Origin of the sequence: Rhizobium binae (assembly GCF_017357225.1) — a bacterium.
Taxonomy (GTDB): Bacteria; Pseudomonadota; Alphaproteobacteria; order Rhizobiales; family Rhizobiaceae; genus Rhizobium; species Rhizobium binae.
Window position 1 is genome coordinate 4,027,560 of sequence record NZ_CP071604.1, and the last position, 47,441, is coordinate 4,075,000.

41 protein-coding genes, 1 tRNA gene, 2 rRNA genes, 2 pseudogenes and 1 riboswitch (2 of these 47 cut by a window edge) are annotated in these 47,441 nt (G+C 61.0%); of the genes and pseudogenes, 21 read left to right on the top strand and 25 right to left on the bottom strand.

The features are described from left to right. Positions 1-616: the end of a glycoside hydrolase family 2 protein gene (locus tag J2J99_RS19645; protein ID WP_168301282.1), read on the top strand. Its footprint begins 1,631 nt before the window's first position; 616 of the gene's 2,247 nt are visible here — the last part of the coding sequence; the start codon falls outside the window, past its left edge; it ends in the stop codon at positions 614-616. Positions 617-665: 49 nt separating this feature from the next. On the opposite strand, the gene J2J99_RS19650 is transcribed toward J2J99_RS19645, so the two are convergent. The 4 genes from J2J99_RS19650 to J2J99_RS19665 all read right to left on the bottom strand — a co-directional run bounded on the left by J2J99_RS19650 (position 666) and on the right by J2J99_RS19665 (position 5,058). After that, a complete protein-coding gene (locus J2J99_RS19650) occupies positions 666-1,781 on the bottom strand; it encodes an ABC transporter ATP-binding protein (protein WP_207600937.1) in 1,116 nt (371 codons plus the stop codon). Positions 1,782-1,784: 3 nt separating this feature from the next. Continuing rightward, positions 1,785-2,720 carry a carbohydrate ABC transporter permease gene (locus tag J2J99_RS19655; protein ID WP_168301479.1) on the bottom strand — a complete coding sequence of 312 codons (936 nt, stop codon included), beginning with the start codon at positions 2,718-2,720 and terminating at the stop codon, positions 1,785-1,787. Continuing rightward, positions 2,717-3,670, bottom strand: a complete 954-nt coding sequence (locus J2J99_RS19660) for a carbohydrate ABC transporter permease (RefSeq protein WP_168301480.1) — start codon at positions 3,668-3,670, stop codon at positions 2,717-2,719. Before J2J99_RS19660 ends, J2J99_RS19655 begins: the two co-directional genes overlap by 4 nt. Before the next feature lie 128 nt (positions 3,671-3,798). After that, the gene (locus tag J2J99_RS19665) at positions 3,799-5,058 is read right to left on the bottom strand and encodes an ABC transporter substrate-binding protein (protein ID WP_207600938.1); all 1,260 of its coding nucleotides are present in this window, start codon (positions 5,056-5,058) and stop codon (positions 3,799-3,801) included. A gap of 473 nt (positions 5,059-5,531) precedes the next feature. Between J2J99_RS19665 and queC the strand changes: the two genes are divergently transcribed. From queC to queE, 3 genes are read left to right on the top strand one after another with little or no spacing between them, the layout of a single operon-like run. Next, the gene (gene queC, locus J2J99_RS19670; RefSeq protein ID WP_168301481.1) at positions 5,532-6,242 is read left to right on the top strand and encodes a 7-cyano-7-deazaguanine synthase QueC; all 711 of its coding nucleotides are present in this window, start codon (positions 5,532-5,534) and stop codon (positions 6,240-6,242) included. Beyond that, on the top strand, positions 6,242-6,598 hold the full coding sequence (gene queD, locus J2J99_RS19675; protein ID WP_168301482.1) for a 6-carboxytetrahydropterin synthase QueD: 357 nt from the start codon (positions 6,242-6,244) through the stop codon (positions 6,596-6,598). Before queC ends, queD begins: the two co-directional genes overlap by 1 nt. Beyond that, complete coding sequence (queE, locus tag J2J99_RS19680; protein ID WP_168301483.1) at positions 6,595-7,323, top strand: 7-carboxy-7-deazaguanine synthase QueE; 729 nt, start codon at positions 6,595-6,597, stop codon at positions 7,321-7,323. The genes queD and queE overlap by 4 nt, the downstream gene beginning before the upstream one ends. Here the strand turns inward: queE and J2J99_RS19685 are convergent. The 6 genes from J2J99_RS19685 to J2J99_RS19710 all read right to left on the bottom strand — a co-directional run bounded on the left by J2J99_RS19685 (position 7,297) and on the right by J2J99_RS19710 (position 15,550). Beyond that, positions 7,297-8,559: an adenylate/guanylate cyclase domain-containing protein gene (locus tag J2J99_RS19685; protein ID WP_168301484.1), complete on the bottom strand. Its 1,263-nt coding sequence runs from the start codon at positions 8,557-8,559 to the stop codon at positions 7,297-7,299. The two genes, queE and J2J99_RS19685, sit on opposite strands and share 27 nt — an antisense overlap. A 102-nt stretch (positions 8,560-8,661) precedes the next feature. Beyond that, positions 8,662-9,636: a class 1b ribonucleoside-diphosphate reductase subunit beta gene (gene nrdF, locus J2J99_RS19690; RefSeq protein WP_168301485.1), complete on the bottom strand. Its 975-nt coding sequence runs from the start codon at positions 9,634-9,636 to the stop codon at positions 8,662-8,664. A 176-nt stretch (positions 9,637-9,812) separates the two neighbouring features. Then, positions 9,813-12,017 (bottom strand): class 1b ribonucleoside-diphosphate reductase subunit alpha, encoded by a 2,205-nt coding sequence (gene nrdE, locus J2J99_RS19695; protein WP_168301486.1) that lies wholly within the window; start codon positions 12,015-12,017, stop codon positions 9,813-9,815. Next, positions 11,996-12,400 (bottom strand): class Ib ribonucleoside-diphosphate reductase assembly flavoprotein NrdI, encoded by a 405-nt coding sequence (nrdI, locus tag J2J99_RS19700; RefSeq protein WP_168301487.1) that lies wholly within the window; start codon positions 12,398-12,400, stop codon positions 11,996-11,998. Before nrdI ends, nrdE begins: the two co-directional genes overlap by 22 nt. A 13-nt stretch (positions 12,401-12,413) precedes the next feature. Continuing rightward, positions 12,414-12,635: a glutaredoxin-like protein NrdH gene (gene nrdH / locus J2J99_RS19705; RefSeq protein ID WP_010068756.1), complete on the bottom strand. Its 222-nt coding sequence runs from the start codon at positions 12,633-12,635 to the stop codon at positions 12,414-12,416. Positions 12,636-12,896: 261 nt separating this feature from the next. Continuing rightward, a riboswitch (cobalamin riboswitch) is annotated at positions 12,897-13,123 on the bottom strand. 204 nt (positions 13,124-13,327) lie between these two features. Next, positions 13,328-15,550, bottom strand: a complete 2,223-nt coding sequence (locus tag J2J99_RS19710) for a heavy metal translocating P-type ATPase (RefSeq protein ID WP_168301488.1) — start codon at positions 15,548-15,550, stop codon at positions 13,328-13,330. A 71-nt stretch (positions 15,551-15,621) separates the two neighbouring features. Between J2J99_RS19710 and J2J99_RS19715 the strand changes: the two genes are divergently transcribed. From J2J99_RS19715 to J2J99_RS19770, 12 genes are all read left to right on the top strand, one after another. Then, on the top strand, positions 15,622-16,044 hold the full coding sequence (locus tag J2J99_RS19715) for a MerR family transcriptional regulator (RefSeq protein WP_168301489.1): 423 nt from the start codon (positions 15,622-15,624) through the stop codon (positions 16,042-16,044). A 67-nt stretch (positions 16,045-16,111) separates the two neighbouring features. Beyond that, on the top strand, positions 16,112-17,320 hold the full coding sequence (locus tag J2J99_RS19720) for a TIGR03862 family flavoprotein (RefSeq protein ID WP_168301490.1): 1,209 nt from the start codon (positions 16,112-16,114) through the stop codon (positions 17,318-17,320). Positions 17,321-17,513: 193 nt separating this feature from the next. Continuing rightward, the gene (locus J2J99_RS19725; RefSeq protein ID WP_168301491.1) at positions 17,514-18,473 is read left to right on the top strand and encodes a helix-turn-helix domain-containing protein; all 960 of its coding nucleotides are present in this window, start codon (positions 17,514-17,516) and stop codon (positions 18,471-18,473) included. Positions 18,474-18,641: 168 nt separating this feature from the next. After that, positions 18,642-20,150 carry an aldehyde dehydrogenase gene (gene adh, locus J2J99_RS19730; protein WP_168301492.1) on the top strand — a complete coding sequence of 503 codons (1,509 nt, stop codon included), beginning with the start codon at positions 18,642-18,644 and terminating at the stop codon, positions 20,148-20,150. A gap of 219 nt (positions 20,151-20,369) precedes the next feature. After that, positions 20,370-20,783: a DUF779 domain-containing protein gene (locus tag J2J99_RS19735; protein WP_168301493.1), complete on the top strand. Its 414-nt coding sequence runs from the start codon at positions 20,370-20,372 to the stop codon at positions 20,781-20,783. An 84-nt stretch (positions 20,784-20,867) separates the two neighbouring features. Continuing rightward, positions 20,868-21,464: a DJ-1/PfpI family protein gene (locus J2J99_RS19740; RefSeq protein ID WP_168301494.1), complete on the top strand. Its 597-nt coding sequence runs from the start codon at positions 20,868-20,870 to the stop codon at positions 21,462-21,464. 25 nt (positions 21,465-21,489) lie between these two features. Further along, complete coding sequence (locus J2J99_RS19745; protein WP_168301495.1) at positions 21,490-21,840, top strand: ribbon-helix-helix domain-containing protein; 351 nt, start codon at positions 21,490-21,492, stop codon at positions 21,838-21,840. Positions 21,841-22,013: 173 nt separating this feature from the next. Next, positions 22,014-22,721 (top strand): SDR family NAD(P)-dependent oxidoreductase, encoded by a 708-nt coding sequence (locus tag J2J99_RS19750; RefSeq protein ID WP_168301496.1) that lies wholly within the window; start codon positions 22,014-22,016, stop codon positions 22,719-22,721. A gap of 147 nt (positions 22,722-22,868) precedes the next feature. Next, entirely contained in the window at positions 22,869-23,999 is a 1,131-nt protein-coding gene (locus J2J99_RS19755; protein WP_168301497.1) for a calcium:cation antiporter, read from the top strand. A gap of 129 nt (positions 24,000-24,128) precedes the next feature. Then, positions 24,129-24,893, top strand: coding sequence for a bestrophin-like domain (locus J2J99_RS19760; protein ID WP_207600939.1), 765 nt, complete (start codon positions 24,129-24,131; stop codon positions 24,891-24,893). Between the two features lie 286 nt (positions 24,894-25,179). Next, positions 25,180-26,376, top strand: a complete 1,197-nt coding sequence (locus J2J99_RS19765) for an efflux RND transporter periplasmic adaptor subunit (RefSeq protein WP_168301498.1) — start codon at positions 25,180-25,182, stop codon at positions 26,374-26,376. 42 nt (positions 26,377-26,418) lie between these two features. Beyond that, positions 26,419-29,601, top strand: coding sequence for an efflux RND transporter permease subunit (locus J2J99_RS19770; RefSeq protein WP_168301499.1), 3,183 nt, complete (start codon positions 26,419-26,421; stop codon positions 29,599-29,601). Between the two features lie 14 nt (positions 29,602-29,615). On the opposite strand, the gene J2J99_RS19775 is transcribed toward J2J99_RS19770, so the two are convergent. The 7 genes and pseudogenes from J2J99_RS19775 to J2J99_RS19805 form a co-directional block, all read right to left on the bottom strand. Further along, on the bottom strand, positions 29,616-29,945 hold the full coding sequence (locus J2J99_RS19775) for a hypothetical protein (protein WP_168301500.1): 330 nt from the start codon (positions 29,943-29,945) through the stop codon (positions 29,616-29,618). Next, the gene (locus tag J2J99_RS19780) at positions 29,942-30,730 is read right to left on the bottom strand and encodes a DUF2092 domain-containing protein (RefSeq protein WP_168301501.1); all 789 of its coding nucleotides are present in this window, start codon (positions 30,728-30,730) and stop codon (positions 29,942-29,944) included. The genes J2J99_RS19775 and J2J99_RS19780 overlap by 4 nt, the downstream gene beginning before the upstream one ends. A 203-nt stretch (positions 30,731-30,933) precedes the next feature. Further along, positions 30,934-31,731: a hypothetical protein gene (locus tag J2J99_RS19785; RefSeq protein ID WP_168301502.1), complete on the bottom strand. Its 798-nt coding sequence runs from the start codon at positions 31,729-31,731 to the stop codon at positions 30,934-30,936. Positions 31,732-32,013: 282 nt separating this feature from the next. After that, positions 32,014-33,045, bottom strand: a complete 1,032-nt coding sequence (locus J2J99_RS19790) for an ABC transporter permease (RefSeq protein WP_168301503.1) — start codon at positions 33,043-33,045, stop codon at positions 32,014-32,016. 42 nt (positions 33,046-33,087) lie between these two features. Continuing rightward, the gene (locus tag J2J99_RS19795; protein WP_168301504.1) at positions 33,088-34,629 is read right to left on the bottom strand and encodes a sugar ABC transporter ATP-binding protein; all 1,542 of its coding nucleotides are present in this window, start codon (positions 34,627-34,629) and stop codon (positions 33,088-33,090) included. A gap of 78 nt (positions 34,630-34,707) precedes the next feature. Then, positions 34,708-35,673, bottom strand: a complete 966-nt coding sequence (locus tag J2J99_RS19800; protein ID WP_168301505.1) for a sugar-binding protein — start codon at positions 35,671-35,673, stop codon at positions 34,708-34,710. Between the two features lie 202 nt (positions 35,674-35,875). After that, a pseudogene (locus tag J2J99_RS19805) lies at positions 35,876-36,046 on the bottom strand (SDR family NAD(P)-dependent oxidoreductase); the annotation flags it as partial. A gap of 210 nt (positions 36,047-36,256) precedes the next feature. Between J2J99_RS19805 and J2J99_RS19810 the strand changes: the two are divergent. After that, a pseudogene (locus J2J99_RS19810) lies at positions 36,257-36,526 on the top strand (transposase); the annotation flags it as partial. 271 nt (positions 36,527-36,797) lie between these two features. Here J2J99_RS19810 and J2J99_RS19815 read toward each other — a convergent pair. The 4 genes from J2J99_RS19815 to J2J99_RS19830 form a co-directional block, all read right to left on the bottom strand. Next, on the bottom strand, positions 36,798-37,202 hold the full coding sequence (locus J2J99_RS19815; RefSeq protein WP_168301506.1) for a response regulator: 405 nt from the start codon (positions 37,200-37,202) through the stop codon (positions 36,798-36,800). Next, complete coding sequence (locus J2J99_RS19820; protein ID WP_168301507.1) at positions 37,199-38,323, bottom strand: PAS domain-containing protein; 1,125 nt, start codon at positions 38,321-38,323, stop codon at positions 37,199-37,201. Before J2J99_RS19820 ends, J2J99_RS19815 begins: the two co-directional genes overlap by 4 nt. Positions 38,324-38,597: 274 nt before the next feature. Next, on the bottom strand, positions 38,598-40,358 hold the full coding sequence (locus J2J99_RS19825) for a PAS domain S-box protein (RefSeq protein ID WP_205919190.1): 1,761 nt from the start codon (positions 40,356-40,358) through the stop codon (positions 38,598-38,600). A gap of 152 nt (positions 40,359-40,510) precedes the next feature. Further along, positions 40,511-40,945 (bottom strand): hypothetical protein, encoded by a 435-nt coding sequence (locus J2J99_RS19830; RefSeq protein WP_207600940.1) that lies wholly within the window; start codon positions 40,943-40,945, stop codon positions 40,511-40,513. A gap of 297 nt (positions 40,946-41,242) precedes the next feature. Here J2J99_RS19830 and J2J99_RS19835 point away from each other — a divergent pair, with 297 nt between their 5' ends. Further along, positions 41,243-41,833: an alpha/beta fold hydrolase gene (locus J2J99_RS19835; protein WP_246735440.1), complete on the top strand. Its 591-nt coding sequence runs from the start codon at positions 41,243-41,245 to the stop codon at positions 41,831-41,833. Between the two features lie 9 nt (positions 41,834-41,842). Here J2J99_RS19835 and J2J99_RS19840 read toward each other — a convergent pair whose 3' ends face one another. Then, positions 41,843-42,604 (bottom strand): extracellular catalytic domain type 1 short-chain-length polyhydroxyalkanoate depolymerase, encoded by a 762-nt coding sequence (locus J2J99_RS19840; protein ID WP_246763145.1) that lies wholly within the window; start codon positions 42,602-42,604, stop codon positions 41,843-41,845. 61 nt (positions 42,605-42,665) lie between these two features. Between J2J99_RS19840 and J2J99_RS19845 the strand changes: the two genes are divergently transcribed. From J2J99_RS19845 to tnpC, 3 genes are all read left to right on the top strand, one after another. Then, positions 42,666-43,052, top strand: a complete 387-nt coding sequence (locus J2J99_RS19845; RefSeq protein ID WP_168302454.1) for a transposase — start codon at positions 42,666-42,668, stop codon at positions 43,050-43,052. Further along, positions 43,049-43,393: an IS66 family insertion sequence element accessory protein TnpB gene (gene tnpB / locus J2J99_RS19850; RefSeq protein ID WP_168302453.1), complete on the top strand. Its 345-nt coding sequence runs from the start codon at positions 43,049-43,051 to the stop codon at positions 43,391-43,393. The genes J2J99_RS19845 and tnpB overlap by 4 nt, the downstream gene beginning before the upstream one ends. A 75-nt stretch (positions 43,394-43,468) precedes the next feature. Continuing rightward, entirely contained in the window at positions 43,469-45,088 is a 1,620-nt protein-coding gene (gene tnpC / locus J2J99_RS19855) for an IS66 family transposase (RefSeq protein ID WP_168302452.1), read from the top strand. A 683-nt stretch (positions 45,089-45,771) separates the two neighbouring features. Here tnpC and J2J99_RS19860 read toward each other — a convergent pair. The 3 genes from J2J99_RS19860 to J2J99_RS19870 form a co-directional block, all read right to left on the bottom strand. Next, positions 45,772-45,848 (bottom strand) — tRNA-Met (locus J2J99_RS19860). A gap of 213 nt (positions 45,849-46,061) precedes the next feature. Beyond that, positions 46,062-46,176: ribosomal RNA gene (rrf, locus tag J2J99_RS19865) — 5S ribosomal RNA — on the bottom strand. 217 nt (positions 46,177-46,393) lie between these two features. Next, positions 46,394-47,441, bottom strand: a 23S ribosomal RNA gene (locus J2J99_RS19870); it runs 1,839 nt beyond the window's last position.

Sequence of the window (47,441 nt, forward strand, 5' to 3'; positions counted from 1 at the left end):
GTGCGACCCGTCCGACGAGATCGTCATGAAGCCGGCGACCTTCTGGGCGCGCGGCGAGCGAAATATCGGCGGCGTGCTGCCGCTGATCATCCTGACCAATTGCGACGAGGTGGAGCTGCAATATGGCGGGCTCAGCAAACGCATCGGTCCGGACCGCGAGAATTATCCGCATCTGCCGCATCCGCCCGTCGTGCTCGATCATCGTCACTTCACCGCCGATGAACTCGGCACCTGGGGTCTCGAATGGATCGACGGCACCTTGACCGGTTATATTGGCGGTGAGCCGGTAACGAGCCTGACATTGGCCGCCGATCCGCTACCGACGACGCTGGAAGTCGTCGCCGACAGCTCGACGCTGAAGGCCCGCGAACGCGACAGCACCCGCGTCATCATTCGCGCTCTCGACCAGTGCGGCCAGCGCCTGCCCTTCATGAACGACAGCATTTCGCTGAAGGTGCATGGGCCCGCAAAGATCGTCGGTCCCACCAATGTGCCGCTGCAGGGCGGCACCGCCGGCTTCTGGCTGGAGGCGACGGGACTGGTCGGCGAAATCACTGTCGAAGCGGTCTCCTCGCGTTTCGCGCCGGTTACATTTACTGTGACGGCCACCGCCTAATTTGGTGAAGGGCCCGCGCATCTGATCAGGCGCGCCTAGCCTCTGGTCATCACGCGATGCGCATCTGGCTGTCGGGATCGAAGAAGACGGCCTTGTCGAGATTGAAGGCGAGGCGTGTGTTCTGGCCTGGAGCGATGCCGGCATCGGCGCGCAGGCGGGCGACGACGGATTTGCCGCCGAGCTTGGTGACGGCGAAGGTGTCGGAGCCGGCCGGCTCGACGACCTCGATCAGGCAATCGTCCTCGGTCAGCGAGCGCGCCTTGCGGTCGGCACCGTCAGGGTCGGTCAAGGCCTCGGGGCGGATGCCGAAGATCACCTGCCTGCCGGCATAGGCGGAGAGACCGTTGGCGCCGGCAACGACCGGCAATCGCAGCGGCGCGCCGTTCGGCCGCTCCAGCGACACGGCAAGCCCTGAGGCGCCATTCTCGACGGTGGCGGCAAGCAGGTTCATCGCCGGCGATCCCATGAAGTCGGCGACGAAGAGATTGGCGGGGCTGTTATAGATCTCGGCCGGCGTGCCGAACTGCTGCAGCACCCCGTCCTTGAGCACGGCGATCTTGGTCGCCAGCGTCATCGCCTCGATCTGGTCGTGGGTGACATAGACGAAGGTGGTGCCCATGCGCTGGTGCAGCCGCTTGATCTCGGTGCGCATATCGACGCGCAGCTTGGCGTCGAGATTGGACAAGGGCTCGTCGAACAGGAAGACCTGCGGATTGCGCACCAGAGCCCGGCCCATGGCGACGCGCTGGCGCTGGCCGCCCGACAACTGGCTTGGCTTGCGGTCGAGCAGATGGCCGATCTGCAGCATGTCGGAGACCTGCTTGATCGCCTTGGCCCGCTCCTCCTTCGGCACGCCGCGGATCTCCATGCCGAAGGCGATGTTGCCCGCCACCGTCATGTTCGGATAGAGCGCATAGGACTGGAACACCATGGCGATGTCGCGCTTGGACGGGTGCAGGCCGTTGATGGCGCGGCCGTCGATCCGGATATCGCCGGAGGTGATCGTCTCCAGCCCGGCAATGGTGTTGAGCAGGGTCGACTTGCCGCAGCCGGACGGGCCGACCAGCACCAGGAAGCCGCCCTTTTCGAGTTCGAGATCGATGCCCTTGAGGATGTCGACGGCGCCGAAGCGTTTTCTGAGACCGGAGATTTCGAGGAAGGCCATGACTTACCCTTTGACTGCGCCCGCCATCAGACCGCGCACGAAGTAGCGGCCGGCGAGGATATAGACGATGAGCGTCGGCACGGCCGCGATCATCGCCGCCGCCATGTTGACATTGTATTCGACCACCCCGGTCGAGGTGTTAACGACATTGTTGAGCGCCACCGTCATCGGCATGGAGTCGCCGGTGCCGGCATAGGCCGAGGCAAACAGGAAGTCGTTCCAGATGTTGGTGAACTGGTAGATGACGGTGACGACGATGATCGGCAGCGAGTTCGGCAGCATGATGCGGCGGAAGATCTGGAAGAAGCTGGCGCCGTCGACCTGGGCGGCCCGGACCAGCTCGGTCGGGAAGGCCTCGTAGAAATTGCGGAAGAACAGCGTCGTGAAGCCCAAGCCATAGACGACATGGACGAAGACCAGGTTGACCGTCGAATTGCCGAAGCCGAAGGAAAAGCCGGTGGCGTTCTGCAGGGTGACGCCGAAGCGGCCGAGCGAGCCGAGGATGGTCGCCATCGGCAGCAGCACCGACTGGAACGGGATGAAGCAGGCAAACAGCATCAGCCCGAACACCAGCGTATGGCCGGGAAAGCGCCACTTGGTCAGGATATAGCCGTTCAGCGCTCCCATGATGGTGGAGATGGCCACCGCCGGCACCACCATCTTGATCGAGTTCCAGAAGTAGCCCTTGATGCCGGCGCAGGTCAGCCCGACGCAGGCCTCGCCCCAGGCCTTGATCCAGGGATCGAAGGTCGGGGCCTCAGGCAGCGCCAGCATGTTGCCGCCCTGGATCTCGTCCATCGTCTTGAACGAGGTCACGAGCATGACGAAGAGCGGCATCAGGTAGAGGATGGCGAAGATCACCAGCAGGCCGTAGATGACCAGCCGGCCGATCCAGCGGGTGTTGTTGGAATGGGAGGGAGAGGAAGCCGAGATGCTCATCGCGCCTTCTCCTTCAGTTCGGAATAGAGATAGGGAACGATGATCGCCGAGATCGTCATCAGCATGATGATGGCGCTGGCCGAGCCGACGGCCATCTCATTGCGCTTGAAGGTGTATTCATACATGAAGTTGGACGGCAGCCAGGCCGAGCCGCCCGGCCCGCCCGAGGTCAGCGCCACCACCAGGTCGTAGGACTTGATCGCCATATGGGCGAGCACGATGAAGGCGGAGAGAAAGATCGGCCGTAAGAGCGGAATGACGATGCGGCGATAAAGCTGCAAGGGCGAGGCGCCGTCGATCTGCGCCGCCTTCATGATCTCGCCGTCGATGCCGCGCAGACCCGCCAGGAACATTGCCATGACGAAGCCCGACGCCTGCCAGACGCCGGCGATGACGACGGTATAGATGACGAAGTCCTTGTTCTTGATCCAGTCGAAGTGGAAGCTCGTCCAGCCGAAGTGGTGCAGCGTCTGCTCGAGCCCAAGGCCGGGATCGAGGAACCACTTCCAGGCAACGCCTGTGACGATGAAGGAAAGCGCCATCGGATAGAGGAAGATCGGCCTGAGCAGCCCCTCGCCGCGGATCTTCTGGTCGAGCAGGATGGCGAGCAGCAGGCCGAGTGCCAGGCAGATGCCGACATAGAGGAAGCCGAAGATCGCCATGTTGGTGATCGAGGTGTACCAGGAGGATGGCGGATCGCTCTCGAAGGTCCAGCGCCACAGCCGCTGATAGGCGCGTGGCCCCGTCAGCGCATAGGACGGGAAGGTCTTGGAATTGGTAAAGGACAGATAGGCCGTCCAGACGATGAAGCCGTAGACGAAGACCAGCGTGATGACGAAGCTCGGCGCCAGCACGATCTTCGGCAGCGCATCCTGCAGCCGGCCCCGCAGCGAGATCGGCGTCGCTTGCCCGGGGGTCAGAACCGGATCGGTGGTGGCAACTGTGCTCATGGATATCGTCTCCCTCCTGCATCATCGGCCCGGCATGATCGAGCCCGCATGATGATCCGCGCATGGTCGGCGCGGAGCTTGAAGCTTCCCCGCGAGAACGCGCGGGGAAGCATTTGTCATCGACAGCCTCAGCGGGCGTCGTCGATCGCCTGGACGAGCTGCTTGACGGCTTCGTCGGAGCTTTTGATCTGGCCGTGGACGAACTTCGAGACGACGTCCTTATAGGCATTGGCAATCGCCGGAGGCGCGCCATAACCCTGGGCGAGCGAACCAAACAGCGTGCCGCCCTCATTGGCCGCCTTCAGGTCGGCGATGCCCTTCTTGCCGCAGGCGTCGAAGTCGGTGTCGGGGACGTCGGTACGGGCCGGCACCGAACCCTTGACGACGTTGAAGGCCGACTGGAAGCTCTTCGACAGCGTTGCCGTTGCCAGCGCCACCTGCGCTGCCTTGCGGTCGTCGGGGACGTTGAACATGCCGAACATGTCGGAGTTGTAGATGACGCTGCCGTCGGTGCCGGGGAAGCGGTAGCACAGGAAGTCCTTGTCCGGGGTCTTCTTGGCGGCGACGAATTCGCCCTTGGCCCAGTCACCCATCACCTGCACCAGCGCATCGCCCTTGATGACCATGGCGGTCGCCAGGTTCCAGTCGCGGCCGGAGAAGTTCGGATCGACGTATTGGACGATCTTCGCCAGGTTGTCGAAGGACTTCTTCATCGTGTCCGACTTCAGCGCTTCCTCGTCGAGGTCGTTGAAGGCCTTCTTGTAGAATTCCGGGCCGCCGGTCGACAGCACGATGGAATCGAACATCGTCGCTTCCTGCCAGTTCTGGCCGCCGAGCGCCAAGGGAATGACACCGGCCGCCTTCGCCTTGTCGAGCAGCGCCATCAGATCGTCGAAGCTCTTCGGCTGGCTGCCGCCGATCTTGTCCATCACCGCCTTGTTGATCCACAGCCAGTTGACCGAGTGGACGTTGACGGGAGCTGCGACCCACTTGCCGTCATAGACCGAGAACTTCTGCAGGGCCGCCGGCACCGACTTGTCCCAGCCTTCCTTCTTGGCCGTCTCCGTCAGGTCGCCCATGACGCCGGCCTGGGCATAATCGAGCACGGTGTAACCCAGCATCTGCGAGGCCGTCGGATAAGTGCCCGCCGCCACCATCGCCTTCAGCGCCGTCATCGCCGCATCACCGCCGCCGCCGGCAACCGGAACGTCCTTCCAGGCAAAACCTTCCTTCGCAAGATCCTCCTTCAACACGTTCAAAGCCGCAGCCTCGCCGCCAGACGTCCACCAGTGCAGCATCTGCACTTCCTTGACGTCGGCTGCGTGGGCGCCACCGAGGCCAGCCGTCATCACGACAGCAATAGCCGCCGAGCTCAAAAACTTGCGCATGAATTCCTCCCGTTTGAAATTCGGCGGCGGGCCCTCCCAGCCGCCCGATGTTTACCGCCGTTGCAGCGGTCGACATACGGCCGCGCTTCTCCGCGCGGTCGCTAATTTAAAACGGTATAAGCGCTTGGTCGTCAAGCCCTTTCTCGACTCCCGAGAAAAATATGCCTATTCCTCTATCCAACTGAATTTACAGCTTTTTTCATTGCGAGGGCAGATCGCCGAAACTCGACACAATCCTTAAGGCGTAGACACCGGCCGGCGAGGATCCGGGACGCTGGCCGCGTCGGCGCATCAGCCATCCTGACGCCGAGGCCTCCGCCTCCCGCTGCCGGCGCAAATCAATTCCCGATCGGCAAGACCGTACAACTTTCGAGGCCGACATCTTAAAACTGTTTGCATCACGCGCGATTTGGCCTAGAACCACGCCGTAATCCGGTCGCAGCCCACCCGGTCAAAACAAGGGAATCCAAAATATGAAGACTCTCGTCGTCTGCTCTGGCGGACTCGACTCCGTTTCGCTTGCCCACAAAATGGCAGCGGAACAACAGCTGATCGGCCTCGTCTCCTTCGACTACGGCCAGCGGCACCGCAAGGAACTCGACTTCGCCGCCCAGTGCGCCGCGCGTCTCGCCGTTCCTCATCATGTCATCGACATCGCCGCCATCGGCGGCCATCTTGGCGGATCGGCGCTGACCGACAATGTCGAGGTCCCGGACGGCCACTATGCCGAGGAGACCATGAAGGCCACCGTGGTGCCGAACCGCAATGCCATCATGCTGGCAATCGCATTCGGCTTGGCCGCCGCGCAAAAGGCCGATGCCGTCGCCGTCGCCGTGCATGGCGGCGACCACTTCATCTATCCCGACTGCCGGCCGGGCTTCATCGACGCCTTCCAGCGCATGCAGAACGAAGCGCTGGACGGTTATGCCAGCGTCCGATTGCTTGCACCCTATGTTAATGTTTCCAAGGCGGCGATCGTCGCCGACGGCGAAAAACACGCGACGCCGTTTGCCGAGACCTGGTCATGCTACAAAGGCGGCAGGCTCCACTGCGGGCGCTGCGGAACCTGCGTCGAACGCCGCGAAGCTTTCCACCTTGCCGGCATTTCCGATCCGACGGACTATGAAGACCGGGACTTCTGGAAAGCGGCGGTGTCGCAATATTCCGCGGCGGAGGTACGTTGATGTACCGCATCACCAAGGAATTTCACCTCTCCGCCTCCCACCAGCTGGATCATCTGCCGGTCGACCATCAATGCGCCAGGCTCCACGGCCATAACTATATCGTGGTCGTCGAACTCTCAGCCGAAAGCCTGAATGACGACGGCTTCGTTCGCGACTATCACGACCTGTCGCCGCTCAAGCGTTACATCGACGAAGCTCTCGATCATCGTCACCTGAACGAGGTCTTCGGTCATTCGAAAGTCACCTCCGAGTTCCTGGCAAAGCACTTTTACGACTGGTGCAGAGAGCGCTTCCCGGAGACCTCGTCCGTCCGCGTCAGCGAGACGCCGAAGACCTGGGCGGAGTACCGGCCATGAGCGGAGAGACTATTCGCGTCAGCGAGATCTTCGGCCCGACCATCCAGGGCGAAGGCGCTTTAATCGGACTGCCGACGGTGTTCGTCCGGACAGGCGGCTGTGACTACCGCTGCTCCTGGTGCGACAGCCTTCACGCGGTCGACAGCGCCTTCCGGGATCAGTGGATTCCCATGTCCCCCGAGGCGATCTGGCAGGAGGTCACGAAGCTCTCGGCAGGTCGGCCGTTGACGGTTTCCCTATCCGGAGGCAATCCGGCGATCCAGCCGCTGGGACCACTGATCGAATTCGGCCATTCCCAAGGATACCGGTTCGCGCTGGAAACGCAGGCGAGCGTCGCCCGGGACTGGTTTCGCGATCTCGACATCCTGGTCTTAAGCCCCAAGCCGCCGTCGAGCGGAATGCTGACGGATTGGGATCAGGTCGACAGCTGCCTTCGGCTCGCCGCCGGTGGCCCGGAGATCGGGTTGAAAATCGTCGTCTTCGACGATGACGATTACGCCTTCGCCCAAGAGGCGGGCCGGCGCTATCCCTATATTCCCTTGTTCCTTCAGCCGGGCAACCATACGCCGCCGCCGCCCGATGATGACGACGCCCGCATCGATATCGACGGGGTGATGGATCGGATGCACTGGCTCGTCGAGAAGGTGACGACCGACGGATGGTTTGCCCCGCGCGTGCTGCCGCAGCTGCACGTGCTGCTATGGGGAAACAAACGCGGCGTCTGAACCTGCCTGCGCCCACCGCTCAGGAAAAGCGAAGACATCGACAGGCTCTCCGAGCCCGCGCAGCGGGAAGGTGCCGAGACTGTCCATGTCTTTCGCGCAGCCCGCCATTTCGACGAAGGCCCGCGACAGGAGCACCGGACGCTTGACCTCCTTGGTCAGGCTTTCCAGCCGCGAGGCGATATTCACCGCCGGGCCGATGACGGTGAAATCCAGCCGCCGACGCGAACCGATATTGCCGTACATGACGTCGCCGACATGCACGCCGACACCGTAGCGCAGCGGTTCGCGCCCCGCCCGTGCATGCTGCTCGTTCAGCTCGGCCATCGACGCCTGCCCTTCGCGGATCGCCTGCAGCAGATCGGCGCAGGCCGTTTCCTTGCTTAAGGGGAAGATTGCCAGCAATCCGTCGCCCATGAACTTGAGGATTTCCCCGCCATAGCGTTCGATCGGATCCGACATCGCGTCGAAATAATCGTTGAGCAAATGGATGACATCGTCGCGCGGCCAGAGATCGGAGATCGCCGTAAAGTCGCGCAGGTCGCAGATCATGATCGCCGCGCCGACGGTGGCGCCGCTGCCGCGTGTCGTCACGCCCGACAGGATTTGCTCGCTCGCATGTGGTCCGACATAGGTCTGCAGCAACGTTCGCGCCATGATGTTCTTCAGGCGAATTTCGCTGATTAAGGTCAGGGCCGGAAGGAGATCACGCAGGAAATCGACATGTTCGCTCGTAAAGCCGCCCGGCCGGCTGGTGGAAAATGTAGCCACATGCCGTTTGCCGAAGGTGTGTTCGAGCGGCCAGGCGATATACTCGGTCAGGCCGTCGTCGCGCAGCTCCCGATAGAAGGAATCCAAGTCGGTGTCGACTGCGCCTTCCAGCCGCCTGCGCACCTCCTCCGCACCCTGATGGATCGCGTTGACCGGGCTGGTCAGGAACTCCGGCGTGTTTTCGACGCCATAGGCGAATGTGTTGATCTTCGCCTCTGTGAGCCCTTCCTTCCAGAGGATGCGGGCACCGATCCATTGCGGATGGTTCGTCCGGAAATGCAATGTCGCCCGGGCCACCGGCACCCCGGCCGAAAGCAGCTTCCCGCACATCTCCACCAGAATGTTGTCGATGAAACGCTCGTTCCGCGTCTCGTTCACCAGCCAGTCGAGAATCCGTCTCCTGCGGATCGGCCAGACACCCTCGTCCGCTTCAACGGCAGTCCCGGTCTTGTTCAAAAAAGGCGACATCGAAAACTCCGCTACATCACGCCATCGGCGAGGATCGAATTCAGTTTCCGCTGAATGTGGGCGACAGGGAAGCAAATGATAAGGGCAGACTGCGAGAAAGCCTCAGAAATCCCAATCCTCGTCCTCGGTCGCGACAGCCTTGCCGATGACATAGGAAGAACCGGAGCCGGAGAAGAAGTCATGGTTCTCGTCGGCATTCGGTGAAAGCGCAGACAGGATCGCCGGATTGACCTTGCAGGCTTCGGCCGGGAAAAGCGCCTCGTAGCCCAGGTTCATCAGGGCCTTGTTGGCGTTGTAATGCAGGAATTTCTTGACGTCCTCGGTCAGCCCGACGCCATCATAGAGCGCCTCGGTATATCTCGCCTCGTTGTCGTAGAGTTCGAGCAGCAGGTCGAAGGCGAAATCCTTGGTCTCCTGCCGTCTCTCCTCGGACAACCGCTCCAGCCCGCGCTGGAATTTGTAGCCGATATAATAGCCGTGCACCGCCTCGTCGCGGATGATCAGCCGGATCATATCGGCCGTGTTGGTCAGCTTGGCGCGGCTTGACCAGTACATCGGCAGATAGAAGCCGGAATAGAAGAGGAAGCTTTCGAGGAAAACGCTGGCAATCTTCTTCTTCAAGGGATCGCCGGAACCATATTGCTCCATGATCAGCGCCGATTTTCGTTGCAGGAACTCGTTCTCCTCCGACCAGCGATAGGCGTCATCGACATCGGGCGTCGAGCACAGCGTCGAGAAGATCGAGGAATAAGAGCGCGCATGCACCGCCTCCATGAACGAGATGTTGGAAAGCACCGCCTCCTCATGCGGCGTTACCGCATCCTCCATCAGCCTGATGGAGCCGACGCCGCTCTGAATCGTGTCGAGCAGGGTCAGCCCGGTGAACACGCGGATGGTCAGCTGTTGCTCCGCCGGCGTCAGCGTCGCCCAGGAAGGAATGTCGTTGGAAAGCGGCACCTTCTCCGGCAGCCAGAAATTGCCGGTCAGCCGGTTCCAAGCCTCGAGATCCTTGTCGTCTTCGATGCGGTTCCAATTGATGGCGCGCACGCGGGAAGCTGGCTTGATGGCGATGTTCATTTGGTGGTCTTTCTTCCATAAATTCTAACGGAGCGTGGAGCCCCCTCACCCTGCCCTCTCCCCGCCGGGGAGAGGGGAACGCCGTGTAATCGGCTTGTCTCTTCTCCCCAGCGGGAGAAGCTGCTGGCGGGCGGATGAGGGGGCCATTCGCCCAAAGGCTCGCGGCCCAATTCAACTCAAAGCGTACAAGAGACGCAGCCCTGGACCTCGGTGCCGGACAGCGCCATCTGGCGAAGGCGGATGTAGTAGATCGTCTTGATGCCCTTCTTCCAGGCATAGATCTGCGCCTTGTTGATATCGCGCGTCGTTGCCGTGTCGCGGAAGAACAGGGTCAGCGACAGACCCTGGTCGACATGCTGGGTCGCCGCCGCATAGGTGTCGATGATCTTCTCCGCGCCGATCTCGTAGGCGTCCTGGTAATAATCGAGATTGTCGTTGGTCATGAACGGCGCCGGATAATAGACGCGGCCGATCTTGCCTTCCTTGCGGATCTCGACCTTCGAGACGATCGGATGGATCGAGGAGGTCGAGTGGTTGATGTAGGAGATCGAGCCAGTCGGCGGCACAGCCTGCAGGTTCTGGTTATACAGGCCGGAAGTCATGACAGCCGTCTTCAATACCGCCCAATCCTCCTGTGTCGGAATATGGATTCCTGATTTGTCGAACAGCGCCTGCACCTTCTCGGTCGCCGGCTTCCATTCCGTTTCGATATATTTGTCGAAATAGTCGCCGGAGGCATATTTCGAATTCTCGAAGCCCTTGAAGCTTTGGCCGCGTTCGACCGCCAGCAGGTTCGAGGCGCGAATCGCGTGATAGGTCACCGTATAGAAATAGATATTGGTGAAATCGACGCCTTCCTCCGAGCCGTAGAAGATGCGTGCGCGGGCGAGATAGCCGTGCAGGTTCATCTGGCCGAGGCCGATCGCATGGCTCTCGTCGTTGCCCTTCTCGATCGAAGGGACCGAGGCAATGTGGCTCATGTCCGAGACGGCCGTCAGCGCCCTGATCGAGGTCTCGACCGTCTTGCCGAAATCGGCGGAATCCATGGCCGCCGCAATGTTCAGCGAGCCGAGATTGCAGGAAATATCCTTGCCCAGATGCTTGTAGGAGAGGTCGTCGTTGTATTCGCTCGCCTCGCTGACCTGCAGGATCTCCGAGCAGAGGTTGCTCATCGAAATGCGGCCGGCGATCGGGTTTGCCCGGTTCACCGTATCCTCGAACATGAGGTAGGGATAACCGCTCTCGAACTGTATCTCGGCGAGCACCTGGAAGAATTCACGCGCCTTGATCTTCTTCTTCGAGATACGGGCGTCCGCCACCATCTCCCGGTACTTTTCCGTCACCGAAATCTCGGTGAAGGGCATGCCGTAAACGCGCTCCACGTCATAGGGCGAGAACAGATACATATCCTCGTTGTTCTTGGCGAGCTCGAAGGTGATGTCGGGCACGACGACGCCGAGCGACAGCGTCTTGATGCGGATCTTCTCATCGGCATTTTCGCGCTTGGTGTCGAGGAAGCGCATAATGTCGGGGTGATGGGCGTTGAGATAGACAGCACCCGCTCCCTGACGGGCACCGAGCTGGTTGGCATAGGAAAAACTGTCTTCGAGCAGTTTCATGACGGGAATGATGCCCGACGACTGGTTCTCGATCTGCTTGATCGGCGCGCCGGCCTCGCGGATGTTCGTCAGCGACAGCGCCACGCCGCCGCCGCGCTTCGACAATTGCAGCGCCGAATTGATCGACCGGCCGATCGATTCCATATTGTCCTCGACCCGCAGCAGGAAGCAGGAGACAAGTTCGCCGCGCTGCTTCTTGCCAGCGTTGAGGAAGGTCGGCGTCGCCGGCTGGAACCGGCCGGAAATGATCTCGTCGACCACGTCGCGGGCAAGGGCCTCATCGCCACGCGCCAGCGTCAGCGCCACCATGCAGATGCGGTCCTCGTAGCGCTCGAGATAGCGTTTTCCGTCGAAGGTCTTCAGCGTATAGCTGGTGTAATATTTGAACGCACCGAGGAAGGTCGGGAAACGGAACTTTCGGGCATAGGCCTCATCGAACAGTTCGCGTACGAAATTGAAGGAATACTGGTCGAGCACCTCCTGCTGGTAGTAGCCCTCGGTCACGAGGTAATCGAGCTTTTCCCTGAGATTGTGAAAGAACACGGTGTTCTGGTTCACGTGTTGCAGGAAATACTGCTTTGCCGCCAAGCGGTCCTTGTCGAGCTGGATCCGTCCCTCATCGTCATAGAGGTTCAGCATGGCGTTCAGCGCATGATAGTCCAGCGTTTCCGCCGCTTTTACAGGGCGTTCGCCGGCGGGGTGAGCAAAAGTGCTATGCGGTTTTGCGCCCGCATCCCGCGTCAGAGTTGTTGCCGTGTCCAAAATCGTTCCATTCCGTGTTTGACGTTGGCGACATCTTCTTCCGTGCCCATGAGCTCGAACCTGTAGAGGTAGGGCACCTGGCATTTCTGCGAAATCACGTCGCCGGCGAGCCCGTATGTCTCGCCGAAATTGCTGTTGCCCGCGGCAATAACGCCCCGGATGTGTCCTCGATTCTCCGCATCGTTCAAGAAACGGATCACCTGCTTGGGAACGGCACCCTTGCCACTGTCGCCGCTATAGGTCGGCACGATGAGAACGAAAGGCTCGCGGATACGCAACGCCTCTCCGCCGCTAGAAGGAATGCGCGCCGCGCGCAGCCCGAGCTTGGTGACGAATCGGTGGGTGTTCTCCGATCGGCTGGAATAGTAGACGATCAGCCCCACCGCCGTTTTCCGGTCAGGAGAGCGCACTGATCATATCGGGACGGAAACCCGCCCAATGCCGCTCGCCGGCGATGACGACCGGCGCCTGCATGTAGCCGAGGCTGCGGACGCGATCGAGCGCTTCGGCGTCCTGCGAGATATCGACGATATCGTAATCGACGCCCAGGCGGTCGAGGGCGCGATAGGTGGCGGTGCACTGGACGCAGGCAGGTTTGCTGTAGACGGTAACGCTCATCATGTTCCTCGTGATGTCAAAGAATTCAGGACGCAATACTCGGATCGGACGCCTTGCGACGTCCGGGGCAACGCTTGATGGTGATCTGGCAAAGTCGGCGGCTTAAACGCCCGATACGATCTCTTTCCGGATTTGTGCGGGCGGCGGCCTTGATGTTCTGGACATGACTTCAACCCCGAAGTGCGCATGCGGACGTTCGGGGCAGCGCAACAGGCGCGGATCATTCCGCTTCATGCACGCGACCTTCCGGACACCCCGCCCGTGGACGTTTCGTTCAAGGCAGGTCTCCTGGCTAGCGGGTCGAAGCACCCTGCCCCGGCCTTCCCGAGGCCTCATGCCTCAGTGACCTGAAATCGGACAGTTGCTCGCCGCTTACAGTTGCGGGGGCAGCTCCGGCCTTGTTGCGCCATCATGGCGAAACGCACCGTATTCCCATCTTCGCCCCCAGATCCTGACGAATCGAAGGCACCTCGAACACTAGATATAGTACGCGAATCGAGAAAAGCGTCAATGGGTGGTTGATGCATCGCGTTACGAGCGGGCTGAAATCGCTGCGTTCCTGTGAAAAACATGGATAACGAATGTTTAAGCAAAATGGGCTGTGGAGAACATCGGAACGAATAGAGCCCGCCTGTAGCCGGCTCTGCGATCTTCAATTTCGAAGGCTCGAATCGAGCCGAATAGACAAGCGCCTATCCCCTTATTCGAAGCAGCCGGAGCGCGTTGAACGTCACCAGCACGGTGGCGCCGGTATCGGCGAGGATCGCCGGCCAGAGCCCGGTCATCCCGATGATCGTCGTCACCAGGAAGACAGCCTTCAGCCCGAGCGCAATGGTGATATTCTGAAAAATATTGCGCATCGTCCGCTGCGAAAGCGCGATCATTCGCGCCACGTCGCCGACGCGTCCGTGTAGCACGGCCGCATCGGCCGTCTCCAGCGCCACGTCGGTGCCGCCGCCCATGGCAATGCCGATATCGGCAGCCGCCAGCGCGGGCGCGTCGTTGATGCCGTCGCCGACCTTGGCGACGATGAAGCCCCGGCGTTTGAATTCGCCGACGGCCTTCTGTTTGTCTTGCGGCATCATCTCGCCGCGCCAGTCGATGCCGAGCATGCCGGCGACGGCTGCCGCCGCCCGCTTGTTGTCACCCGTGAGCATCATCGCCTCTATCCCCGCTGCTTTCAGGGCCGACAGCCCGGCTTCAGCATCCTCACGCGGCTCGTCGCGCATGGCGATCAGGCCGGCTGCCGCGCCATTGACGAGAAGCACCGACACGCTCTTGCCCTCGTCGTTCAGCGCACTGATGCAGGCGTCCTTTTCCCCATCAAGCGCCCCGCGCTCGCGAGCGGCGGACGGCGACAGCAGATCCAGAGTCTCGCCCCCGACTTTGCCCGTGACGCCCTTGCCCGGCAGCGCCTCCAGCTCGAAGGCCGGCGGCACGGGAACGCCGTCCGCCTTGGCGCGGTTGAGGATCGCAAGCGCCAAAGGATGGCTGGAGCCCTGCTCCAGCACCGCCGCGCGCGACAGGAGCTGCGCTTCGTTCAAACTGAAGGAAACGATATCGGTCACCTGAGGCTTGCCTTCCGTCAGCGTGCCCGTCTTGTCCAAGGCGACCATCGTCACCTTCCCAAGGCCTTCCAGCACCGCACCGCCCTTCATCAGCAGTCCGCGCCGCGCGCCTGCCGAAAGCGAGGCTGCGATTGCTGCCGGCGTCGAGATGACAAGCGCGCAGGGGCAGCCGATCAGCAGGATGGCAAGGCCCTTGTAGATCCATTCAGCCCACACGCCGGCGAGGAACAGCGGTGGAACGACTGCAACCAACGCCGCGACCACCACGACGCCTGGCGTGTAATAGCGCGAGAACCGGTCGATGAAGCGTTCCGTCGGCGCCTTCGATTCCTGCGCCTCTTCCACCAGCTTGACCACCCGGGCGATGGTGTTGTCGGCCGCGGCCGCTGTGACGCGAACCCTAAGCACCGCATCGCCATTTACTGTCCCCGCAAAAACCGCGGCATCGACGCCCTTTCGAACCGGCGTGCTCTCGCCCGTCACCGGCGCCTCGTCGATCGCGCTCTCGCCCGATACGATGACGCCGTCCGCAGAAATACGGTCGCCGGGCCGAACCATGATGATCGCGCCAACGGCAAGGCTTTCCGCCGGCACCTCCCGCGTCTGGCCATTGTCTTCCAGCAAAGCATTCTTCGGCACCAGGGCCGTCAGCGATCGAATGCTTTCGCGGGCCTTGCCGGCAGCCACGCCTTCCAGCAGTTCGCCGACGAGAAACAGGAAGACGACGGTCGCCGCCTCCTCGCCCGCATTGATGATGACGGCGCCGACCGCGGCGATCGTCATCAGCATCTCGATCGAAAATGGCGCGCCTGCAAACGCCGCCATTATGGCGCGCCGCGCGATCGGTACCAGACCGACCAGCATGGCGACGATGAAGGCATAGGCTCCGACCGCAGGCGCGAGATGGCCGACAGCGTAGGCGGCAAGCAGCGCTGCACCCGAGAGGATGGTCAGCCGGCCCTTCCTGCTCTGCCACCAGGGGCCTGTCATCGGCCCATGGTCATGCCCGTGCAGGCCCTCGATTTCTTTTTCGGCATGGCGGTGATTGTGAACATGACCTTCATGCTCGTGCCCGGCGTGATCGTGATGATCGTACGATCCGTGATCTCCCCTCGGCGCAGCGCTTCCGGCAAAAGACGAGACCGAATAGCCGAGCCCCGTCACCTTCTTCTCGATCGCCTTGAGGTCGCTGCTGCCGTCGTGCCGAACGATCATCGAACCCGCTACCACCGAGACGGAAACATCGACGACTCCAGCCACGCGCCTGACCGCCGCGTCGATCTTGCTCGCGCAGGCGGCACAATCCATGCCGCCGACCCGGTATCGTGTCTCGTTCGCCTCAGCCATGATCCGATTCCTTGTCAAATAGAAGCACCTCTCCTACATCCTCTAGCGACTAGAGGTGCAAGAGGAATGTCATGAAAAAGATCACGATTGGCGTAGCCGCTCGCCGGAGCGGGGTCAAAGTGCCGACGGTGCGTTACTACGAGAGCATCGGCCTGCTCGCGGCGCCGAGCCGCAGCGAAGGCAACCAGCGCTCCTTCGAACCTGCCGATATCAACCGCCTCACCTTCATCCGCCATGCCCGCGAACTCGGTTTCGACATCGAGGCGATCCGCACGCTGCTCACCCTGCAGGATGATCCTCACCAATCTTGCGCTTCGGCCGATGCCATCGCCAAGGCCCGTCTCGTCGAGGTCGAGCAGCGCATCCGCCGCCTGAAGGCGCTGAAGGCCGAACTCGAAACCATGGTGGAAGGTTGCGGCCATGGCCGCGTCGACCAATGCCGTGTCATCGAGGTTCTCGCCGACCACGGCCAGTGCACGCATTCCCACCACTGATCGCGCCCTTGCGGGCAAGGCGCAGCCGCGCCAAAACTGCACCGGAAAGAATCGGGCGAAGGCATCCATGGACCAAAAGCGAATTGCGATCATCGGTGGTGGCCCGGCGGGCCTGGCGGCCGCCGAGCTGCTTTCGCTCTCCGGCCATGCGGTGACGGTCTATGACGCCATGCCGACCTTCGCCCGCAAGTTTCTTCTGGCCGGCAAGTCGGGGTTGAACATCACGCACTCCGAGGATTATGCCCGTTTCGCCACGCGCTTCGGCGCGGCCTCTGCCCGCCTGCGCCCCGCTCTCGATGCCTTTACCCCTGGCGATATCAGAGATTGGGCGACAGGGCTCGGAACCAAGACTTTCATAGGCTCGTCCGGCCGGGTCTTCCCTGATGTGATGAAAGCCTCTCCCTTGCTGCGAGCCTGGCTCAAACGGCTGGAGGCGCAGGACGTCATGCTGCGCACGCGCCACCGCTGGATCGGTTTTGCCGATGACGGCTATGTTTTCGAAACGCCTGAAGGACGCAGCATCGTCCATTGCGACGCAGTCCTGCTGGCGCTCGGCGGCGCCAGTTGGCCGCGCCTCGGCTCCGATGCACGCTGGCTGCCGTGGCTATCGGAGAAGGGCGTCGCGATCGAGCCCTTCCGGCCCGCCAATTGCGGCTTCGTCGTCGGCTGGAGCGAAAGCTTCCGCGACCGTTTCGCCGGCGAGCCGGTGAAGTCGGCCACCGCCACCTCCGATGCCGGCACCTTTCCCGGGGAATTCGTCGTCACCGCAAACGGCATCGAGGGCAGCCTGGTCTATGCCCATGCGGCGAGCCTTCGCGATCGGCTGCTGAACTGCGGTAGCGCTGCCCTGACGCTCGACCTCGCGCCGGGCCGGACGCTCGAAAGGCTGACCCGCGACCTCGCGCGCCAGGATGCCAAATCGAGTTTTTCAAACCGCCTGCGCAAGGGCGCCGGCCTCGACGGCGTCAAGGCGGGATTGCTGCGCGAACTCGCTGCCGAGCGCGACCGAGCCGATCCCGGCCGCCTCGCCGGCATGATCAAGGCCCTGCCGGTGCCGGTTCTCGAAACGAGGCCAATCGGCGAGGCTATCTCCTCGGCCGGCGGCGTCCGCTGGAGCGGCATCGACGATGGCTTCATGTTGAAGACGCTGCCGGGCACCTTCGTCGCCGGCGAGATGCTAGACTGGGAAGCGCCGACCGGCGGCTATCTCCTCACCGCCTGTCTTGCGACCGGCCGCGCCGCCGCACGCGGCATCGAGGCTTGGCTGCGACGCTGACCATCGCCAGCAAAGCTGGGCGAGGATCGCGATCTAAATCAAAGACGTGGCGTATCCGTCGTGCAAGGATCGCGCATGCCTTTCAGCATCATGCCCTGATCGCCAGGCGAGGAGGAAGCTGGCCGTCTCTGCGTGCAATTGCAAACCGGCGGCTTTTCCATCAGATTATGCTGCAGTTCCGTGGGAGGAGCAGATGCACGAACAGTCAGCACATGCGGAGCATGTCTATAGCTCTGCGCAACGGAACTCGGCCGCCGCAAGTTCTCCGATTGTCGCCTCCTGGCGGCGTTGCATGACCATGCACCGGCTCGCGCCCGAGGACGAACGTACGCCGCTGCGTCTGACCGACGAGGAATTTCACCGCGCCCGCGAACAGTCCGAACGGCTGGTCGCCGGTGCAAGCGAGGAGCTCGACCGGCTCTTCACCACGGTCGGGAAAGCCGGCTGCTGCATTCTTCTGACGGACAGGAACGGCATTGCGCTGGAGCGTCGGGGCGCTGCCGGCGACGATAAGGACTTCCGCCAACTCGGTCTCTGGACCGGTTCGGTATGGACCGAGGCGAGCATCGGCACCAACGGCATCGGCACGGCGCTTGCCGACGAGCGCGCCGTCGCCATCTTCCGCGACCAGCATTTCTTCTGCTCGAATATCCGCCTGAGCTGCACCACGGCGCCGGTGCGCGATCATCGCGGTGAACTCGCCGCCGCCCTCGACATTTCGACCTGCCGCGATGACATCAATGAAGTGACGCTGGCGATCCTCACGCAGACCGTGCGCGATGCCGCGATGCGCATCGAACTCAACCTCTTCCGCTCGGCCTTTCCCGGCGCCCGCTTCCTGATGGTCCCGGCCGGCGCCAATTCCGCCGCCGCCCTGCTTGCCGTCGACAGGCATGATCTCGTGCTTGGCGCAACCCGCGCCGCCCGCATCGCGCTGCAGTTGGACGACAAGCGGATTGCGGCCGGCATACCAGCCGCCGATGCTCTGCGCGAAGCCGTCGTCTCACAGCAGGAAGAGATGGTCGAGGCGGAAAAGGCGGCCTTGCTGAGGGCGCTGTCGCGCACCAGCGGCAACGTCTCGCAGGCGGCGATCGCGCTCGGCATAAGCCGCGCCACGCTGCACCGGAAGATGAAGAAGTTCGACCTGCATTAGCCCGACCCGGAACATGTAACAGACAAGGCTATCATGACGCGGCCCTGTCGCATGACTGCGACAGTGTGCACTGCGGTATCGCAGACCTCCCCTGTTCGCTTCGACAAAACGCGCCCATTTTGCCTCCATTGGTTCACTTCGGAACCTGGTTCATCACGGGAGGATGACATGCTTCATCAGAAAATCGTCGAGTCGCCATTCAAGCTGAAATACGGCAACTATATTGGCGGCGAATGGCGCGAGCCGGTCGAAGGCAGGTATTTCGAAAACCTGACGCCGGTCACCGGCGGCAAGCTCTGCGACATTCCTCGTTCCGATGAAAAGGACATCAATCTCGCGCTCGACGCCGCCCATGCGGCCAAGGAAAAATGGGGCCGCACCTCCGCCGCCGAGCGCTCCAACATCCTCATGCAGATCGCGCAGCGGATGGAAGACAAGCTGGAATTGCTCGCCCAAGCCGAGACCTGGGATAATGGCAAGCCCATCCGCGAGACAATGGCGGCCGACATTCCGCTGGCAATCGACCATTTCCGCTATTTCGCCTCCTGCATCCGTGCCCAGGAAGGCTCCATCGGTGAAATCGATCATGATACGATCGCCTATCACTTCCACGAGCCGCTCGGCGTCGTAGGCCAGATCATCCCCTGGAACTTCCCGATCCTGATGGCGACGTGGAAGCTCGCGCCGGCGCTGGCCGCTGGCAACTGCGTCGTGCTGAAGCCTGCCGAACAGACGCCGGCCTCGATCCTGCTCTGGGCCGAACTGGTCGGCGATCTGCTGCCGCCCGGCGTTCTCAATATCGTCAACGGCTTCGGCATCGAAGCCGGCAAGCCGCTGGCGACCAGCCCGCGGATCGCCAAGATCGCCTTCACCGGCGAAACGACGACAGGCCGGCTGATCATGCAATATGCCAGCCAGAACCTCATTCCGGTGACGCTGGAACTCGGCGGCAAATCGCCGAACATCTTCTTCGCCGATGTGATGGCCGAGGATGACGACTTCCTCGACAAGGCGCTCGAAGGCTTTGCGATGTTTGCCCTTAACCAGGGTGAAGTCTGCACCTGCCCGAGCCGCGCCCTCGTTCAGGAATCGATCTATGACCGCTTCATGGAAAAGGCGGTCAAGCGCGTCGAGGCGATCAAACAGGGTAACCCGCTCGATCCTGCGACGATGATCGGCGCTCAGGCTTCGACCGAGCAGTTGGAAAAGATTCTTGCCTATCTCGACATCGGCAAGCAGGAAGGCGCTCAGGTTCTGGCTGGCGGCTCCCGCAACGATCTCGGCGGCGAACTGGCAAAAGGTTATTACGTCAAGCCGACGATCTTCAAGGGCCACAACAAAATGCGCATCTTCCAGGAGGAGATCTTCGGACCGGTGGTCTCGGTCACGACCTTCAAGACCGAGAAGGAAGCACTCGAAATCGCCAACGACACGCTTTACGGCCTCGGCGCCGGTGTCTGGAGCCGCGACGCCAATCGCTGCTATCGCTTCGGCCGCGAGATCCAGGCCGGCCGCGTCTGGACCAACTGCTACCACGCCTATCCCGCCCATGCCGCCTTTGGCGGCTACAAGCAATCGGGCATCGGCCGCGAAACCCACAAGATGATGCTCGAGCACTACCAGCAGACGAAGAACATGCTGGTGAGCTACAGCCCGAAGGCGCTCGGTTTCTTCTGAGAACTTTCGTGTGGTGGGAGGGAGTCTCAAAAACCCCTCCCCAACCCCCTCCCCACCAGGGGAGGGGCTTAAACCTGCGGCGCTCGCCGTATTCGTTTTTTGAGCGAAGTATATGCATCCGGCTCGTCGTTTTGCGGGCCGGTGCCACAGCCTAGCCCCTCCCCTTGTGGGGAGGGGTTGGGGAGGGGAATTCCTCTTCCAAAACCTTGGAGAAGACCGATGGAAATGACCGTCAACGGCGAACCGCGTGTTATCGCAACCGACGCAGCTCTTGACCTGATCGCTGAGATCAAGCGCGACCATCCCGATATCCTCTTCCACCAATCCGGCGGCTGCTGCGACGGCTCCTCGCCGATGTGTTATCCCGCCAATGAATTCATCGTCGGCGATAGCGACGTCAAGCTTGGCGAGATCGGCGGCGTGCCGGTCTATATCGGCGCCAGCCAGTTCGAGGCGTGGAAGCACACACAGCTGATCATCGATGTCGTGCCGGGTCGCGGCGGTATGTTCTCGCTCGACAACGGACGCGAGAAACGCTTCCTCACCCGCTCGCGGCTCTTCGGCGGCGGAGAGGCCTGTGCCGTCCCGGATGCTACGGATAGGCGGTCTGGCGCGCAATATTCTTCCCGTTGAGAATTTCGCCTGTAGTATTCCCATAGTACCTTCTGTCCGACGGTCTTTGTTAATCTTCGTCCGTTGGTTTCAAGGGAGGATACGATGCCAGCTCCAAAGATCCTGATGATAACCGGTGATTTCACCGAAGATTATGAAACGATGGTGCCGTTCCAGACGCTGCTCGCCTGCGGCTATACGGTCGATGCCGTCTGCCCCGGCAAGAAGGCGGGTGAGAGCGTCGCCACCGCCATCCATGATTTCGAGGGCGACCAGACCTATTCCGAAAAGCGCGGCCACAATTTCGCGCTGAACGCCACTTTCGACAGCGTGCGGGCGGAGGATTACGATGCCCTCGTCATCCCCGGCGGTCGCGCGCCCGAATATCTCCGCCTCAATGCCGACGTCATCAAAGCGGTCCGGCACTTCTTCGATGCCGGAAAACCGGTTGCAGCCATCTGCCACGGGGCGCAGCTGCTTGCCGCTGCCGGCGTCCTGAAGGGCCGCACCTGCTCGGCCTATCCCGCCTGCCGGCCCGAAGTCGAACTGGCCGGCGGCGTTTATGCCGATATTGCAATCACCGATGCGGTCTCGGACGGCAATCTGGTCACGGCGCCGGCCTGGCCGGCGCATCCCTCCTGGCTGCGCCAGTTCATGGCGGTGCTCGACGCCACGTCGATGCCTGAAACGAACGCCGCCTGACAAGGGGTGGCACCGGGAGGACGACATGTGTGAACTCTTCATCAAAGCGGATGCGCGGCTATGGGAAAGCGCCACCCGGTCGCTGCGTATCGACGGCATGGTCACCAGCGTCAGGCTGGAGAACTTCTTCTGGTCGAAGCTCGAGGAAATTGCCCGGCGCGACGGCATGAATGTCGTGCAACTGATCACCCGGCTGCATCATGAGTCGATCGACGCCGGTCACGATCTCGGAAATTTCACATCTTTCCTACGCGTCTGCTGTGCTCGCTATCTCGATCTGCAGCTCACCGGCGATATCCCCGCCGATGTCAGCCGCCCGATCTCCGAGCTGGATGCGCCGGTCATTCTCGGCCGCGAACGGGAAAAATATCACTGAAGCCTGGCCTGGCGAACCGCCGATGATTGCGGCAGAGCTCTCCACGGGGAGCTCTGCCGACAATCCTGGGATAACTGAGCTTGGTGCGGCTGCACGGGGGTTGCGTTGCGGCGCAGCCTGGATCAACAATGCACGGCATCATCCAGCACCGGCACCTCAGGAGATCGATTGCCATGAACGACCAGGGAGCCGTGATCGTCACGGGAGCCGGCGGCAATCTTGGCAGCGCCGTTGTCCGCGAGCTTGCCGCAGGCGGCGCCAAGCTCGTCTGCATGAACCGGTCGAGCCAGGAACTGGAAACCTTGGCCGGCGAGCTTCCGGCCTCCACGGAGTTCCTGTCGATCGCCGGAACGGAGCTCACCGATTATGCCTCCTGTGCTGCCGCCGTCGCTCGGGCCGTCAAGCACTTCGGCGGCGTCAGCGCCCTGGTCAATACGGTCGGCGGCTTCCAGATGGGACCGGTCGGGCCGGATGCGCCTTCCCAATGGGACACGATGATGACCGCCAATGCCCGCACTGCGCTGACGATCAGCGCTGCGGTTCTCCCGACCATGAAGGCGGCAGGCTATGGCCGCATCGTTCACGTCGCCGCCGCCCCCGGCCTGAAGGCCGGAGCCAATCAGGCGGCCTACGCCGCCTCGAAAGCCGCCGTCATCCGGCTGACCGAGGCGATAGCTGCGGAAAACCGCGATCACCGCATCACCGCCAACTGCGTTCTTCCCGGGACGATCGATACGCCTGAAAATCGCGCCGCCATGCCGAATGCGAAGACGGATGGCTGGGTATCGCCGCAATCGATCGCCCGCCTCATCGCCTTCCTGATTTCACCGGCCGCAGCTGTCGTCACCGGCGGCGCGATCCCGGCGACCGGGCGCGAATAAAGCAGGGTCTGCCTGTCTGACAGCGCCATCTGGCGTGCGGCATGGTCCTTTTGTATTCTCGGGCAGGAGACCGGGCTTAGGGGAGCGGCAGGACGTGATGGTGTTGATGATCGCATTGCGACAGCAGGTGCGAAACGGCGGTGGTCGATGACGGACGGGCCTGCAGTCCGCACCGCCGGCGTCACCGAACTGCGCGAGGAGTGGTTCCTCGGCGTCAGCATCGCAACCAGCCTGATATTTTTCGCTTTTCCGGAGCAGCTCTTCCGCCGGCTTTCCGATCCTTTTTGGTTCGCCGTCATTTTCGGCTGGCTGTTTGCCGTCGTTCTCGGCTCCGCCTTGTCTGTCGTGCGGCATGCGGATCATCTGGCCGAACGGCTGCAGGAGCCTTACGGCACGCTTATTCTGACGCTCGCCATCACCTCGATCGAAGTCATGGCAATCTCCGCCGTCATGATTCACGGCGAAAACAACCCCACGCTTGCACGCGATACCTTGTTTGCTGTCGTCATGATCATCTTGAACGGCATGGTCGGCCTGTCCTTGCTGCTCGGCGCGTGGCGGCGGCCGGAACAACAGCATAATCTGCAGGGTGCCAATGCCTATCTCGGCGTCATCGTGCCGCTGGCGACGCTGAGCCTCGTCATGCCGACATTTCTTGCCGGCCCGGACGGACAGCATCCATCGACGCCGCGGCAATTGATACTGGGCATCATCTCGGTGGGCCTTTACGCCACATTCCTGTTTCTGCAGGCCGGCCGCCATCACGACTATTTCACCACCGACGGCAACCGCCATCAGCATCCCGGCGAGCACACTCCTCCGCATGGCCCCCTCTGGCCCCATGCGGTTCTGCTCCTCGCCTACATGGGTCCCGTCGTCTTTCTGGTCGAACAGCTTGCGCGGCCGATCGACTACATCATCGAAACCCTGCATGCGCCAACCGCATTTGGCGGCGTTGTCATGGCCATCCTTGTCGCAACGCCCGAGGCGATCAGCGCGGTGCGCGCATCCATCGCCGATAATCTCCAGCGCTCGGTCAATATCTTTCTGGGTTCGGTTCTGTCGACAATCGGGCTGACCGTGCCGGCGATGCTCGTCGTCAGCCGCCTTTATGGGCACCCGGTCACGCTGGGCCTGGAACACGGCGATCTGGTGATGCTCGTGCTCACCCTGGCCGTCAGCATCATTACCTTTGCCAGCGGCCGCACCCATCTGATGCAGGGCGCCGTCCATCTGGTGCTTTTTCTGGCTTACGTGCTGCTCATCTTCCAGCAATGACCTCCGCGCAAGAATAGGAAAGCAAAGACCTCCACGCTCGGTTGGTATTCCGCTATGATGACGATCGCTCTTGCACGGCTTGCCAGCATCGCGGCGCCTGCGGGGTGGCCAGACGATACGGAGAGGGACGTGAGCTCACTGTTGCTTGGCGGGCTGGTATTTGTTTTTCTGGCAGCGGCGACATCGATAGGAATGATCGTTCGCGGTCGCTTGCCGGATCATCATCTCAGTTCGGAATCCAAGGATGTCATCAGGCTCGCGACCGCGGTCGTGGGGACGTTGTCGGCCTTGGCGCTCGGCCTCTTGATTGCATCCGCCAAATCGACTTACGACGATGCCGAAGAGGAGATGAGAACGGCCGCGGCTCGGGTTCTGCTGCTGGACCGCGTCATGGCGCAATACGGCTCGGAAACCGGCGATGCACGTCGGCTACTGCGCCAACTCATCGAAAGACGACTGAGTCGCGGCTGGACTGCCGCAACCACCGACGAGGCATCCGGCAAGGCGCTGGGAGAATATCAGGATATCGAGGCCGTTCAGGGCGACCTTCGATCCTTGTCGCCGAAGAATGCCGTCCAGCACTCTCTCCAGACGCGTGCTCTCGATGTCAGCGGCATGGTGGCGGAAACGCACTGGCTGCTGGTCGAATCCGGCAGCGAAGGCCTGCCGTGGGCCTTCCTCGCGGTTCTCGTCTGTTGGCTCTCCCTGCTATTTGCGACCTTCGGGCTGCAGGCGCCGCCCAACCCGACGGTGCTGTCCATTCTCTTTGTCTGTGCGCTTTCCGTCGCCGGCGCGGTCTTCCTGATCTCGGATATGGCCAATCCATATATCGGGCTCGTGCGCGTCTCCGATGCACCCTTGCAATCCGCCATGGAGCGGCTTGGAGAACCGTAACTGCGATACGAACCCTCCTGCCCGCCTCTTCCGACTTCAACGCACTCCAATTGTGCACCAAGGGCTATTGCAATTTTTAGCAATGCCGCGACATAGTATCGCATGCCTTGAACCTTCGGCAGGCCATTGGGGGCAGCCGTCGAGGCACGCATGAAGACCACAGCGCCGCGCGTCCTTCAGACGCGCAAAGACGCTGTTGCAGTTTGGATTGCTGCATAACTATCCTTCGATCGGCTCCGGTTTCGGGAATTATGCGGTGGGCTCTAGACCTGTCGAGGCGGCGGCAATGCGTGGGAGATTGCATCAGGGTCTGCGACTTTTTGTGACATTTGCCGGCACGGCAATGCTCGCCGGCTGCGAGGAGAGCGGCAACACCTATGTTCCCCCTCCGCCGCCTGTGGTTCGGGTCGCGCAGCCGGTCCAGGAGCCGGTGACGCTCTATTTCGAACTCACCGGCAATACGGCGCCGCTCAATGCCGTCGATATCGAGGCGCGAGTTCAGGGCTATATCCAATCCATCGACTACCAGGACGGCATGATGGTGAAGAAGGGCACCAAGCTTTTCGGCATCGAGCGGGACACCTACGAGGCGCAACTCGATCAGGCGAAGGCATCCCTTGCCTCGCAGCAGGCCTCCCAGGTCGGCGCAAAGCAGGAATATGACCGGCAGGTCAATCTCATGAAGCAACAGGTCACCACCCAGACGGCGGTCGACAGCGCCAAGGCGACACTTGACGAGGCGAATGCGGCCATCCTCAATGCCCAGGCCAATGTCGCACTTGCGACGATCAACCTCGGCTATACGGAGGTGCTCGCTCCCTTCGACGGCATCGTCACGGATCACCTCGTCGATATCGGCACGCTGGTCGGCGTGTCCGGCCCCACCAAACTCGCCAGTATCGTCCAGACCGATCCGCTGTATGCCTATTTCAACGTCAGCGAAACGCAGGTTTTGATGATCAAGGAAACCCTGGCAAAGCAGGGACACACCTTCCGGCAGACGGACCTTCCGTCCATACCGGCGGAGATCGGCTTGCAGACGGAGGAAGGTTACCCGCACAAGGGACATCTCGATTACGTATCGCCTCAGCTCGACGCCTCGACGGGCACGCTTCAGGTGCGCGCCCTCTTGGACAACAAGGATCACGCCATGCTGCCCGGCCTCTTCGTCAGGGTGCGGGTGCCGGTCGGACACAATGACAAGGCCCTTCTGGTGCGCGACGACGCGATCGGAACGAACCAGCTCGGCAGCTACGTTCTCGTTCTCGGCAAGGACGACGTCGTCGAGCAGAAGCCCATCAAGACGGGTCAGCGTGAAGGCCCGCTCCGCGTCGTGGAATCCGGCCTCGACCCGGCCGACCTCGTCGTCATCCAGGGTGTCCAGCAGGCTATCCCAGGCAGCAAGGTCGCGCCCGAGAAGATGGAAATGAACCCGACGGCCAAAGCCGCGGGCGATGCCAAAGCCAATGCCACCACGCAGTGAATTCGCCACCGTGCTTCATCTGAACGTCCAAAGGACAACAGCATGATCTCGCGTTTTTTCATCGAGCGGCCGGTACTCGCCAACGTCCTGGCATTGGTCTTCGTGCTTATCGGCGCGGTCGCCCTCTTCCAGCTGCCCGTGGCGCAATATCCGAACGTCGTTCCGCCGACGGTGCAGGTAACGACCCGTTTTCCCGGAGCCAGCGCCCAGACCCTCATCGACACCGTGGCGCTGCCGATCGAGCAGCAGGTCAACGGCGTGCAGGACATGCTCTACATGCAGTCGACGAGCGCCAGCGACGGCACCTATTCCCTGACCGTCACCTTCGCCATCGGAACGGATCCGGATCAGGCGCAGGTTCTGGTGCAGAACCGTGTCGCCATCGCGATGTCGTCGCTTCCGGAAGCTGTCCAGCTTCAGGGCGTGACGACGCAGAAGAAATCGACGGCGATCCTCGGTTTCGTCAGCCTGACTTCGCCCGACAGTCGCTATGACAGCCTGTTCCTGTCGAACTACGCCGTCATCAACCTGCAGAACGAGCTCTCCCGCCTGCCGGGTGTTGGAAACGTCACCGTATTCGGAGCCGGCCAATACGCCATGCGGATCTGGATGGATCCAAACCTGCTGCAGGCGCGCGGCCTGACCCCGCAGGATGTCGTCAATGTCGTACAGCAACAGAGCCAAGAAGTCGCCGCCGGCCAGATCGGCATCCCGCCGGTGCCGAAAGGACAGCTCTTCCAATACACGCTGAACGTCAACGGCCGGCTGAACGAGGCGGCCGATTACGAAAACATCATCGTCAAGGTCGAAAGCGGAGAGGGTGGCCGCATCACCCGAGTGCGCGATATCGGCCGCGTCGAACTCGGCGCCCAGACCTACAGTCAATCCTTCACGCAGAACGGCCGGCCGGCGGCTGGTATCGGCGTTTTCCAGCTGCCGGAGGCGAACGCCATTGCAGTGGCGCAGGCGGTGAATGCGAAGATGGAGGAACTCTCCAAGAGTTTTCCGCCGGGCCTCGAATACCACGTGCCGTTCGACACGACGAAATTCGTCAAGGCTTCCATCGACGAGGTTTACGTCACCCTGATCGAGGCGGGTGTGCTCGTTCTCATCGTCATTCTCATTTTCCTGCAGGATTGGCGGGCGATGCTCGTGCCTGCAACGACCGTTCCTGTCACCATCATCGGCGCCTTCGCGGCCATGGCGGCATTGGGCTTCACCGTCAACCTGTCGACGCTGTTTGCCATCGTTCTCGCCATCGGTATCGTCGTCGATGATGCCATCGTTATCGTCGAGGGCGTTGCCCGGCACATCGAGGCGGGCATGTCAGGTCGAAAGGCGGCCGAGAGGGCGATGGAGGAACTGCTTGGCCCGGTCATCGGCATCACGCTGGTGCTGATGGCCGTTTTCATTCCCGCCGCCTTCCTGCCCGGACTGACCGGCCAGCTCTACCGGCAGTTCGCGCTCGTCATCGCCGCGACCGCGCTGATCAGCGCCATCAACGCCGTCACCCTGAAACCGACGCAATGCGCCCTCTGGCTGCGCGCACCAGTGCCGCTCGAAAAACGCAACGTCTTCTATCGCGGCTTCAACAGGGGCTACGATTGGGGTGAACGCCACTATGCCGGATTGATCGGCTCAATGACGCGCCGCAGCGGCATCATGGCCATTGCAGCGCTCGCGCTGATCGGGGTTGCCATTTGGGGCCTCACCCGCCTGCCGACCGCCTTCCTGCCGCTCGAAGATCAAGGCTATGTGCTGATCAGTGCGCAATTGCCCGACGGGGCCTCGAAGGAACGGGCGGATGCCGTGATGGAAGAGGTCGGCAAGATCGCCGAGGCCGCGCCCGGGGTCGATCAGGTGCTGACCATCAGCGGCATTTCGGTCCTCGACAATAGTGCCAGCCTGCAGAATGCCGGCGTCGCCTATGTCGTCCTCAAGGATTGGGATGAGCGCGGCAGGGAAAAGGGACAAGACCTGCTGTCGATCTACCAGCATCTGAACGACGCCCTGCAGCACGTGCTGACCGCCAAGACGCTGGTGGTCGTGCCGCCGCCGATCCAGGGCGTCGGCAATGCCAATGGCTTTACCATGCAGGTCGAACTTCGCAACGGAATATCCGACTATCCGTTGCTGCAATCGCTTGCCGATACGATCGTCAAGAACGGCAACGCCCAATCATCGCTGCAAAGGCTCAGCACGCCGTTTCGCTCGAACGTGCCGCAGCTCGCAGTCTCCGTCGATCGCATCAAGGCGGAAACATTGGGCATTACCGTGGGGCAGGTCTTCTCCGCTCTCTCCGGCTATGTCGGATCGAGCTATGTCACCCAGTTCAACAAATTCGGCCGCACCTTCCAGGTCTATGCGCAGGCCGCTTCCCATTTCCGTATCAGCCCCGAAGATATCCGCAAGCTGAAGGTCAAGGCCGGCGACGGAACCATGGTGCCGCTCGGCACGGTCGTCGATGTTACGAGAACGCAAGGTCCTTCGCTGATCAGCCTCTACAATCTCTACCCGACCGCGACCATCGTCGGCGGGCCGGCCGCGGGCTTCAGCTCCGGCCAATCGCTCGAGGTCATGGAGCAGGTCGCCGATCATACTTTGCCGACGGGAACCGGTTTCGAATGGACGGCGCTCTCCTATCAGGAGAAGGCGGTCGGCGGGCAGATCTACTTCATCTTCGCGCTCGCCATGCTGCTCGTCTATTTCGTGCTCGCCGGCCAATATGAAAGCTGGATCCTTCCGCTGGCAGTGATCCTCGCTGTGCCGCTCGCTCTGCTCGGCACTGTAGCGGCACTCACGGCGGCGGGTGTGGCCAACAATCTCTATACGCAGATCGGCCTTATCCTGCTGATTGCGCTCGCCGCCAAGAACGCCATCCTTATCGTCGAATATGCGCGTGAGAAGCGGGCGGAAGGCATGGAAATCCTCGACGCCGCCGTCGAGGCCGCCCGCCTGCGTTTCCGGCCGATCCTGATGACGTCCTTCGCCTTTATCCTCGGGGTGCTCCCGCTCGTGCTGGCGACAGGCGCCGGCGCATCGGCCCGCAAGTCGATCGGCATATCGGTTTTCAGCGGCATGATCGCCTCGACCTGCCTCGCCATCCTCTTCGTTCCGTCCTTCTATGTGCTGCTGCAGCGCCTCGAGGAACACTGGAAGCGGCGCGGCGCGCCCGTAAGCACGGCCGCGAGCGTGGCGAAGGCGGAGATGTCGAACGTCCGGTAAGACGATAACAGCAATTATTGGACGATCACCTGCACATAGACGTTGCCGCTTTTGGCATAATAATAACCGCCGCATCGATAATAATAGCCGCCGTAATAGGGACCATAGCGGCAGCCTGCCGGAAGCACGGCGATGGTCGTCGTCGTGCGTGTGACGACCCGCCGCGTCGTCCGGCGGGCCACGCCCGCGTAGGAGAGCGGCGTCAGCGGCCTGCCGATGACGGCGCCGGCCGGCGTGGCAAAGCCGATCGGCAATGGGAGGGATACCTGCTCCTCGATGTGAAAGCCGGTGATTGTCAGAACGCCGGCCAGACCGAGGGCGAAGAACAGCTTCCTATAGGTCATTTTACCTCTCCCGTACTGGCAGCCTCAGGCAGTTCATCAAGAGATTGCAGTTCACTGAGATCGACCGTCTTTGCGCTGGCTGGAAGCTCGATCGTGTAGGAAACGGCCGCGACATCCGCACCGCTTTTGAAGTCGCTGATTTGGATCGTGTATTGCGGCGCCTGGACGACGTGCTTACTGGTGATGACGTAACGGCGGGGTATCGGTTGCGGGCCGCTCTGTATCCAGATCTGCCAGTCGATCTCAGGCGTTCGGAAGGCCAGATATTCGCATTCGACCCCATCCACGAAAGCGCTGGAAATATGCTTGGCCTCCGTCACATCCGACATGAGCACGTCATAGACGTTGGAGGAGAGAAGATCGGCCCCCGGCGCTTCGACGCCTGCAGTCATCAGCCTGTCAATCAGATCATCGAGCGAACCCTTGCCATCGATCTTGGCATAGGCGTCGAGGTTCTTGCCGTGAACCGTCAGGGACGAACCGTCGAAACTTACGTCGAGGTCGGCAAAGCCGCCGGTCCTCGTGACGCGCAACTTGTCGGGGCGGGTCAGGTTGGCAGTCCCGGAGCTTACGAACTGGAGTTTCTCGAAGGCGGGCGTCACGGCTTCGAGCGACGATTGATAGGTGAAGGAGATCGTCTTCTGCGCCGTCAGAAAATCGGACATCGTCTTCAAAAGTGCCTTCGCATCATCGGCCCGCGCGCTCGTCGGCGCTGCGAGGCTGGCGGCAAGCGAAGCGTAGAGGAGGATCCGCTTCAATCGCGGCAAAGGGAAAGTCGATGACATGGCAATGCCTTTCGTTCGTGTCATCATTGATCTCATCGAATTGCGGACGGCAGCTGGCGGACCTGCCGCAGCCGGCTATGAAATGTGAGAGATGCAATGCAGGCAGGCGGACAAAGTGTCGTTGCCGGCCTCTGCGGCATCGCGCGCCGAATTTCTGGCTGGTGCGCGACGCTTTCTTTCTGAGATCAGGTTTCAAATGGGCGCTACAATCCCGAGGTCAGCACGCGATGGCAGGCAGGCGATACGCGCTGCAGATTGTCCCGCAGACAGGCAATGCCCCGCCCTCCTCCCAAGGGCACCATGCGGCACAAGGCCCGGAAGTCCGCACCGCAGGTTTCCCGCAGGATCATCACTTCCTCACGCGGGGAGAAGGCTGGCATCATCGCCGGAGGAGCCGGCGTGATCGCACTGGTAGCCGCCGCATCGCCGGCGGCGACCGGTGCCCCCGATCCCCCTATAGCCGCAACTGCTTGCTGACATGGCGCCGATAGAGCGGCATTATGCTGTTGCAGACAGCTGAGAGCCGCCGCACCGCCCGGCGCGACCCCGGAACATTGCGCCATGAAATCGCGCTGACAGGCCGATTTGACCGCATTGCGCTGCGCCTGCGTCGGCTGATGCGCCGGCGTAGCGGTCGTGGGCGCAGGGGTGGCCGTCGCGGTATTTGCAGGTGCCGCCGGCGTTGGCTCCGCAGATGTCGACTTGGGTTTGACGTTCACCGCAGAAACCGCCTTCCGGCAGCCTTCCGAAAGCGCAGCGCTATGCTGCTGCAGGCAGGTCAGCGCCTCGATACCGCCCGGCGTCACCCCGGAGCATTTCGCCATGAAATCGGAACGGCACTCGGCCCTGATCGCCTCGCGCTGCTCTTCGGTCGGCGCTTGCCCGGATGCAATTCCGGCGAAGAACACAATCGCGCAGAACGCGGGCAACGCGGAGATTGCCGATTGAAGACGATGCTTCCCGTGTGGAGAGGCTGTTGGAGAAGATCCCCATCTTCGCATGATTCCCCCCTGTAAATTTTTGATCTACTTCATGAAATCGACTGCCATCGAAATAGGAAAATAGGCGCCGCCGAATGGACGGACGTTACTTGCTACTATGGAAATATATGATGCGCCCGAACTACGTATATTAGAATATTAACCTTTTAGCAACTATTTCGTTGTCACTCGAAAATCGATGAAAACTTGCACGGATATTGTTTCTACCATCCAGAACGACAAAAGCCCGCACGAGGCGGGACTTTCTGAGCTTTGCTTGCTGGGCAGGTTTTGAACCGTTCGCTACACTTGGTCCTGATTGGCAGCCACCGGCAATTTGCCCTCGTCCGAAACACGGGCTTCGGTCTGCCGGGCGGCAGAGACGAGTCGGCGCTGTGCGCGTATCGCGTTCCATTGTTGGTCGATCAGGACGCCGATGAGGATCACGCCACCCATGACGGCGAAATTCAGCGACGACGGGATGCCAAGCAGATTCACGAGATTCTGCAATTCCTGGAGCAGGACTGTTCCGAGCACGGCGCCAACGATCGATCCCTCGCCGCCGCGGAGCGAAAAGCCGCCAAGGACGGCAGCGGCAATTGCGTAGAGTTCATAGAACTGGCCATGGCTGGCCGGCGAGATCGAGCGCGTGTACATGGCGAAATAGATTGCCGCGAGCGCCGTAAGCAGTCCGCAGATGACATAGGCCGATAGCACCATCCGGCCGGTGCGGATACCGGAATAGCGGGCCGCCTCCTCGTTCTTGCCGATCGCATAAAGATAACGCCCGAAGACAGAGCGATGCAGCACCACCCACATCACCACGGAAATGATGACGAGCGCTATGAAGGTGTTGGGAACGCCGTACAACCGTCCCGCGGTCAGGAACTCTAGGTACGGGAAATTTTGGCCGAACGCAAAACCCGCCGTTCCGTCGGCCGTATAAAAGCGCGCTGCGCCGCGATAGATAAGGAGGCCGCAGAGGGTGACAACGAAGGGTTGCAGATTCAGCCGAGTGATCAGCCAGCCGTGAATGGCGCCGATGACCGCGCCGAGCACGAGAATGAGTGGTAGCGCCAGAATCCATGGCATATCTTGGACCGCGACGAAATCGACAAACAGCACACCAAGAAGCGCGACGAGCGAACCGACGGACAGTTCGATCCCGCCTGTAATGATGACGTAGGCCTGGCCAATCGACAGGATGCCGAACAGGCCGATCAGGTTGGCGGTATTCGCCAGGTTGATCGGCAGCAGGAAGCGCGGATTGATGATCGCGACGACGATGCCTACGACGACGATCAAAAGCAGCAGTCCAAGATCTTTTTTGATCATTCCAGATCCATCCCCCGATATCTGACTATGTTGCCGCGGCGGCTATTTTACGCGTTTGCCGACGGCAAGCAAAAGGACGCTTTCCTGACTGAATTCGTCCTCATCGAGAATGCCGGAGATCTGGCCCTCATGCATGACGGCAATGCGGTCAGAAACCCCGATCACCTCTTCCATGTCGCTGGAGATCATCAGGATCGCGACACCGGCATCTGCAAGCGCCCGCATCAGGCCGTAGATCTCGTTCTTCGCACCGATATCGATCCCGCGTGTCGGCTCGTCGAAGATCATCACCTTTGGGCTCATAGACAACCATTTGGCAAGCACGACCTTCTGCTGGTTGCCGCCGGACAGAGTGCTGGTCCGGCTCGAAACAGAGGGCGCCTTGATGCCGAGGCGAACGCGCTGCCTTTCGGCGGCCGCCGTCTCGCGCTCGGCGGACAGCATGAAGCGGCTGGCGAGCGTGGGGAGATCGGCAAGGGTTATATTCTGGGCGATCGGGAAATCAAGAAGAATGCCGTTGCGCTTTCGATCCTCCGGCACCAGGAAAATGCCGCGAGCAACAGCGTCCCGCGCGGAACGGACGGCAATTTGCTGCCCGTCCTGCAGGATAACTCCGCCGTAACTGCGATCAATGCCAAAGAGCACCCTGGCAAGCTCGGTGCGGCCGGACCCGACAAGGCCCGCAAGTCCGAGGATTTCTCCATACCTGATTTCCAGATCAACGGGATGGCCGGGATAAGCGGCAGTGCGCACGGCGCTGACCTTCAGCGCAACTGCGCCGGGTGCGCGCTGCGGCTTTGCGGTACGGGCCGCAAGCATCCGGCCAATCATCAGCTTCACCATTTGGTCGTGGCCGATGTCCTTCTTGGCGAGAGTGCCCGCAAGCGCGCCATCACGGAGTACGACGACGCGGTCGGCCACGCGCTCAACCTCGTGGAGCCGATGCGAGATGAAAATAACGCTGATGCCATCCGCCTTCAGCAATTTGATGATGCTGAGCAGCCGCTCGGTTTCAGCCAGCGGCAGGCTGGAAGTGGGTTCGTCTAAGATGACGAGCCTCGCGTTAATGGACAGCGCCTTGGCGATTTCCACCATCTGCTGCTCGGCCAGCGACAGCGACGCCACAGGTGTGTCAGCGGAGAAATGCGCCCCCACGCGCCTCAAGAGCGGCTTCACCATCTCCCTTAGTCGATCGCGATCGACAAGCTTGAGAGGCCCCGCCTTCAGCGGTTCGCGCCCCAGGAAGATATTGGCAGCGACGTCGAGATTCTCAAAGAGATTGAGCTCCTGATGCACGAAGGCGATGCCGGACGAGATGCTCGATTCCACAGTGAGGAAACGAAGCTCCGCCCCGTCGAGCCGGATCGTGCCCCGATCGGGTGCGACCACACCGCCGAGGATTTTCATCAGCGTCGATTTTCCAGCCCCGTTTTCGCCGACGAGGCCGATGACCTCGCCTGGCATGACGTCCATTGACAGGCCTTCGAGCGCAACGACGCCTGGATAGGTCTTGCCAACGCCGGAAAGCGAAAGGAATGGCGTTACGGGCCCGCCCGGTGACGGCATGTCGGAACTATGGTTCATCGGCTGTCCATGGCTGCTGATGCTGACGGCATGAAACGCCTCTCGCGGCGGCGGTGAGTGCCGCCGCCGCGAAAGCGGCTATTTACCAGCCATGGCCTTCAGGTTGGCAGCATATTTGTCGACGTCGTCCTTGCCGATGATGACAGTCGGGATGATGATCAAGCCATCGGCGGGGATGCCGGACTTGTCGCCCTTGAGGTAGGCGGCCATCAATTTCATGCCCTGATAGGCCCATTCGAACGGCTGCTGAACGACGGTTGCCGCGATCGTGCCTTCCTTGACACCGCCAAGTGTGATCGGATCGTCATCAAAGCCGACGACAGTGATCTGGCCGAGTTTACCTGCGTCGCGCAGCGCCTCATAGATGCGCGGCGTGTTGTAGGAGTAGAAGCCGACCATGCAGGTCAAGTCGGGGCTGGCGACCAACGCATCCTCGACATTCTTCTTGGCGCGTGTCTGGTCGATGTCGTCACCGCGAACATCGACAAGCTCGATCTTCGTACCCTTGAGCCCTTCCTTCATTCCTTCGATGCGTTCGCGGGCGTTATCGGCACCCAGGAGACCGACGAAGCCCATGCACTTACCACCGTCCGGCATCGCCTTTTTGGCGATTTCGGCGGCCTGTTTCCCGGCGTCGACGTTCGAAGAACCGATATAGGCGACCCGGTTGGTCTTCGGTGCGTCGCTATCAGTGGTGAAGAGAGCCGTCTGCGAGCCGATCTTGTTGAGGCCGTCTGTCTGGGTCTTGGGATCGACGGCGGAGACCATGATCCCCTTGACGCCGGCGCTGACAAGATCTTCCATGAGACGCTGCTGAATGGCGACAGCCGCCTGCTCAGGATATTTCAGTTCCATGTTGTAGTCTGGCATCTCGGCCTGCGCCTTCTTCACGCCTGCCTCGGCGGCTTTCCAGAAGTCGGAAGCGCCATTGACGACGAATGCCAATGTCGGCTTGTCGGCGGCGTATGATGCAGCCATCGGCGCCGCACTCAGCATCAACGCGGCGAAAAACAAGGCAGCATTTTTCCGTTTCAGCTGTTTCATAATACTCCTCCCAGGGGCCGCGATTGCGAGGGCCCGTTCGCGACTTGCGGCCGGCCGCATGCACGCCCCCTCCAAGGGCCGTCGCCAGGCGACTTGTGGCATAGATGCCGATCGCACATCGACGGTATACCAGAATCTGAATTAGTAAATAGTAATATTAATACCGATCGAAACATGTCGATGCTGGGTCAGATCGACGATCTTCGAGTTCGGCAATCAGACCCGCCGACGCCGCGACATCGCGGACCCCCAGAACAATATCGGAGCCTGCTGCGGCACAGGCAAGTGCGCAAGCTCGGCCAATGCCACGGCTTGCTCCCGTCACCAAAGTCACTTTACCGTCAAGGCTGACGTCCGGCGCATTTTTCCGCATCGCGATGCCTCCCTCGATGAAGCTCATGACAGCATCGGCGTGCGGGCGCCAGATGGCGAGCCGCAACGATCGCTGAGAAGCGTTGCAGCGCCACGATAATCTGGAGCGGCTGTGTGCCGGGAGAGTTTGGCCTGCAACGGGTAATTTCCTCCGGAATTGTTAGAGTCCGGCCGACTAAGGACGGACGAATGAAGAAGCAGAGACGAGCGGATTGGCGCGAAGGTGGCCGACCTCTGCCGCAAGCACCGGATTCGGACGCGACGTTTTATAACTGGAGAGCCAATACGGCGGCGTGGAGGGCGAAGCGAGGCGGAAGAGCAAATGATCCGGTGAACTTTTGCCCCCCGAACGAGGCGAAGCGGCTGAATGCGCTTGAGGAGGAGAACGTTAAAGAAGCCCGCCGCCAAGCGAGGAGCCATCGCGCATCTGGCCATCATGGGTCTCTCGGCGCGGCGCGCCTGCCAGGTCATATCCGTTGATTAATAGCATAACGTTCGCATCATTCCTTCAAAATTCGGCTTCCCGCGACATCCTTTTGTTTCCAATGATTTTTCATGACGAGAAGTACTGTGGGACGCAGCCGATGGCGCACTAGAGACGTCATGCATCGTGCACGATGAGCAAAGAATAGAAAGTACCAATAAAATTGATATGTTCTGTAGGGCGTTCACATTCGCACTCCACACTGAGCACTAAATCGGCGTTATTGCGAGCGTTTGTGGCGCTAGGCAATGGTTGGGGACCTCAATGGTTACACATCGTCGGCCAGCACCAAGCTTGCAGGCGGCGCCACATCTTCGTCACCCACCACGATTGCCGAGATGTAGGAAAGGGCGTTCTTCATGCCGTTCACCGTATAAGGCTTCTCGATGGCGCCGAGAGCGCCTGCAAAACCCTTAGGGATCTTCTTAATGTTTCCGCTCACGAATACGTAGGGAATGCCTTTGGATGCTAGGTCGCGGCCGACGTCGATGCCCGTTTGACCGTCCTGAAGATGAACATCGACAAACGCAAAATCCGGGCGCTGCGCTTCCATCAGATCGCGGGCCTTCTCGCGGTTCATTGCGGTCCCGGTCACTTGGTGTCCGGCCATCTCGACCTCGCTTTCGAGCTCCATGGCGAGCAGCATCTCGTCCTCGACAATCATCACCTTCAATGCGCGCGCTCCTGTACGTCGACCAGCAGCGTCACATCGACGGTCGTTCGATGCCCTTCGATCCGCTTCTCGATTTTCGCGTCGACCTGCTTGGCGGAGGTTTCGAGGAGAATACGACCAATCTCGGCCATGTCCGCGTCAACCTCTACCGGTATCGAGGTGTCCTCCACCCTAATGAGAAAATGGCCGTTTAACCGCTTGACGACGACATGGATGTCGCCGCCGCCGTCGCTCAAGCCGCGACGGACGGCGTCACCGACGAGCTCGTTGACGATCAGCGACAGCGGGGTCGCCTTTATGGCAGGCACATAGAGCGGATGCAGATCAAGCGTCAGTCGGATATCCTTGCGCCCAACAGCCTCAACTAGATCGGTGACAAGTTCCCTTGTGAAGTCCGCGACATCGAACCGGGAGACGTCTTCCAGCGTGAACAGCTTCCTCTGGACCGTGCTCAAGGCCTCTACCCGGTTCAGAACGGACCTCAAAACGCGCTTCTGGTCTTCGTCCCTGGTGATACGGGTCTGGAGCTTTACGATCGAGGCCATGGTCAGCAGGTTGTTCTTGACGCGGTGATCGACCTCGTGGACCAGAAGCGATCTCGCATTGAGCTCAGCCTCGAGCTTCTCGGTGTGGGCGGCGACTTCCTCTTCGGCACGATGACGTGCGGCCGCGAGATCAGCCTCCCGGGACTTCACGTTGGTGAAGTCGAGTTGCGAGGCGAAGAAGTAAACGACCTTCTCGTTATCGTCCCGGACCGGAGATAGAAACAGCGCGTTCCAGAACGGCTCGCCATTCTTCCTGTAGTTTAAGATGTCGACGGCGATATCGGATCCGGCGCTGATTGCTGCCCGGATGCGGGCCACCGTTGCCGGGTTCGTCTCCGGGCCCTGCAGAAAACGACAGTTGCGACCGACTGCTTCGCTGCTCGGATAACCGGTCAACTTTTCGAAGGCGGCGTTGCAAAAGATGATGGGATTGTCGGGCTGGTTTGGGTCGGTGACGATCATCGGCATGCGCGTAGCCTTGAAGGCCGCCGCGAATGGGTCTTCGCGAACGTGACGGGCAACAAGGCGCTCTCCGGCATCTCGCGCTTCGGCTCGATTTCGATCGTGTTCCTGCATGATAGCCTGCTGATTTCAGTCTCGAAAAAAATAATGCTTGCAGGGCCTTCAAGTTCCCGCTTTTCCAGTGGAGAAAACGATCCCTGCCCGACCGCAATCGGCCCACCGGATGAGAGACGCACACCACAGTTAGGCCAAAAAATTCCGACTTCAAGAATTCACTTATGGAGCGATCAGGCCGAAAAATTGTTGCTCCCCAATCGAGGGGGCGGACCGGGGTGTGACGGCCGACGGCGAGATATCCGTTGTGCTAGTGCGGCCCCACGCCGCCCAATCACGCATCCGGTTCCAAGACCGCCTCGATCTCGCAGATGACGCCGGCAGGGTCGTAGCTGATCGTCGAGCGGCCATTCAGCTCGGCTGCCAGAAGCCTCTCGATCAGACGGGAACCAAAGCCTTTTCGTGTCGGTCGTTGCACTGTGGGGCCGTCCCGTTCGATCCATTTGAATTGCAACCCTGCGGTAGCATCCTCATAGGTCCAGGAGATCGAGACTTTGCCCTGCGCGACAGACAATGCGCCGTACTTCGCCGCGTTTGTCGCGAGTTCGTGGATCGCGAGGGAGAACGAGACGACGGCCTTCTGAGGCAAAAGCACACCGCAGCCGTCGATCTCGAACCGCTCAGGCGGATAGGGCTCCAGCACCTGCTTGACCAACTCTCCGAGATCGGCGCGCTGCCAGTCCCGATGTGTGAGTAGATCGTGCGCCTTCGCCATCGACATAAGCCGCCCTTGGAACGCGGCCACTTGGTTCCGGCCTGTCTCATCCTGATCCAGGGTCTGTCTCGCGATGGCGATGACGGTAGAGAACAGGTTCTTGACGCGGTGATTGAGCTCGCCGGTCAGCACCGTCTGCAGACGTTCGGCCTCCTTCCGGGCCGTGATGTCCTGGGACATCTTGGAAGCACCGATCGTTTTTCCGCTGCTGTCGTAGATCGGAGAAACGCTGAGCTGGACGTCGACCAGACGGCCATCCTTTCTTCGACGCTGCGTTTCGTAAGGCTCCACGACCCTTCCGGCGCTAACCTTTCGGAGGATTTCCGGCTCCTCGTCACGTCGATCTTCCGGAACGAGCATCAGAACCGACTTTCCAACGGCCTCGTTGCGCGAATAGCCGTAAAGTCTCTCGGCAGCGGCATTCCAGTTGGTGATCGTCATGTCGAGATCGATGCCGAGGATGGCATCATTCGAGGAAGCGATGATCGAGGCAAGAAGACGCTGCGCTTCCTGGGCGCTCTTGTTCGCGGAGATGTCAATGGCGATGAAGCCAATCTGCCGGATTGAACCTCCTTCATCTTTGAGGGCCGAGACAGAAATCGCCGTCCATAGGAGGCAGCCGTCCTTTCGCACGCACCTCTTTTCCATGTCGAAGGGTTCGCCGGTCTCGACCAGACGCTCGAAAAGCCGTTCGGCTTCCGGGTGGTCGTCCGGATGTGTGATGTCCTGGAGGCGGATACCGACAAACTCCTCTCTCTGATAGCCAAGCATCTCGCAGAAGCGCTGGTTGACGAGGGTCATCCGGCCTTCGAGGTCGGTCTGCCCGATACCGGCAGCCGACTGAGAGAACAGCGCCCGCAGACGTTCCTCGCTTTCCTTGAGGGCTTGCTGCGAACGCACCCTTTCGGTCGTCTCGCTGACGATGCAGAAGACGCCGCGGACGTTACCGGTCTCGTCTTTGATCGGCGAATAGGAAATGTCGAAATAGACAATTTCCGGATGCCCGTGGCGCTCGATGCAAAAAGGCCGATCCCTGGCTGCGACAGTTTCGCCGCCATGAAGGACCCGATCCAGCAATGGCTGGAGGTCATCCCAAAGCTCGCTCCAGTTCTCCTTTGCCGGTCGTCCGAACGCGCGCGGATGCCTCAAGCCGATCGTTGGAGCGTAAGCGTCGTTATAAAGGGCCAGATACTGCTCGCCCCAGAACATTACGATCTGGGCACGCGAGGGAAGCATGATGTCGACCGCAGACTTTAGACAGGCGGGCCACTCCGATGGCGCGCCAAGGATTGAGTCGTCCCAAATCCCGCGCTCGATCATGTGCGCTATTCCGGCGGACGGTATTTTATCGTTTAACCCGAATGCAGACACGCTATCCCAGCCCTTGGGTTTCATCAGAAACAAAGCATTTCGCGGCGAAAAATTAAGTCTTTTTTGCGCGATAACAAGGGACATGCCCCAGCTCGCGTGGTCTAAATAACTCCACCAATGTCTGACGATATTTGACCGGGTACCGCGGTGGTCACTATGAGAATGCCAGGCTCTCCCGGCGCAAATCCCATCGATCGTTGTTGCCAAACGGTGTCGAAGCCGTCGGCTAGGTGAGCATGGACGACTGCCAGACCGCGCAGCGGGACGCGTCGACGTGGGCGGCGTTGATTCCAACAAGCTTGGTCGGCACGGCGCTTAAACAGTTGAAAGACCTTGGTGGGCCGTCCGCTGGTCAAAGCGGCCGGGACGTCGTAGGGGCCGTCCTGTTCGAGAACGACGCTGTCGGTCCAGCTCTTTGCCGGATTGTGTTTCAGCCCTCCCTTCGCGTGAGCCCAAATCCGGTCAACTGCAAAAAGGCGAGGATCTGATTGCCTGCCGATCGGAACCATCGACGGGAAAGTGCGTTTGGCGCGCATGAAACAGCCCTGTGCAAAAGTCCCCCGCGTCGGCGAGATTCTGCAAGTCGACCATCATAAAATCCATATGTTGAGAAGGAGCCGGGCGAACCGTCCAGAGGTCGTCTTTTTGCACGGCTGCGGAAGCCTAGCCGAAGAGGTCGTCGTTCCTTTCGAAGGTCGCGCGAACATCGGGATCATTGCACCTGATCGCCCAGGCTACGGCTTCAGTTCTCCACTGCCTTCCGGAAGTCGGGGCCTCTCGGGCAGTCCGTCTGGCTCGAAGCCTTCCTTGAGCACATAGGAGGCGGGCCGCGCATGCTGGTCGCCCATTCCATCGGATGCGCGGCGCCACTTCTTCTCGCGCCGCGCAGGCCGGACCTCATTCGGGCCATGCTGCTGATCGCGCCTTGCTGCAGGCCAGTTCCCTTCAAGCCACTCCTCCTGTTGCGTATGGCGATGACGCCGCTGATCGGATCCGCCATCCGCCGCCAGATGACCACTCGCTGGCCGGAGATGATTTTCCACTCCGCGGTACGAACTTCGGCCGGCCCAAATCCCGTACCGGAGTACCTGGCAGCCTTGCCCGCGCGGCACATCGTGTCGTCGCCCTCAATCGAGACCATGGCCGCGGAACTGTCCGCTTTCAACGCCGACATGGCCGCCCTCGGGCACATTTCCTCCGAATTGCCGATAACTGTTGTCTTCGGCGACCGGGACAGGGTCATTGATCATCGGTGGCACTCGGAGTGGATTCGGCGGAATCACGACCAGGCGCTCTTTAAAACGCTCCGGGGCGTGGGTCATTTGCCGCACCATGTCTGTGCCGAAGTGTGCGTCGAACTGCTGGAGCGGCTTGTCGAAGCGAACATGTCACCAATGGACAATAGGCGGTCACCGGTGGCCTGATAATGTTTCTCAGGCAGCTTTCCTCAAGCGCCACAGACGCATCAGCTCAAGGGGTAGGGAGATGGCAGAGGGAATGACAAAAGGATCGCCGGTTGCAGCAAGAGGCCGTGTGCCGACCGGGAGTCCGTGGCCAAGGTCTTGCACCGAGTAAAGCGACACTGTCTTTCCTTCAGGCGCCTTCCATGTCTGCAACTCACCCCACGCCCATCGCTCCTCCTTGCCGGCGTCTCTCGCGATGCGCAGCACCCCTAGCCATTGATCTACGCAAGCCTGTGCGTTCAACGGATTGACCGTCCGATCCTTGCCACCATGCCAAATCGTGATCGCCGGCCACGATGTGGCATCACCGGAAACCTCCGCGACCGGTCGTCTCCAGCCGCCGGCAGGCTCACGAGCCCCCGACTTCATTGCACGTAGCGCCGACATCGCATCGCGAGATGAGCCAAATGGCATGCCAGCAATCATGGCGGCGCCTGCAAACAGCGTCGGATAGTTCGCGACGAGGGCCGCTGTCATCGCTCCGCCAGCCGACAGACCCGCGATGAAGATGCGCGAACGGTCTATCTGGTGCCGTCGACACGCCTCGTCGATCATCTGGCGGATCGAAAGGACCTCGCCGCGGTCGCGTGCGACAGCACTCGGTCTGAACCAACTGAAGCAGCGTTGAGAGTTGTTAGCAATTCTCTGTTCCGGATAGAGAAGAACGAAGCCTCTGTCCCCCGCCAGCTTCGAGAAGGAAGACGCAGAATCTAAAGTAAGCGGGTAGGTCACCCCACGTATCTTTAGGGCCGCTGAACGGTCATTCTCTAGCATGAGTCATGCGGAGAAACCTATGAGCGACAGTGTGAATCATCATCGAACATTCGAGGTCCTGACGGCGGAGCCGGTGCAGTCTCGACGCAAGCCACGTCATTGGTCGGACGAAGAGAAGGCACAGCTTGTCGCCGAGGCACTCTCGCCGGGGGCCAATGTGTCGGCGATTGCGCGGTCTCAGGGATTGGACCCGTCGCAGCTCTATGCCTGGCGTCGTAAGGCGCTCTCGTCGGGAATGGTCGCGCCACTGACGGAGGGAGCGCGCGCGCCAGTCAAGTTCACGCGCTTTGAGGCGGTGGCCGGTTCGATGGTGGAGATCGTCGTGGGCGATGTTGTGGTGCGCGTCGGCGGCGATGTTGATGCCGATCACCTGACCAAGATACTCCGGGTGGTCCGCACGGCATGATCGCTTCCGGTGTGGTGGTTTACGTGTCGTGCCAGCCGGTCGACTTCCGCAAGGGGGCCGCGTCTTTGATGGCGCTGGTCCGAGATGGCGGTCTCGACCCGTTCAATGGCTCGCTTTACGTGTTCCGGTCGAAGCGGTCGGACCGTGTTCGCATTGTCTGGTGGGACGGCTCAGGCGTCTGCCTCTATTCGAAAACCCTGGAAGAGCAAGGCTTTTGCTGGCCGGGTATATCGGCGGCGCGGATGCGTCTCGACCATTCGCAACTGATGGCGCTTCTGGCGGGGCTCGATTGGAAAAAGATCCGACCGGCCAAGATCAGGCGGCCGTTGTTGACGGGCTGAAACCGGCCTGCGGCAAGATGAATCATGTGGCTGTAATGATTGGGAAAGCGGCTGTTCTTGTGCTCTATTGCCTCCATGGATTTGCCCGTTTCCGACCTGCCAGACGACGTCGATGCGCTGAAAGCGATGATCCTTGCGATGGCGCGCGAGCAGGCTGCGAACGAGACCCGGCTTGCAGCCGCGGCGGCAGAGGTCGAGCGGCTGAAGGCCGTCGAAGTGAGCGCCAACGAACGGATCGCCAACCTCACGGCGATCCTGAAGGTTTTGCAGCGCACGCAACATGGCAAGCGATCCGAGCGGCTGCGCCTGGCCGTCAATGACGAACAGGTTTCCTTTGCGTTCGAGGAGGTCGAGACCGGCCTTGCGGCAATCCAGAGCGAACTCCACCGCGCGACCGGGGACAAGCCGAAGCGCGCGCCGCGTCCGCGCAAGGGCTTTGCCGCTCATCTCGAACGCATCGAGGAGGTTATCGAGCCGGAAATCCCGGCCGACTGCGCGGGGCTGGAAAAGGTTCTGATCGGCGAGGATCGCTCCGAGCGGCTGGACGTGGTGCCGCCGAAGTTCCGGGTGATCGTGACGCGCCGCCCCAAATACGCTTTCCGGGGCCGCGACGGTGTAGTTCAGGCCCTGGCGCCGGCACACCTTATCGAAAGCGGCCTGCCGACGGAGCGGCTGCTCGCCTATATCGCCGTGTCGAAATACGCCGACGGACTTCCGCTTTACCGGCAGGAGGCGATCTATGTGCGCGATGGCGTCGAGGTCAGCCGGTCGTTGATGGCGCAGTGGATGGGGCATCTGGGCTTCGAATTGCAGATGGTCGCCGATTATATCCTCGACCGGGTCAAGGAGGGCGAAAGGGTCTTCGCCGACGAGACGACCTTGCCCACGCTTGCCCCCGGTTCCGGGAAAACCACCAAGGCCTGGCTGTGGGCCTACGCACGCGATGATCGACCCTACGGTGGAACCAGTCCGCCGATGGTTGCCTATCGCTTTGAGGACAGCCGGGGCGGCGATTGCGTGGCGCGTCATCTCGCCGGATTCAGCGGCATCCTGCAGGTTGACGGCTACTCAGCCTATACCAGCCTGGCCAAGACGCGGGCCAAAACCGGCAGCAATGAACCCATCCAGCTCGCAGGCTGCTGGGCACACCTGCGGCGCAAGTTTTACGATCTGCACATCAGCGGAGTCTCTCAGGCCGCAACGGAATCGATCGTCGCCATGACCGAGTTGTGGAAGTTCGAGGACGAAGTCCGCGGCAAGAATGCCGAGAGCCGCGCGGCGCGACGCCAGGAAGAATCCGCGGCCATCGTCGCCAGCCTCTTCGAGCTCTGGGAAAAGGAGCTTGGCAAGGTCTCGGGAAAATCCAAAACCGCCGAGGCGATCCGCTATGCGCTCACCCGGCGAGAGGCGCTGGAACGCTTTCTCACGGACGGTCGCATCGAGATCGACTCCAACATCGTCGAACGGGCGATCAGGCCCCAAACGATTACGAGAAAGAACAGTCTATTCGCCGGCAGCGAGGGCGGTGGACGAACCTGGGCGACGGTGGCCACCTTATTGCAAACGGCCAAAATGAATGGCGTCGATCCGCTCGACTGGCTCTCGCAGACCTTGACCCGCATTGCTCAAGGCTGGCCAGCATCCGAAATCGAAGCGCTCATGCCCTGGAACTTCAAGCCTGACGTTATCGGCTGACCGCTTACAATCTAAACTCTCCGGAGTTTGCCGACAACCGTGGAGAACGACGACCAAAGCCGGGTTCTTCGGCAGGCGCCGGGACGGAACGAAAGTTTTCATCACCAATCGGCCAGGATTGCTGCCGAACGCGCTGACTTCGACGAGTAGCGGTCTGCGCGATACTTGGCCGGTCTTGGAGCGCCGCCGCCCCTCGCCTTCGGCTTGATTACCTTCTCGACGAGCTTGGCAAGCCGCTTTTGGGCCTTGAAGGCCCGCGACAGTCCTTTAGCGAAGTCGACCTTTATCGCATCGACCTGATGACCCTACCAGCTCGGAACTGCGAAGCTGCCAGTCGCATAAACATGATGTCACGTCTGTGGAAGCTGCACTCGGCAAACTCATCTTCATCGATCGGCATGCGCCACGCCTCGCTCGAACCAGTTCCGTCTTCGCGCACCCCTGAACTTCACATCTCATTCGCATGTCCGGCGACGTGTTCTCGGATATTGGACGACGCGGCTCAAGGGTTCATCTAAGACACCACCAAAACGCGCGGACTTGCGAACCGTTCCGGACTTAAGAAGGTCACGAGGGGTAGAGGACGATGCCGTCCCTCCTCGATAAGGTGAGGGCTTGGTGCCAGCGATTCGCTAAGATGAATTTCGGAATCAAAAAAGCCCGCTTGAGGCGGGCTATCTGTTTGGTTGCGGGGGCAGGATTTGAACCTGCGGCCTTCAGGTTATGAGCCTGACGAGCTACCGGGCTGCTCCACCCCGCGTTACCAGGTATTTGCCATCAGGCGAAATACCGACTGCGTAAAGCGCCTTTGGCGATTTACGCTACTGCCCGAGCAAATTGCTTGCAATTTGTCTCGTGTTTCCATGGCAGGTATTCTAACACAAAAGGCCGCTTTGTGGGCGGCCCTTTTTGTCTCGGCTTTGGGCCGTTGGCTGTGAATGAGAAGATTGTTTAGTTAAGTTGCGCTTTGCAGACCTGGCAGCGACCTACTCTCCCGCGTCTTAAGACGAAGTACCATGGGCGCAGGGGCGTTTCACGGCCGTGTTCGGAAAGGGAACGGGTGCAGCCACCCCGCCATAACCACCAGGTCGGCAAAGCGCAACTTGTTGTTTGAGAAGCTGGTGCAGGCCGAAGGCCTGCTTGTTTAAACACGTCTTTCATGACCTTTCGCGTGGCACTTTCGGCCGTAGGCCGCAAGCGCAAGGCGTGTCGCCACTCGTTTGGCGGGCCGTCCGCAGCGCCCCTGGCGCGTCAGGACAAGGTCAGGCATCATCAGCCTTTGGCTGATGAGCATGGTCAATGAGAACGATCAAGCCGATCGAGCTATTAGTACCGGTAAGCTTCATGCGTTGCCGCACTTCCACACCCGGCCTATCAACGTGGTCGTCTTCCACGGCTCTGATAGGGAACACTCGTTTTCAGGTGGGTTTCCCGCTTAGATGCCTTCAGCGGTTATCCCGTCCATATATAGCTACCCTGCTATGCCCTTGGCAGGACAACAGGTCCACCAGAGATATGTCCATCCCGGTCCTCTCGTACTAGGGACAGATCCTGTCAATATTCCTACACCCACGGCAGATAGGGACCGAACTGTCTCACGACGTTCTGAACCCAGCTCACGTACCGCTTTAATTGGCGAACAGCCAAACCCTTGGGACCTGCTCCAGCCCCAGGATGCGATGAGCCGACATCGAGGTGCCAAACAACCCCGTCGATATGGACTCTTGGGGGTCATCAGCCTGTTATCCCCGGCGTACCTTTTATCCGTTGAGCGATGGCCCTTCCACGCGGGACCACCGGATCACTATGACCGACTTTCGTCTCTGCTCGACTTGTCAGTCTCGCAGTCAGGCGGGCTTATGCCATTGCACTCGACGACCGATTTCCGACCGGTCTGAGCCCACCATCGCGCGCCTCCGTTACTCTTTCGGAGGCGACCGCCCCAGTCAAACTACCCACCATACACTGTCCCGGACCCGGATGACGGGCCGCGGTTAGACATCCATGACGATAAGGGTGGTATTTCAAGGATGGCTCCACGGAAACTGGCGTCCCCGCTTCAAAGCCTACCACCTATCCTACACATGCCGACACGAATGCCAGTGTAAAGCTATAGTAAAGGTGCACGGGGTCTTTCCGTCTGACCGCAGGAACCCCGCATCTTCACGGGGAATTCAATTTCACTGAGTCTATGTTGGAGACAGCGGGGAAGTCGTTACGCCATTCGTGCAGGTCGGAACTTACCCGACAAGGAATTTCGCTACCTTAGGACCGTTATAGTTACGGCCGCCGTTTACTGGGGCTTCGATTCAAAGCTTGCACCTCTCCTCTTAACCTTCCAGCACCGGGCAGG

Excerpts from the sequence above, each read along its gene's own strand:
- J2J99_RS19800 (WP_168301505.1), bottom strand. The coding sequence starts at position 35,673 with ATGAAACAGCTGAAACGGAAAAATGCTGCCTTGTTTTTCGCCGCGTTG.
- J2J99_RS19785 (WP_168301502.1), bottom strand. The coding sequence starts at position 31,731 with ATGCGAAGATGGGGATCTTCTCCAACAGCCTCTCCACACGGGAAGCAT.
- J2J99_RS19750 (WP_168301496.1), top strand. The coding sequence starts at position 22,014 with ATGAACGACCAGGGAGCCGTGATCGTCACGGGAGCCGGCGGCAATCTT.
- J2J99_RS19650 (WP_207600937.1), bottom strand. The coding sequence starts at position 1,781 with ATGGCCTTCCTCGAAATCTCCGGTCTCAGAAAACGCTTCGGCGCCGTC.
- adh (WP_168301492.1), top strand. The coding sequence starts at position 18,642 with ATGCTTCATCAGAAAATCGTCGAGTCGCCATTCAAGCTGAAATACGGC.
- J2J99_RS19745 (WP_168301495.1), top strand. The coding sequence starts at position 21,490 with ATGTGTGAACTCTTCATCAAAGCGGATGCGCGGCTATGGGAAAGCGCC.
- J2J99_RS19765 (WP_168301498.1), top strand. The coding sequence starts at position 25,180 with ATGCGTGGGAGATTGCATCAGGGTCTGCGACTTTTTGTGACATTTGCC.
- J2J99_RS19795 (WP_168301504.1), bottom strand. The coding sequence starts at position 34,629 with ATGAACCATAGTTCCGACATGCCGTCACCGGGCGGGCCCGTAACGCCA.
- J2J99_RS19770 (WP_168301499.1), top strand. The coding sequence starts at position 26,419 with ATGATCTCGCGTTTTTTCATCGAGCGGCCGGTACTCGCCAACGTCCTG.
- J2J99_RS19845 (WP_168302454.1), top strand. The coding sequence starts at position 42,666 with ATGAGCGACAGTGTGAATCATCATCGAACATTCGAGGTCCTGACGGCG.
- J2J99_RS19825 (WP_205919190.1), bottom strand. The coding sequence starts at position 40,358 with ATGATCGAGCGCGGGATTTGGGACGACTCAATCCTTGGCGCGCCATCG.
- nrdF (WP_168301485.1), bottom strand. The coding sequence starts at position 9,636 with ATGAACATCGCCATCAAGCCAGCTTCCCGCGTGCGCGCCATCAATTGG.
- J2J99_RS19660 (WP_168301480.1), bottom strand. The coding sequence starts at position 3,670 with ATGAGCACAGTTGCCACCACCGATCCGGTTCTGACCCCCGGGCAAGCG.
- queE (WP_168301483.1), top strand. The coding sequence starts at position 6,595 with ATGAGCGGAGAGACTATTCGCGTCAGCGAGATCTTCGGCCCGACCATC.
- J2J99_RS19820 (WP_168301507.1), bottom strand. The coding sequence starts at position 38,323 with ATGCAGGAACACGATCGAAATCGAGCCGAAGCGCGAGATGCCGGAGAG.
- queD (WP_168301482.1), top strand. The coding sequence starts at position 6,242 with ATGTACCGCATCACCAAGGAATTTCACCTCTCCGCCTCCCACCAGCTG.
- J2J99_RS19780 (WP_168301501.1), bottom strand. The coding sequence starts at position 30,730 with ATGTCATCGACTTTCCCTTTGCCGCGATTGAAGCGGATCCTCCTCTAC.
- J2J99_RS19830 (WP_207600940.1), bottom strand. The coding sequence starts at position 40,945 with ATGCGCGCCAAACGCACTTTCCCGTCGATGGTTCCGATCGGCAGGCAA.
- J2J99_RS19685 (WP_168301484.1), bottom strand. The coding sequence starts at position 8,559 with ATGTCGCCTTTTTTGAACAAGACCGGGACTGCCGTTGAAGCGGACGAG.
- J2J99_RS19655 (WP_168301479.1), bottom strand. The coding sequence starts at position 2,720 with ATGAGCATCTCGGCTTCCTCTCCCTCCCATTCCAACAACACCCGCTGG.
- J2J99_RS19835 (WP_246735440.1), top strand. The coding sequence starts at position 41,243 with ATGCTGGTCGCCCATTCCATCGGATGCGCGGCGCCACTTCTTCTCGCG.
- J2J99_RS19775 (WP_168301500.1), bottom strand. The coding sequence starts at position 29,945 with ATGACCTATAGGAAGCTGTTCTTCGCCCTCGGTCTGGCCGGCGTTCTG.
- queC (WP_168301481.1), top strand. The coding sequence starts at position 5,532 with ATGAAGACTCTCGTCGTCTGCTCTGGCGGACTCGACTCCGTTTCGCTT.
- J2J99_RS19740 (WP_168301494.1), top strand. The coding sequence starts at position 20,868 with ATGCCAGCTCCAAAGATCCTGATGATAACCGGTGATTTCACCGAAGAT.
- J2J99_RS19665 (WP_207600938.1), bottom strand. The coding sequence starts at position 5,058 with ATGCGCAAGTTTTTGAGCTCGGCGGCTATTGCTGTCGTGATGACGGCT.
- J2J99_RS19710 (WP_168301488.1), bottom strand. The coding sequence starts at position 15,550 with ATGGCTGAGGCGAACGAGACACGATACCGGGTCGGCGGCATGGATTGT.
- J2J99_RS19790 (WP_168301503.1), bottom strand. The coding sequence starts at position 33,045 with ATGATCAAAAAAGATCTTGGACTGCTGCTTTTGATCGTCGTCGTAGGC.
- J2J99_RS19755 (WP_168301497.1), top strand. The coding sequence starts at position 22,869 with ATGACGGACGGGCCTGCAGTCCGCACCGCCGGCGTCACCGAACTGCGC.
- J2J99_RS19725 (WP_168301491.1), top strand. The coding sequence starts at position 17,514 with ATGCACGAACAGTCAGCACATGCGGAGCATGTCTATAGCTCTGCGCAA.
- J2J99_RS19715 (WP_168301489.1), top strand. The coding sequence starts at position 15,622 with ATGAAAAAGATCACGATTGGCGTAGCCGCTCGCCGGAGCGGGGTCAAA.
- tnpC (WP_168302452.1), top strand. The coding sequence starts at position 43,469 with ATGGATTTGCCCGTTTCCGACCTGCCAGACGACGTCGATGCGCTGAAA.
- J2J99_RS19735 (WP_168301493.1), top strand. The coding sequence starts at position 20,370 with ATGGAAATGACCGTCAACGGCGAACCGCGTGTTATCGCAACCGACGCA.
- J2J99_RS19720 (WP_168301490.1), top strand. The coding sequence starts at position 16,112 with ATGGACCAAAAGCGAATTGCGATCATCGGTGGTGGCCCGGCGGGCCTG.
- nrdH (WP_010068756.1), bottom strand. The coding sequence starts at position 12,635 with ATGAGCGTTACCGTCTACAGCAAACCTGCCTGCGTCCAGTGCACCGCC.
- tnpB (WP_168302453.1), top strand. The coding sequence starts at position 43,049 with ATGATCGCTTCCGGTGTGGTGGTTTACGTGTCGTGCCAGCCGGTCGAC.